Annotated in this window: 62 protein-coding genes, 1 tRNA gene and 1 other RNA gene (2 of these 64 cut by a window edge); 34 read left to right on the forward strand and 30 right to left on the reverse strand. The window is 60.9% G+C overall.

Translation table 11 applies throughout. The features are described from left to right. Positions 1-96, forward strand: partial view of a molybdopterin-synthase adenylyltransferase MoeB gene (locus FHX16_RS00485; protein ID WP_183753808.1) — the end only. 729 nt of this gene lie to the left of the window's left edge; only the last 96 of its 825 coding nucleotides appear in the window; its start codon lies beyond the left edge, outside the window; it ends in the stop codon at positions 94-96. Continuing rightward, positions 93-566, forward strand: coding sequence for a GNAT family N-acetyltransferase (locus FHX16_RS00490; RefSeq protein WP_183863204.1), 474 nt, complete (start codon positions 93-95; stop codon positions 564-566). Before FHX16_RS00485 ends, FHX16_RS00490 begins: the two co-directional genes overlap by 4 nt. On the opposite strand, the gene FHX16_RS00495 is transcribed toward FHX16_RS00490, so the two are convergent. Further along, positions 563-1,564 (reverse strand): D-glycerate dehydrogenase, encoded by a 1,002-nt coding sequence (locus FHX16_RS00495; protein ID WP_114710473.1) that lies wholly within the window; start codon positions 1,562-1,564, stop codon positions 563-565. The genes FHX16_RS00490 and FHX16_RS00495 overlap by 4 nt on opposite strands. Positions 1,565-1,745: 181 nt before the next feature. On the opposite strand from FHX16_RS00495, the gene FHX16_RS00500 reads away from it, so the two are divergent. After that, the gene (locus tag FHX16_RS00500; protein ID WP_016552194.1) at positions 1,746-2,285 is read left to right on the forward strand and encodes an SH3 domain-containing protein; all 540 of its coding nucleotides are present in this window, start codon (positions 1,746-1,748) and stop codon (positions 2,283-2,285) included. On the opposite strand, the gene FHX16_RS00505 is transcribed toward FHX16_RS00500, so the two are convergent. From FHX16_RS00505 to FHX16_RS00520, 4 genes are all read right to left on the reverse strand, one after another. Beyond that, positions 2,278-3,270: an adenosine kinase gene (locus FHX16_RS00505; RefSeq protein ID WP_183863206.1), complete on the reverse strand. Its 993-nt coding sequence runs from the start codon at positions 3,268-3,270 to the stop codon at positions 2,278-2,280. The genes FHX16_RS00500 and FHX16_RS00505 overlap by 8 nt on opposite strands. Positions 3,271-3,438: 168 nt before the next feature. After that, on the reverse strand, positions 3,439-3,678 hold the full coding sequence (locus tag FHX16_RS00510) for a hypothetical protein (protein ID WP_183863208.1): 240 nt from the start codon (positions 3,676-3,678) through the stop codon (positions 3,439-3,441). 423 nt (positions 3,679-4,101) lie between these two features. After that, entirely contained in the window at positions 4,102-4,641 is a 540-nt protein-coding gene (locus FHX16_RS00515) for a hypothetical protein (protein WP_183863210.1), read from the reverse strand. Between the two features lie 50 nt (positions 4,642-4,691). Next, entirely contained in the window at positions 4,692-4,901 is a 210-nt protein-coding gene (locus FHX16_RS00520; RefSeq protein WP_016552198.1) for a cold-shock protein, read from the reverse strand. Positions 4,902-5,196: 295 nt separating this feature from the next. Here FHX16_RS00520 and FHX16_RS00525 point away from each other — a divergent pair, with 295 nt between their 5' ends. Together FHX16_RS00525 and FHX16_RS00530 are read left to right on the forward strand one after the other, a co-directional pair. Then, complete coding sequence (locus FHX16_RS00525; RefSeq protein WP_183863212.1) at positions 5,197-5,487, forward strand: hypothetical protein; 291 nt, start codon at positions 5,197-5,199, stop codon at positions 5,485-5,487. Beyond that, positions 5,390-6,337 (forward strand): AEC family transporter, encoded by a 948-nt coding sequence (locus FHX16_RS00530; protein WP_183863214.1) that lies wholly within the window; start codon positions 5,390-5,392, stop codon positions 6,335-6,337. The genes FHX16_RS00525 and FHX16_RS00530 overlap by 98 nt, the downstream gene beginning before the upstream one ends. A 64-nt stretch (positions 6,338-6,401) precedes the next feature. Here FHX16_RS00530 and FHX16_RS00535 read toward each other — a convergent pair whose 3' ends face one another. Further along, the gene (locus FHX16_RS00535; RefSeq protein ID WP_016552200.1) at positions 6,402-6,977 is read right to left on the reverse strand and encodes a cytochrome c family protein; all 576 of its coding nucleotides are present in this window, start codon (positions 6,975-6,977) and stop codon (positions 6,402-6,404) included. Positions 6,978-7,131: 154 nt separating this feature from the next. Here FHX16_RS00535 and FHX16_RS00540 point away from each other — a divergent pair, with 154 nt between their 5' ends. After that, positions 7,132-7,887, forward strand: coding sequence for a 3-deoxy-manno-octulosonate cytidylyltransferase (locus tag FHX16_RS00540; RefSeq protein ID WP_183863216.1), 756 nt, complete (start codon positions 7,132-7,134; stop codon positions 7,885-7,887). 10 nt (positions 7,888-7,897) lie between these two features. Next, complete coding sequence (locus FHX16_RS00545) at positions 7,898-8,758, forward strand: prephenate dehydratase (protein WP_016552202.1); 861 nt, start codon at positions 7,898-7,900, stop codon at positions 8,756-8,758. A 36-nt stretch (positions 8,759-8,794) separates the two neighbouring features. Here the strand turns inward: FHX16_RS00545 and FHX16_RS00550 are convergent, their stop codons facing one another. The 5 genes from FHX16_RS00550 to FHX16_RS00570 form a co-directional block, all read right to left on the reverse strand. After that, the gene (locus FHX16_RS00550; protein WP_183863218.1) at positions 8,795-9,163 is read right to left on the reverse strand and encodes a VOC family protein; all 369 of its coding nucleotides are present in this window, start codon (positions 9,161-9,163) and stop codon (positions 8,795-8,797) included. Positions 9,164-9,264: 101 nt separating this feature from the next. Beyond that, positions 9,265-9,492, reverse strand: a complete 228-nt coding sequence (locus FHX16_RS00555) for a hypothetical protein (RefSeq protein WP_183753788.1) — start codon at positions 9,490-9,492, stop codon at positions 9,265-9,267. Between the two features lie 69 nt (positions 9,493-9,561). Continuing rightward, entirely contained in the window at positions 9,562-10,245 is a 684-nt protein-coding gene (locus FHX16_RS00560) for a YafY family protein (protein WP_183863220.1), read from the reverse strand. 24 nt (positions 10,246-10,269) lie between these two features. Next, positions 10,270-11,232, reverse strand: a complete 963-nt coding sequence (gene nudC / locus FHX16_RS00565) for an NAD(+) diphosphatase (RefSeq protein ID WP_183863222.1) — start codon at positions 11,230-11,232, stop codon at positions 10,270-10,272. Beyond that, positions 11,229-11,639 (reverse strand): HIT domain-containing protein, encoded by a 411-nt coding sequence (locus FHX16_RS00570; RefSeq protein ID WP_183753784.1) that lies wholly within the window; start codon positions 11,637-11,639, stop codon positions 11,229-11,231. The genes nudC and FHX16_RS00570 overlap by 4 nt, the downstream gene beginning before the upstream one ends. 88 nt (positions 11,640-11,727) lie before the next feature. Here FHX16_RS00570 and ffs point away from each other — a divergent pair. The 4 genes from ffs (at position 11,728) to FHX16_RS00590 (ending at position 14,770) form a co-directional block, all read left to right on the forward strand. Further along, positions 11,728-11,824: signal recognition particle sRNA small type (gene ffs, locus FHX16_RS00575), an RNA gene on the forward strand. 46 nt (positions 11,825-11,870) lie between these two features. Next, positions 11,871-13,739: a DNA polymerase III subunit gamma/tau gene (locus FHX16_RS00580; RefSeq protein ID WP_183863224.1), complete on the forward strand. Its 1,869-nt coding sequence runs from the start codon at positions 11,871-11,873 to the stop codon at positions 13,737-13,739. Between the two features lie 22 nt (positions 13,740-13,761). Then, entirely contained in the window at positions 13,762-14,085 is a 324-nt protein-coding gene (locus tag FHX16_RS00585) for a YbaB/EbfC family nucleoid-associated protein (RefSeq protein ID WP_007799011.1), read from the forward strand. A gap of 73 nt (positions 14,086-14,158) precedes the next feature. Further along, on the forward strand, positions 14,159-14,770 hold the full coding sequence (locus FHX16_RS00590; RefSeq protein WP_183863226.1) for a LysE family translocator: 612 nt from the start codon (positions 14,159-14,161) through the stop codon (positions 14,768-14,770). A gap of 1 nt (position 14,771) precedes the next feature. Here the strand turns inward: FHX16_RS00590 and FHX16_RS00595 are convergent, their stop codons facing one another. Together FHX16_RS00595 and FHX16_RS00600 are read right to left on the reverse strand one after the other, a co-directional pair. After that, positions 14,772-15,299, reverse strand: a complete 528-nt coding sequence (locus FHX16_RS00595; RefSeq protein WP_016552210.1) for a DUF992 domain-containing protein — start codon at positions 15,297-15,299, stop codon at positions 14,772-14,774. Positions 15,300-15,383: 84 nt separating this feature from the next. After that, positions 15,384-15,866, reverse strand: a complete 483-nt coding sequence (locus tag FHX16_RS00600) for an Lrp/AsnC family transcriptional regulator (RefSeq protein ID WP_183863228.1) — start codon at positions 15,864-15,866, stop codon at positions 15,384-15,386. A 110-nt stretch (positions 15,867-15,976) separates the two neighbouring features. On the opposite strand from FHX16_RS00600, the gene FHX16_RS00605 reads away from it, so the two are divergent. Continuing rightward, the gene (locus FHX16_RS00605; RefSeq protein ID WP_183863230.1) at positions 15,977-16,513 is read left to right on the forward strand and encodes an alpha/beta hydrolase; all 537 of its coding nucleotides are present in this window, start codon (positions 15,977-15,979) and stop codon (positions 16,511-16,513) included. Here FHX16_RS00605 and FHX16_RS00610 read toward each other — a convergent pair. After that, entirely contained in the window at positions 16,510-17,133 is a 624-nt protein-coding gene (locus FHX16_RS00610; protein ID WP_183863232.1) for an MOSC domain-containing protein, read from the reverse strand. The two genes, FHX16_RS00605 and FHX16_RS00610, sit on opposite strands and share 4 nt — an antisense overlap. A 57-nt stretch (positions 17,134-17,190) precedes the next feature. Here FHX16_RS00610 and recR point away from each other — a divergent pair, with 57 nt between their 5' ends. After that, positions 17,191-17,796 carry a recombination mediator RecR gene (gene recR / locus FHX16_RS00615; protein ID WP_259126339.1) on the forward strand — a complete coding sequence of 202 codons (606 nt, stop codon included), beginning with the start codon at positions 17,191-17,193 and terminating at the stop codon, positions 17,794-17,796. Between the two features lie 8 nt (positions 17,797-17,804). Next, positions 17,805-19,058 (forward strand): lytic murein transglycosylase, encoded by a 1,254-nt coding sequence (locus FHX16_RS00620; RefSeq protein ID WP_183863234.1) that lies wholly within the window; start codon positions 17,805-17,807, stop codon positions 19,056-19,058. A gap of 2 nt (positions 19,059-19,060) precedes the next feature. Here the strand turns inward: FHX16_RS00620 and FHX16_RS00625 are convergent, their stop codons facing one another. After that, positions 19,061-19,516 carry a GNAT family N-acetyltransferase gene (locus FHX16_RS00625; protein ID WP_183863236.1) on the reverse strand — a complete coding sequence of 152 codons (456 nt, stop codon included), beginning with the start codon at positions 19,514-19,516 and terminating at the stop codon, positions 19,061-19,063. A gap of 8 nt (positions 19,517-19,524) precedes the next feature. Beyond that, positions 19,525-21,156, reverse strand: a complete 1,632-nt coding sequence (locus tag FHX16_RS00630; RefSeq protein WP_183863238.1) for an MFS transporter — start codon at positions 21,154-21,156, stop codon at positions 19,525-19,527. 227 nt (positions 21,157-21,383) lie between these two features. Between FHX16_RS00630 and rimP the strand changes: the two genes are divergently transcribed. The 11 genes from rimP to FHX16_RS00685 all read left to right on the forward strand — a co-directional run bounded on the left by rimP (position 21,384) and on the right by FHX16_RS00685 (position 34,079). Continuing rightward, positions 21,384-21,989 (forward strand): ribosome maturation factor RimP, encoded by a 606-nt coding sequence (rimP, locus tag FHX16_RS00635; protein WP_037131128.1) that lies wholly within the window; start codon positions 21,384-21,386, stop codon positions 21,987-21,989. 62 nt (positions 21,990-22,051) lie between these two features. Further along, positions 22,052-23,656, forward strand: coding sequence for a transcription termination factor NusA (nusA, locus tag FHX16_RS00640; protein ID WP_114710517.1), 1,605 nt, complete (start codon positions 22,052-22,054; stop codon positions 23,654-23,656). Then, positions 23,656-24,345 (forward strand): RNA-binding protein, encoded by a 690-nt coding sequence (locus tag FHX16_RS00645; protein ID WP_183753773.1) that lies wholly within the window; start codon positions 23,656-23,658, stop codon positions 24,343-24,345. The genes nusA and FHX16_RS00645 overlap by 1 nt, the downstream gene beginning before the upstream one ends. A gap of 100 nt (positions 24,346-24,445) precedes the next feature. Beyond that, positions 24,446-27,202, forward strand: coding sequence for a translation initiation factor IF-2 (gene infB, locus FHX16_RS00650; RefSeq protein WP_183863240.1), 2,757 nt, complete (start codon positions 24,446-24,448; stop codon positions 27,200-27,202). 75 nt (positions 27,203-27,277) lie between these two features. Further along, positions 27,278-27,688, forward strand: a complete 411-nt coding sequence (rbfA, locus tag FHX16_RS00655) for a 30S ribosome-binding factor RbfA (protein WP_183863242.1) — start codon at positions 27,278-27,280, stop codon at positions 27,686-27,688. A 12-nt stretch (positions 27,689-27,700) separates the two neighbouring features. After that, positions 27,701-28,633, forward strand: a complete 933-nt coding sequence (gene truB / locus FHX16_RS00660) for a tRNA pseudouridine(55) synthase TruB (protein ID WP_016552224.1) — start codon at positions 27,701-27,703, stop codon at positions 28,631-28,633. A 130-nt stretch (positions 28,634-28,763) separates the two neighbouring features. Beyond that, positions 28,764-29,615: an alpha/beta fold hydrolase gene (locus FHX16_RS00665; RefSeq protein ID WP_183863247.1), complete on the forward strand. Its 852-nt coding sequence runs from the start codon at positions 28,764-28,766 to the stop codon at positions 29,613-29,615. Between the two features lie 157 nt (positions 29,616-29,772). Then, on the forward strand, positions 29,773-30,042 hold the full coding sequence (gene rpsO / locus FHX16_RS00670; protein ID WP_016552226.1) for a 30S ribosomal protein S15: 270 nt from the start codon (positions 29,773-29,775) through the stop codon (positions 30,040-30,042). Between the two features lie 317 nt (positions 30,043-30,359). Beyond that, on the forward strand, positions 30,360-32,510 hold the full coding sequence (gene pnp / locus FHX16_RS00675) for a polyribonucleotide nucleotidyltransferase (protein WP_183863249.1): 2,151 nt from the start codon (positions 30,360-30,362) through the stop codon (positions 32,508-32,510). Between the two features lie 72 nt (positions 32,511-32,582). Then, a complete protein-coding gene (locus FHX16_RS00680; RefSeq protein WP_183753766.1) occupies positions 32,583-33,599 on the forward strand; it encodes a class I SAM-dependent methyltransferase in 1,017 nt (338 codons plus the stop codon). Between the two features lie 72 nt (positions 33,600-33,671). Then, positions 33,672-34,079, forward strand: coding sequence for an ester cyclase (locus FHX16_RS00685; RefSeq protein ID WP_183863251.1), 408 nt, complete (start codon positions 33,672-33,674; stop codon positions 34,077-34,079). A gap of 46 nt (positions 34,080-34,125) precedes the next feature. Here the strand turns inward: FHX16_RS00685 and fabI are convergent, their stop codons facing one another. Genes fabI through fabA form a run of 3 tightly spaced genes read right to left on the reverse strand, consistent with a single transcriptional unit; the run spans position 34,126 to position 36,734 of the window. After that, a complete protein-coding gene (gene fabI / locus FHX16_RS00690; RefSeq protein ID WP_183753764.1) occupies positions 34,126-34,932 on the reverse strand; it encodes an enoyl-ACP reductase FabI in 807 nt (268 codons plus the stop codon). A gap of 4 nt (positions 34,933-34,936) precedes the next feature. After that, the gene (fabB, locus tag FHX16_RS00695; protein ID WP_183863253.1) at positions 34,937-36,160 is read right to left on the reverse strand and encodes a beta-ketoacyl-ACP synthase I; all 1,224 of its coding nucleotides are present in this window, start codon (positions 36,158-36,160) and stop codon (positions 34,937-34,939) included. 58 nt (positions 36,161-36,218) lie between these two features. Continuing rightward, the gene (gene fabA / locus FHX16_RS00700; RefSeq protein ID WP_016552232.1) at positions 36,219-36,734 is read right to left on the reverse strand and encodes a 3-hydroxyacyl-[acyl-carrier-protein] dehydratase FabA; all 516 of its coding nucleotides are present in this window, start codon (positions 36,732-36,734) and stop codon (positions 36,219-36,221) included. 303 nt (positions 36,735-37,037) lie between these two features. On the opposite strand from fabA, the gene irrA reads away from it, so the two are divergent. Then, entirely contained in the window at positions 37,038-37,457 is a 420-nt protein-coding gene (gene irrA, locus FHX16_RS00705; RefSeq protein ID WP_016552233.1) for an iron response transcriptional regulator IrrA, read from the forward strand. Between the two features lie 2 nt (positions 37,458-37,459). On the opposite strand, the gene FHX16_RS00710 is transcribed toward irrA, so the two are convergent. Beyond that, the gene (locus tag FHX16_RS00710) at positions 37,460-38,095 is read right to left on the reverse strand and encodes a trimeric intracellular cation channel family protein (protein ID WP_114710541.1); all 636 of its coding nucleotides are present in this window, start codon (positions 38,093-38,095) and stop codon (positions 37,460-37,462) included. A 123-nt stretch (positions 38,096-38,218) separates the two neighbouring features. Between FHX16_RS00710 and FHX16_RS00715 the strand changes: the two genes are divergently transcribed. Continuing rightward, positions 38,219-38,701, forward strand: a complete 483-nt coding sequence (locus FHX16_RS00715; RefSeq protein WP_183863255.1) for a hypothetical protein — start codon at positions 38,219-38,221, stop codon at positions 38,699-38,701. 5 nt (positions 38,702-38,706) lie between these two features. Here FHX16_RS00715 and FHX16_RS00720 read toward each other — a convergent pair whose 3' ends face one another. The 5 genes from FHX16_RS00720 to FHX16_RS00740 form a co-directional block, all read right to left on the reverse strand. Further along, complete coding sequence (locus FHX16_RS00720) at positions 38,707-39,492, reverse strand: YdcF family protein (RefSeq protein ID WP_183863257.1); 786 nt, start codon at positions 39,490-39,492, stop codon at positions 38,707-38,709. 53 nt (positions 39,493-39,545) lie between these two features. Next, on the reverse strand, positions 39,546-40,268 hold the full coding sequence (locus FHX16_RS00725) for a YoaK family protein (protein ID WP_183753761.1): 723 nt from the start codon (positions 40,266-40,268) through the stop codon (positions 39,546-39,548). Positions 40,269-40,371: 103 nt separating this feature from the next. Further along, on the reverse strand, positions 40,372-40,665 hold the full coding sequence (locus FHX16_RS00730; RefSeq protein WP_259126344.1) for a hypothetical protein: 294 nt from the start codon (positions 40,663-40,665) through the stop codon (positions 40,372-40,374). Between the two features lie 261 nt (positions 40,666-40,926). Next, a tRNA-Ala gene (locus tag FHX16_RS00735) sits at positions 40,927-41,002 on the reverse strand. A 149-nt stretch (positions 41,003-41,151) separates the two neighbouring features. Continuing rightward, entirely contained in the window at positions 41,152-41,538 is a 387-nt protein-coding gene (locus tag FHX16_RS00740) for a TIGR02300 family protein (RefSeq protein WP_007798949.1), read from the reverse strand. A gap of 238 nt (positions 41,539-41,776) precedes the next feature. Here FHX16_RS00740 and FHX16_RS00745 point away from each other — a divergent pair, with 238 nt between their 5' ends. The 3 genes from FHX16_RS00745 (at position 41,777) to rpsA (ending at position 44,945) form a co-directional block, all read left to right on the forward strand. Beyond that, a complete protein-coding gene (locus FHX16_RS00745) occupies positions 41,777-42,418 on the forward strand; it encodes an FMN-binding negative transcriptional regulator (protein ID WP_183863261.1) in 642 nt (213 codons plus the stop codon). Between the two features lie 8 nt (positions 42,419-42,426). Beyond that, positions 42,427-43,074 carry a (d)CMP kinase gene (gene cmk, locus FHX16_RS00750; protein ID WP_183863263.1) on the forward strand — a complete coding sequence of 216 codons (648 nt, stop codon included), beginning with the start codon at positions 42,427-42,429 and terminating at the stop codon, positions 43,072-43,074. A 167-nt stretch (positions 43,075-43,241) separates the two neighbouring features. Continuing rightward, positions 43,242-44,945 (forward strand): 30S ribosomal protein S1, encoded by a 1,704-nt coding sequence (rpsA, locus tag FHX16_RS00755; protein ID WP_114710594.1) that lies wholly within the window; start codon positions 43,242-43,244, stop codon positions 44,943-44,945. An 89-nt stretch (positions 44,946-45,034) separates the two neighbouring features. Here the strand turns inward: rpsA and FHX16_RS00760 are convergent, their stop codons facing one another. The 3 genes from FHX16_RS00760 to FHX16_RS00770 form a co-directional block, all read right to left on the reverse strand. Further along, on the reverse strand, positions 45,035-46,519 hold the full coding sequence (locus FHX16_RS00760) for a hypothetical protein (RefSeq protein WP_259126345.1): 1,485 nt from the start codon (positions 46,517-46,519) through the stop codon (positions 45,035-45,037). 294 nt (positions 46,520-46,813) lie between these two features. Then, entirely contained in the window at positions 46,814-47,440 is a 627-nt protein-coding gene (locus tag FHX16_RS00765) for a ribonuclease D (RefSeq protein ID WP_183863267.1), read from the reverse strand. A gap of 74 nt (positions 47,441-47,514) precedes the next feature. Continuing rightward, positions 47,515-48,321 (reverse strand): MerR family transcriptional regulator, encoded by an 807-nt coding sequence (locus FHX16_RS00770; RefSeq protein WP_183753750.1) that lies wholly within the window; start codon positions 48,319-48,321, stop codon positions 47,515-47,517. Positions 48,322-48,525: 204 nt separating this feature from the next. Here FHX16_RS00770 and FHX16_RS00775 point away from each other — a divergent pair, with 204 nt between their 5' ends. Together FHX16_RS00775 and FHX16_RS00780 are read left to right on the forward strand one after the other, a co-directional pair. Next, on the forward strand, positions 48,526-49,803 hold the full coding sequence (locus FHX16_RS00775) for a 4-aminobutyrate--2-oxoglutarate transaminase (protein ID WP_183863269.1): 1,278 nt from the start codon (positions 48,526-48,528) through the stop codon (positions 49,801-49,803). A gap of 32 nt (positions 49,804-49,835) precedes the next feature. After that, positions 49,836-51,317: an NAD-dependent succinate-semialdehyde dehydrogenase gene (locus FHX16_RS00780; RefSeq protein ID WP_259126347.1), complete on the forward strand. Its 1,482-nt coding sequence runs from the start codon at positions 49,836-49,838 to the stop codon at positions 51,315-51,317. A gap of 81 nt (positions 51,318-51,398) precedes the next feature. On the opposite strand, the gene FHX16_RS00785 is transcribed toward FHX16_RS00780, so the two are convergent. Both FHX16_RS00785 and FHX16_RS00790 read right to left on the reverse strand, forming a co-directional pair. Continuing rightward, entirely contained in the window at positions 51,399-51,836 is a 438-nt protein-coding gene (locus FHX16_RS00785; RefSeq protein WP_259126348.1) for a PACE efflux transporter, read from the reverse strand. A gap of 118 nt (positions 51,837-51,954) precedes the next feature. Beyond that, positions 51,955-52,164, reverse strand: coding sequence for a SlyX family protein (locus FHX16_RS00790; RefSeq protein ID WP_183753742.1), 210 nt, complete (start codon positions 52,162-52,164; stop codon positions 51,955-51,957). A 181-nt stretch (positions 52,165-52,345) separates the two neighbouring features. Between FHX16_RS00790 and uxaC the strand changes: the two genes are divergently transcribed. Together uxaC and FHX16_RS00800 are read left to right on the forward strand one after the other, a co-directional pair. Continuing rightward, on the forward strand, positions 52,346-53,761 hold the full coding sequence (gene uxaC / locus FHX16_RS00795; protein WP_259126349.1) for a glucuronate isomerase: 1,416 nt from the start codon (positions 52,346-52,348) through the stop codon (positions 53,759-53,761). After that, on the forward strand, positions 53,758-54,021 hold the 5' portion of the coding sequence (locus FHX16_RS00800) for a mannitol dehydrogenase family protein (protein WP_259126350.1). Its footprint extends 1,191 nt past the window's final position; the window shows 264 of its 1,455 coding nt (coding positions 1-264); its start codon is at positions 53,758-53,760; the stop codon falls past the right edge of the window. Before uxaC ends, FHX16_RS00800 begins: the two co-directional genes overlap by 4 nt.

A 54,021-nucleotide genomic window follows, 5' to 3' on the forward strand; every position in this document is an offset into this window, starting at 1 on the left:
TTGATCGGCCGGCTATTGCTCTACGATGCGCTTGCCGCCCGCTTCGACACGATCCGCTACAAGCGCCGCCGCTCAAGGCAGAGCCAGGCATCATGAACATCGTCCGCATCGATGAGGATTTTCAGCGTTGGGACGAGCTGCTGGCGCTGATCCTGTCGTCGTTCGCCTATATGAACGATCGCATCGATCCACCGTCCTCCGCCTCGAACCTCACGCGGGCGACGCTTGCCGACAAGGCCCGCGTTGAAATCGCCTATGTGGCGATGGAAGGCGAAACCTTGTCTGGCTGCGTCTTCTTGCGACCGGAAGAGGGCTGTCTTTACATCGGCAAACTGGCGATTGCTCCGGTTTCGCAAGGTCGAGGCATTGGCCGTAGGCTTTTGGCGGTCGCGGAGCAGACGGCACGAGACCGGGCACTGCCGTCACTCCGGCTCGAAACACGAATCGAACTCGTCGAGAATCATGACGTTTTCGCGCGCTGGGGATTCGAGAAGACCGCTGAAAATGCCCATCCAGGCTTCACAAGAACAACGTCGATCGAGATGCGCAAGGCGATCTCGGCTTAGCGGCCCGGCAGCACCCGGTTTGGCGGGCGGTGACCATCGATGAAGGTCCGTATATTGATGATGACCTTATCGCCCATGTCGATGCGGCCTTCGATCGTTGCCGAACTCATGTGCGGCAGAAGCACGACCTTGCCTTCGTTGGCCAGCTTGACGAGCTTCGGATTGACCGCAGGTTCGTTCTCGAAGACGTCGAGACCCGCACCGGCAAGCTTTCCTTCCCGCAAACTCTTGATCAGCGCCGCCTCGTCGATCACGTCGCCGCGGGCGGTGTTGACCAGGTAGGCGGTCGGTTGCAGCAAAGCCAGGCGGCGGGCCGACAGCAGGTGAAATGTTGCCGGAGTCGAGGGGCAGTTGATCGAAACGATGTCGACGCGGGCAAGCATCTGGTCGAGGCTCTCCCAGTACGTCGCTTCCAGCTCGTCTTCGGTCGCGGGGTTCACGCGCTTGCGGTTGTGATAGTGAATCGAAAGGCCGAAAGCCTTGGCGCGGCGGGCAACGGCGGTGCCAATTCGCCCCATCCCGACGATTCCGATGCGCTTGCCGTGAATACGTCGCCCAAGCATCCAGGTCGGCGACCATCCAGCCCATTCGCCCGGCTGATCGGTCAGCACGCGTGCACCTTCGCCAAGCCGGCGCGGCACCGCGAGAATGAGCGCCATCGTCATGTCTGCCGTGTCTTCAGTCAACACGTTCGGCGTGTTGGTCACGGTGATGCCCTTGCGGGCCGCCGCCTCGACGTCGATGTGGTCCGTGCCGTTCGAGAAGCTGGCGATCAACTTCAACTGCGGTCCGGCTTCCTCGATCACCGTAGCGTCGATTCGGTCAGTCACGGTTGGAACCAGCACGTCGGCGCTCTGGACTGCGGCGATCAGCTCGGCTTTGGAGCGCGGCGCATCGTCGATATTGAGTTCCGCGTCGAAGAGTTCGCGCATGCGCGTTTCGACCGCATCGGGCAGCTTCCGCGTGATGTAGACCTTCGGTTTTTTCTTCGTCGTCATGTGCGCCGGCGCTAACTTGTAAAGAGGTCCTTAACCAAGACGCGGGATAATTTTCCCGTTCCGGGCAATTTCTACCAGACCCGCACGCGAAGACAAACAAAACTCGCTGAGCGTGCGCAGGAATGTCGAATTCCCGGAATCAGGCAGCAGTCCTGCCCTCCTCTGAGCAAACGGAAATCCCATGCATAGCAAAGTCCTGAAATCTTGCCTCGCCCTTGCGATCGGTTTCGTGCTTTCGGCGGGAACGGCTGAAATGGCCTCCGCACAGGCGGCAAAGGGACCGAGCGGCCTGCCGCTGCCGCGCTTCGTCACGCTCAAGTCCAAGCGCGTCAACCTGCGCATCGGCCCCGGCACGGATTATGCAGCTTCCTGGATGTACCTGAAGGCCGGCCTGCCGGTCGAGATCATTCAGGAATACGACAACTGGCGCCAGATCCGCGATGCCGACGGCACCGAAGGCTGGGTCAACCAATCGTTGCTGTCGGGTTCACGGGCGGCGATTGCCGCTCCATGGATGAAGGGCAAGGGCAAGTCTGTCTATGTCAACATGCGCCGCGACGCCCTGTCGTCGGCAACCGTCGTCGCCAAGCTCGAACCCGGCGTCATGATGAACATCGGCGAATGCAATGGCGACTGGTGCTTTGCCAAGATCGACGGCGCCGAAGGCTGGGTGGCGCAGTCGGAGATCTGGGGCGCTTATCCCGGCGAAGCCTTTAAATAAGGCTCGCCTGCTTGCCCGCTTCGGCCAGCGACTTCATCGGCCGCGGACCGATCTGCTGGATCACGATGCCGGCGGCGAGGCAGCCGAGCTTGCCGCAATCTTCCAGCGTCCGGCCCTGCGTGTAGCCGTAGAGGAAGCCGGATGCGAAGAGATCGCCAGCGCCCGTCGTATCGACCAGTTCCCTGATCTTGATCGCATCGACATAGAAGCGCTCGCTACCCTTGAGGATGACGGCGCCATCCTCGCTCATCGTCACCGCCGCGATCTTGCAGTCCTTGGCGATGCTGTTCAGTGCTTCCTCAAAGTCGTCGGTTTCATAGAGCGCGAGGGCTTCCTGGCGATTGGCGAAGACGATGTCGACGGTGCCGGAGCGCATCAGGTCGAGGAATTCGCCACGGTAGCGGTCGACGCAGAAGCTGTCGGAAAGCGTCATCGACATCTCGCGGCCGTTCTCGTGGGCGATACGGGCGCATTCGCGGATCGCCTCCTTGGCGCGCGGCGGATCCCAGAGGTAACCCTCGAAGTAGGTCACCTTGGACTGGGCAACCACTTCGGATTCGACGTCCTCAGGCCCAAGTTCGACGCAGGCGCCAAGGTAGGTGTTCATCGAACGCTCGCCGTCGTCAGTCACAAAGATCATCGAGCGTGCGGTCGGCGGGAACGTACCCTTCGGCTGCGTCTGGTAGTGAACGCCCTGCGCGCGAATGTCGTGGGCGAAGATCTCGCCAAGTTGGTCTTCTGCGACCTTGCCGAAATAGGCGGCCTTGCCGCCAAAGCTTGCGACTCCCGCCGCCGTGTTGCCGGCGCTGCCGCCGGAGGCTTCCACCGCTGGTCCCATGCGCGCATAGAGAAGCTCGGCGCGCTCGGCATCGATCAGGTTCATCGCTGCCTTGGTGATCTTGTTGTCAATGAGGAACTGGTCGTCGCAACGCGCGATGATATCGACGATGGCATTGCCGACAGTCAGAACATCGAATTTGGTCATGAAAGGGTAAGGTCCCGGTGTTTGGTGATAGCCGGTGATCGGTCTTAGCGAATTTTAGCCGCATGGGAAGCGGAAATGCCGTGAGAACCTATCGATGCCTTCGTAAAAGTTCGCCGTTGGGGATCAAACACCACGAGCCGGTCGCCGTGAAGTCCCACAGGTCGCGGTTCAAGCAACGGCCGCATAGATCAGGTCGGGTGCGACCGGCCACTCATTCCTCCGCAGCGCGGATACATCGAGCCGGCCACGCGGGTCGCGGCGGGCGAGGCCCACGAAGCGATAGCGGCTGCCTCGCGTGTCGATGATGCGTGCAGGAATGGGGCGGCCGTCGATGTGGCCGATAACCGGTCCGTCGGATTGCGAACCATTGAGGAAGAAATATTCGTGAGGGAGGTGTCTGCTCACCATCCTATTGCCTTTCGTCGTTCGGTGCGGCGCTCGCAGCAGACCCGCTACGGAGATGCCTTTCGTGTTCGGAACTGGCCTTCTCCAAAGGAACATTGCTTTTTGATGGCACTCTTGAAGAACGACGGCGTGTTCTCTTGATCTCCACGACGAATGGCTTCTTTTGGGGACGCATGCGGATTCCTGATTATGGATGAGGTGGCCAGCTGAACGAGCCGAAGTCGACCACCATGCGTTGCCCAGCGGCGATATGAAGAGCGGTCGAGCAAGAGCCAGTTATGTTGAAGTCACTCGGGTAGCCGTCGGCTCACGGCGCTTCATCACTAAGATGGGGGAAGTGGCCGTATGCTTTCCATTCGGCCGCGAGGCTTCCTGTATTAAAATCTCATAGTGAAGTGGAGGATCACCGTCGCGGGTAAGTCGATCTCAGTGTTCGATCTGCTGCTCTGCGACCGTACTGGCGATGATTTGATCGGAGCCTTTTGCATAGAGCGGAAGCGTCAGGGTGATTGCTTCGCTGCGTCCGTTGATGGTGGCTGTATATCGCTTGTAGATGCGGTCCTGCCCTTGTTCCTCGCCTGCCGAAACGGCGTTTGCCTTCTCGACCAAGGCGCTCTCGAAGACAGTTGCGTCGACGTCGCTCAATGCCACCGTGCAGCCTTCGACAATCTTGCCGCCAACGTCCGCGCGGGAGACCACCAGTGCACGAAAGCTCTCGCTCTCGCCGCCGCTGACAATCCATCCCTGGAGCGCTTCCGGGTTTTCCATCGGCGTGAAGGTGAGCGCCAGGTCCTGTGCCATCGAAGGCCATGCATCGACTTTCGCGCGCTCGGACGTACGCTCGAAGTCGGGACCTGAGGAAACGCAACTGTCGTAGAAGAACGCGAGCTTGGCGGTGGCGTCGTCGGCGAGGGACGGTCCGGTGGCGAGAAGCATGAAGAGGCAGACAGCAAAGCGACGCTTCATTTTGTCTCCGAGCATCAAGTCGGTGCGGCCTTTCAGCCGCACCGATCATTTCAAACCTGTCGGACGTTGTCGGCAGACGTTCTGCCGGTTCGACGGTCCTGTGCGACTTCGAACGCGACGCCCATGCCTTCCTTCACATTGTCGATTCCGCCCCGTTGAGCGGCCGTGACATGCAAAAAGATATCGGTGCCTCCGTCATCCGGCGTGATGAACCCAAAGCCCTTGTCCTGGTTGAACCACTTGACTTTACCTGTTGGCAAAATTTACCCCCATGTTGGTCTCCCCAGCCAAAATGGGACATCGCACGATTTTGCCGGAGGGCACAAGTCCCGTTTTGACCGGATGGAGCAATGGCGCTGGCAGTACGAACGCCGATCGGCGGTCTAGACCTTCGCGCCGGGGGCGTCGACACAGTACAATCTATCGTCGCGGTTTGCCTCAATGTTTCGCAAAAATGCCACCCTGACGTCATCCCTCTGTCATTTGCCGCCTCTATAAGTCCCCTTAACGAGATTGGCATGAGCATCCGAAAGGCTGCAGCCATTCGAGAAGGGAATGATGCCCTTCGACGTTACCGGAGCGACGCTGACCACGGATGAACTGGCAGCATGGCAGACCGGCTATCCGGCAGGACCGGATGCGGAAAAGCGGGCAGAGCCCGCTTTTTTTGCTTTTGTGCTCCGCGCGTTTGTCATTGCGGTCATTTTGCTGCTAGGCATGCTTATCCCTCGCAAGGCAGCCGTACTCAATGTCAGCCATCATCTTCGACGTCCTTCCCATCTTCATCATGATCCTGATTGGCTGGCTGACGGTGAAGCTGCGGTTGATGAAAGCGGAGATCGGTGATGCGCTGAGCGAGTTCGTCTTCAAGATCGCCGTTCCGCTACTGTTGTTCCGGACGATCGCCAAGGCCGATTTTCATGGTGCTTCGCCGTTCCGTCTCTGGATCGCCTACTTTTCCGGCGTTGCTGTGACTTGGATCGCGGCGCATATCGCCGCGACGCGCTTCTTCGGCCGCGATGACCGCATTGGCGTGCTTGCCGGTGTTTCGTCAGCCTTCGCCAACACCATCTTCATCGGCTTGCCGCTCGTCCAGCGCACGGTCGGGGACAAGGGGCTCGTGCCACTCTCCATTCTGATCGCGGTCCATCTGCCTGTGATGATGATCATAGGGACCATCATGATGGAGCGCGCCGAGCACAAGATCGCCGGCAAGAAGGAGCGCAGCATCGCCAAGGTCGTGCGCCAGATCGCCCAAAATCTCATTAAGAACCCGCTGGTGATCGGCTTGGCCGGCGGCGCTGCCATGCATCTCTTAGGGCTCACCATGCCCGGGCCGGTGGGCGCCATCGTCGATCAGATTGCCGGTGTGGCCGGGCCGGTTGCGCTGATCTCACTCGGCATGGCGCTCGAGAAGTACGGAATTTCGGGCAACGCCGGCATCGCCAGCGTCACCTCCGCCTTCAAGCTCCTGCTGTTGCCCGCCTGCGTCTGGGCGGCGAGCCATCTGGTCGGGCTTGCCAGCGATTGGACGGCTGCCCTTGTGCTGATTTCGTCCGTCCCAACAGGCGTCAACGCCTGGCTGATCGCCAATCGCTTCGGTGTCGGCCACAGCCTCGCAGCGTCGACGATCACGCTGACGACGGCGCTTGGGGCCATCTCCGTTTCGTTCTGGGCCTTTCTGCTCGGGGGCTAATGCAAAAAAGAAAAAGCCCGGCGTCAGGCCGGGCTTAGGTTTTCTTATGGAATCGAGCAGCGTCTTACTGCGTGGCGCTATCCGGCGCGTTCGGATCGGGAAGCGCAACCGGCGAATCGGCCAGCGTGTGCAGGTAAAGAATGACGTTGGCGCGATCCGTATCCTTCGGGAGACCGGCAAAGCCCATCGCCGTACCGGCAACGTACTTCTTCGGCGCTGCCAGGAAGTGGTTCAGATGGTCGAAGGTCCACTTCTCGCTGCCACCTTTGGAGAAATCCTTCATCGCCGACGAGTAGGCAAACGCCTCGTGCGTGCCGATCGGACGATCGACGAGACCATAGAGGTTCGGACCGACTTTGTTCGGCCCCCCCTTAGTCGCGTCATGACAGGCCTGACACTTCTTGAACACGGCTTCGCCAGCCTTGGCGTCCGCCTTTGCAAGCAGCTGTGCGATCGGAACGGCTGCAGCCGGTGCGGCCTCGCCGCCACCGGAGGCGGGTGCCTCATCAGCGACGATCGCGAAACCTTCCTTCTCCGGCGCTTCCGAATGAAAGATCCCCTCCGACGCGATGGAGACGGACATCAGAACGAAAACCGTCCCGAGCAGCGCCCCCACAGCCGTATTCACGTATGAATTCATCTGCAATGCTCCCCTTGCAGCCGGCAGACATAAAACCGGACCATCTTGAAATCGCGCGGAACCTATGTCTTTTGGCTATCCGTTGCAACAGTCTAAATGGGCTGCTGCGTGAGACTTTTTGACACCTTTCCGCCCGGATTAGAAGGCCCGAACAATGACCAGTCCAAATTTAGATGACGTGCTTGTGCTGATCCCGGCGCGCATGGCATCGACCCGTCTTCCGGGCAAGCCGCTTGCCGATATTTGCGGACTGCCGATGATTGTCCAAGTGGCATTGCGGGCGAAGGAAGCCGAGATTGGCCGTGTCGTCGTCGCTGTCGATGACCAGCAGGTCTATGACGTCGTTGCTGAGGCGGGCTTCGAAGTCGTCATGACCAGCAAGGATCATCAATCCGGTTCGGACCGCATTTACGAAGCGCTGGGGAAGGTTGACCCGGAGGCCCGCGCCAAGGTCATTGTCAATGTGCAGGGCGACCTGCCGACGATCGAGCCGGAAACCGTCCGCGCCGCGTTGCGCCCGCTGGAGGACCCCAACGTCGATATCGCGACGCTGACGATCGCGATCGATAACGAGGCAGACAAGACGGCGCCCCATGTTGTCAAGGTGGTCGGCGCGCCACTGTCCGCAAGCCGACTGAAAGCGCTTTATTTCACGCGGGCCACTGCGCCTTATGGCGAAGGGCCGCTCTATCATCACATCGGCCTCTATGCTTATCGCCGGTCCGCCTTGGAGCGTTTCGTGACGCTTGGGCCATCGGTCCTGGAAAGGCGCGAGTCGCTGGAGCAGCTGCGCGCGCTGGAAGCCGGCATGCGCATCGACGTCGAGCTCGTTGACACGGTTCCGCTCGGTGTTGATACTCCTGCCGACCTTGAAAAGGCGCGGCGCATTCTCTCCGCAAGAACGAAGTGACGGATTTTCCATGAACATCAAAACCAACAGGATCGCCTTCCAGGGCGAGTTCGGTGCGAACTCCGATATGGCGTGCCGCGACATGTTTCCGACCATGGAGCCGTTGCCGTGCCAGACGTTCGAGGATGCCTTTGTGGCCGTCGAGAACGGCGATGCCGATATCGGAATGATCCCGATCGAAAACACGATCGCCGGTCGCGTCGCCGATATTCATCACCTGTTGCCGGAGTCCCGCCTGCACATCATCGGCGAGTATTTCATGCCGATCCGCTTTCAGCTGATGGTGCTTCCCGGCGTCACCAAGGATGAGATCCGCACGGTTCACAGCCATATCCACGCGCTCGGGCAGTGCCGCAAGATCGTCCGCTCACATGGCTGGAAGCCGGTGATCGCCGGCGATACCGCAGGTGCTGCAAAACTCGTCCAGGAGACCGGAGATCGGTCGATGGCCGCACTTGCCCCGCGCCTTGCTGCGGAGCTCTATGGCCTCGACATCGTGGCCGAGAACGTCGAGGACACTGAGGACAACGTCACCCGCTTTGTTGTCCTTGCTCGCGACGAAGAATGGGCGCATCGCAGCTCGGCCGAGGAAAAGCTCGTCACGACGTTCGTCTTCAACGTCCGAAACATCCCCGCCGCGCTCTACAAGGCGCTCGGCGGCTTTGCGACGAATACCATCAACATGACCAAGCTTGAGAGCTATCAGCTCGGCGGCAAGTTTGTCGCCACGCAGTTCTACGCCGACATCGAAGGTCACCCGAACGATCCTAATGTCCGGCGCGCGCTGGAGGAATTGCGCTTCTTTTCCGAGAAGGTGCGTATTCTCGGGGTCTACAAGGGCCACCCAATGCGGGGCCAGCTGCAGAAATAAAAAGGGCGCCTCGGGGGCGCCCTTTCTTTTTGCGACTCACTTGTCCGGCTCGCACACACGCAAGCGATGGCCGTCCGGATCAAGAACGACGAAGGTCGGCCCGAAATCCATGTCCGTGAGGTCCTGCGCGATGGGGAGTTGGCGCTTGCGCCAGTCCTCATAGAGCGTCGAGACGCCGTTCTCCCCGGGCACCATGAAGGCGATTTCGGCGCGGCTGCCGGTCGCTGACGGCTGCGGCGTTACCTTGCTGAGCCGCCAGAGGCCGAGTGTGAAGCCGCCGTCGAGCGCGAAGGCAACGAAGTTCGGGGCTTCGGCCACCGGCTCGCGGCCGAGCAACGACCGGTAGAAACCGGCGCTCGTGGATGGGTCCTTGACGTATAAGATGATGAGGTTCGGGCTGTTCATCGGGTTGTCCTCGTTGTGGCAGGGTGGCAGGCGAAGAAACGCCGCTGCACTCATTGGCAGCGGCGGCGGTCGGTCAGTGCGTCTTGGGAGTTGCTTTGCGTCTAACCTTCTTGGCAGGGGCAGCCCCAGTCCACCAAGCCGAGATCACGTTTCATCGGCTCGGGCATGGTCTCCAGATCGAGGCGCGAATACCTCCTCAGCACCATCTGGCGCGAAGCGTTCAACATCATGCGCAGAAGTGTGGATTGCGGATATCCTGCATCGCAAGGGGTCTCGTCGACCGGATGGTTGCCACGCGTCGATCGGGTAAGGTTCAAGCTCGTCATCATCGGTCCTCCTGTTGGATTGGTACCGATAATAGCGCTGACCACTGTCAGTTTATGGCAGTAGCGTCGCGCTCAATGAGCAATATCCTGCTGGTCCCGCCACTCCTTGAGAAGCACGGCGCGCCGGCGCGGATAACGTCCGTCCTGCGGGATCATTTCGACGATCCGGTCGGTGCGGAAATGACGATAATCTTTACGCAATTCACACCAGGCGACGATGACGCGAACCTGCTCGAAGTAACTCAACGCGAAGGGCCAGATATTGCGGACGGAGACGGTTCCACCCTCATCAGAATAGGTCAGCTTGAGGATCCGCTCCGTACGAATCGCCTTGCGAATGGCGCCGAGGTCCGCCTTGTCGGCAACGGGCGGCTTTAGGTGGACGAGCAGCGTCGACGTCTCGATCTCGTCGCGCATGTCCTGCGGCAGCACGTCGGCGATCTTGGCGAGCGCGTCGGCGCCGGCGGCGGCGAGCCGCGGATCGGCCGCCCGCGCGACCCAACGCGAGCCGAGAACGAGCGCCTCGATTTCGTCCTGCGAAAACATCATCGGTGGCAGCATAAAGCCCGGTTTCAGTACGTAACCCAGTCCGGGCTCGCCTTCAATCAAGGCCCCTTGCGCCTGCAGGCTCGAAATGTCGCGGTAAAGCGTGCGGATGCTGACGCCGGTCTCGGTCGCCAGCACGGAACCGCTGACCGGCCGGCGATAGCGCCGCAGGGTCTGCAGCAGAGTCAGAAGGCGTTCGGAGCGTGCCATCTTAGGGGCCTCGTTCTACAGGCCTTATTGCTTTTTCCATTCCACCCAGTCGCGCATCAGCCGATGGGCGATGGCTCCCTTGGGCGGCGGCGCCTTGCCAGTAAGTCCGGGCCGCTCGAGCATCTCGAGCGTTTCCTCGCGCGTGAACCAGCGGCAGTCTTCCAGTTCCTGGCTGTCGAATTTGACGGTTTCGGATTTGGCCTCCGCATAGCAGCCGATCATCAGCGAATGCGGCATCGGCCATGGTTGCGAGGCGTGATAGCGGATCCGTCCCGTATGGATTCCGGATTCCTCCAGCGTCTCGCGGCGCACGGCGTTCTCGATCGTCTCACCCGGTTCAACGAAACCGGCAAGACAGGAATACATGCCCGGAGCGAAGTGCGGGCTGCGCCCAAGAAGGCAATGATCGCGTTCCTCGTCGATCGTTAGCATGATGACGACGGGGTCGGTGCGTGGGAAGATCGTGTGCTCGCACGCGGTGCAGACACGCTTATAGCCACCGATATGGATGCTCATCGTCGATCCGCAGCGGCCACAGAACTTGTTGTCACCGTTCCAGCGGATAAGGCTGGCGCCCTGGGCAAATTCGCCAAGCAGAACCTCGTCGAGCAGCATCTCGCGAAACAGCGACCGTCCGTCTGCGGGTTTGTACTGGCTGGCAAGCTCGTCCTCGGACACGCCGACCGGAACCGCCAGTCGCGGCTCGCCGGTCTTGCGGTAGCCGAGCAGCACCGTCTCGTCCCAGTTTGGCTGCAGGTCCTTCAGTTCGTAGCGGGCAAACAGCGGGTCAAGCACTTGGCCGTCATGCTTCAGAACCAGCTTGTCGCCGGCGAAAGCGAAGATATGGGTTCCTTCCTTGGCCAATGCCTTGTCGACCGACGTCTCGTCGCGATGTTCGGAATCGCGGATCAGGTCATTGGCGGCGAAGGCAGTCAGGCTGCTGGGTTCCGGATGCGGAACATCCGAATCGAAAAGCGAACGGCTCATGATGAAAGGGCTTCCCGCAACTTCTCTATAAGGTCATTTCTCTTTTCCGCAGCGTAAGGCTCTGCCTTGCCGAAACCCCAAACCGGATTTGGCCAATTGGCATCGCCTTCGAAGCGGGCAATGACATGAACATGAAGCTGACGGACGATGTTGCCAAGGGCCCCGATGTTGATTTTTGTGGCGCCGGTTGTCTTCTTCAGCGCAGCGGCGACCATCTCGGTCTCGAATGTCAGCATCACCTGATCGAGAGGTGTCAGCTCGAAGACTTCGCTGATATCCGTCCTGCGCGGTATGAGGATCAGCCACGGCCAACGGGCGTCCTTCGACAACCGCAGATCACACAGCCCCGTCTGCATGACACTGTCGCTATCGCTTTCCAGCCGACGGTCGAGCTTGAATTCGTCCAACAGGCATTCCTCCATGTTTTCCTGAGGCTAGCAGTTTTTTTTGAGCTTGGCTTGCTTTTGATGGCGATATTGCCGATATGTGCATCCGGGAGGTTGGTGGTGGACGAGCCACTCGCCAACCGGGTCAGGTCCGGAAGGAAGCAGCCCTAACGAGCCCGGCACGGGTCATCGTGCCAGCCTCCCACCTTTCTCTCCATTCTTGCTCGGGCAGTCCGGGTGATAAGCAGGGCGATGAGCGACACCGAGCGACAGTCAAAAGATGCCGCCTCGACGGGCACCGGATACCGGGTGCTGGCACGCAAATACCGCCCCAAGGATTTCACAGATCTGATGGTCGGCCAGGAGCCGATGGTCCAGACCCTGACCAACGCCTTCGAGACCGGTCGTATCGCGCAGGCCTATATGCTGACCGGCGTTCGCGGTGTCGGCAAGACGACGACCGCCCGCATCCTCGCCCGTGCGCTGAACTACAAGACGGCAGAGATCGACAAGCCGACGATCGATCTGCGGATCCCCGGTGAGCATTGCCAGGCGATCATGGAAGGCCGGCATGTCGACGTCATCGAGATGGACGCCGCCTCCCACACGGGTATCGACGACATCAGAGAGATCATCGAGCAGGTACGCTACCGCCCGGTCTCGGCGCGCTACAAGGTCTACATCATCGACGAAGTGCACATGCTCTCGACGCAGGCCTTCAACGGTCTGCTGAAGACGCTCGAAGAGCCGCCGGAGCATGTGAAGTTCATCTTCGCGACGACCGAAATCCGCAAGGTCCCGATCACGGTCCTGTCGCGCTGCCAGCGCTTCGACCTGCGCCGCATCAGCGCGTCTGATCTTGTCGGCCTTTTCACCACGATTGCATCGAAGGAAGGCATCGAGGCCGAACCCGATGCGCTGGCGATGATTGCGCGTGCCGCCGAAGGCTCCGCACGCGATGGTCTTTCGCTGCTTGACCAGGCGATCGCCCATGGCGGCGGCGCGGTTCTGGCTGAAATGGTGCGCGGCATGCTCGGCCTCGCCGACCGCGCCCGCATCGTCGATCTCTTTCATCACATCGTCAAAGGCGATGTCGCAGCGGCGCTCGGCGAATTCGAAAGCCAATACGAAGCGGGTGCCAATCCCGTTGCCGTGCTGACCGATCTTGCTGACTTCACGCATCTGGTCACGCGCCTGAAATATGTGCCTGATGCGGCAAACGACCCTTCGCTCAGCGAAGTCGAACGCACGAAGGCTGCTGAATTCGCTAAGGGCGTGGCGGTGACGACGTTGTCACGCATCTGGCAGATGTTGCTGAAGGGCATTCCGGAGGCCGAGGGCTCCTCGCGTCCGGCCGGCGCCGCAGAGATGGTGTTGATCCGGCTGGCGCATGCCGCGCATCTGCCGGCACCCGAAGACGCCGCCCGTCGCCTGGCGGAGTTTTCCGAGACGAACGGTGGCGGTCGCCCGTCTGCGCCATCTGGCAACGGCGGTGGCGGCGCAACGGTGAACTACCAGGGCAATCTGGCGGCTCGATCGACCGAGTCGATCCCGCGTCCACACCCCGCCGGTCCGACCGCGATGCTGCGCGCCGTCCCCAATCCCGATCCGCACAACGTGCCGGTCGGCCGCGTCGAGACGAAGCCGACCGAGGCGCCGAAGCCGCTGGTGTCGGTCAATTCCATTGGCGATATCGCCAATCTGGCCGGCGACAAGCGCGATGTGAAGATCAAGGCGCTGGTGCGCAACTTCGTGCGCCCGGTGCGCATCGAGCCCGGTCGCCTCGACGTCAATCTGACGGAAGGTGCCCCCGGCACGCTGCTGAACGAACTGGCAGTCAAGCTCAAGGACTGGACCGGCATCCATTGGATCGTCAGCCTCAGTCGCGAGGAAGGCCAGCCGACCATGGTCGAGGCCGAAGCGAATGCCAAGGCGCAGCAGGTGAGCGACGCCCGGCAGGATCCGGATGTGGCGGCGATCCTCGCACAGTTTCCGGGCGCCAAGATCATCGACGTTCGCGTACGGGCGCCGGAACCGGATGAGGAAGAAGAGGTCAAGGCGCCTGCCGCTGCCGAATCCGACGAAGGCGACATCCTGCCTGGCGACGACATAATTTTCTAAAGTATCGAGAAGGAGCGAGACGATGCGCGACATCATGGGCATGATGGGCAAAGTCAAGGAAATGCAGGCCAAGATGGAGAAGATGCAGGCGGAAATCGCCGAACTCCATGCGGAAGGCAAGTCGGGTGGCGGTCTCGTCACCGTGATCCTCAACGGCAAGGGCGAGATGCAGAGCCTTAAGATCGACCCGTCCCTCTTCAAGGAAGACGACGTCGAAATCCTCGAGGACCTGATCGTTGCCGCGCACAAGGATGCCAAGGACAAGGCCGAAGCGGCCGCTGCCGAAAAGACCAAGGCGTTGACTGCCGGCCTGCCGATTCCTCCCGGCTTCAAGATGCCGTTCTGATCATCCGGTAGATCGAGAGGGCGGTGTCGGCTGCGCTGGCATCGCTTCCGTCACGCAACAGGGAGGATTGCCGATGACGTTGACCAGTCTGTTTGTCTTCGCCTGCGCGTTGTTTGTCGCGGCTGGCTCGCCGGGTCCAAGCGTTGCTGCGCTCGTCGCCCGCGTGATTTCCAAGGGTGCGCGCGACGTTCTGCCGTTCCTTGCGGCCATGTGGCTCGGCGAAGCAATCTGGCTGACCTGCGCCGTCGCCGGCTTGGCGGCGATTGCCGAAACCTTCCACTATGCTTTCATTGCCATCAAGTGGCTGGGTGTCTGCTATCTGTTGTATCTCGCCTGGAAGATGTGGTTCGCATCGCCTGATAGTGACGGCGAGGCGCTGCCTGATGCGCAGTCGCCGTTGAAGCTTTTCCTCGCCGGCATGACGGTCACGCTCGGCAATCCCAAGATCATGATGTTCTACATGGCGCTGCTGCCCTCGATCATCGACATTCAGTCGGTGACCATAGTCGGCTGGGCCGAACTGGTTGTGACCATGCTTCTGGTGTTGATCGTGATCGATATCAGTTGGGCGCTGCTCGCCGCCAAGGCAAGAAGCTTCCTGAAGAGCCGGCGTGCTGTGCGCATGGCCAACCGCGCGAGTGCCGGCACGATGGCCGGCGCCGCGGTGGCAATCGCGATCCGTTAGGCTACCTCTGCGAGATGTGACGCTTGGGCGGCAAAGGCGGTGGTGCCGGCGGCACCCAAGTCAGGACCATACTCGCAACGCCTGCTGCGATATTGAGGCCGGACGTGCCCTCAGCCGATACCGGTTGCAAAGCAATCGAGCCTTCGAAGCCGCCGATCAGGACATTAGCCCCGACGCCAAGGCCGACCGTAGCATTGGCTGCGACGCCCGCGTAACTGCCCTGCAGCGCTCCGTCGAGCCGATTGGTCGGCGCATAGACGAGCCAGATCATGCCGCCGCCAGCGAGCGTCCCGATATCGACGCCGAATTTGGTGATCGTGCCGGTGTATCGTTCGCTTGGCCGATCAGGGGAAGACGGTGTAAAAATGCAGTTGAGCGTCCGTTTGGAGCCGATGATGACACCGAATCCCGGAGATATGTCACAGCCCAACGAGCCGACCTTGACGCGGGCTGCTGCCGGCGTTGCTGATAGGAAGGTAGTGGCTGTTGCGGCGATGACGGCCGCCGCGATAAGTCTTGCGATGGACATGCGAGCCTCCTTCGATTTACACCCCGTGCGTGAAAATCTAGGAGTGTTCTTCGCCTCAGCAAGTGGCGGCGATCGAAATCCGCCTCATGAGTGATTGCGCGCTAGTTTCATCAGTTCGCGTCCGATCGGCTTTGGGGGCTCGCTACGCAACACGAGGGATGTTGTTACCGCACCATAGCGAGCGATGCTGTCGACGATGATTTCAAGCTCGGACGGCGAGGGAACCAGCACCTTCAGGGCGAAACAGTCCTCCCCGGTCAACCTCAGAACCTCGATGATTTCAGGTGTTTCAGAGAATTGTTTGAGGCAGGCGCGGATATGTTCGTGAATGGTGCGCAGCCGGATGACGGCCATCATGCCCAGGCCGAGTGCCGCGGTATTGATGCGGGCACCGTAGCCCTCGATGATGCCTCGCTCCTCCAGGCGCTTTAGCCGCTCGGACGCGGCCGGCTGCGACAGGCCGACCTTTCGCCCCAGTTCGGAAACGGTGATACGCCCGTCGGCCTGCATGATCTCGACAATCAGCATGTCGGTAGGGTCAAGTTGCCGGCTTACGAAATCAGCCATTTTTGTATCGCCTTTAATTCATCGGCTTGAGGACGGTTTTCCCGATGATTTCCTATGTCGGTAGCTGACTATCTCACGCAGCTTATCCTGTGAGCAACAGGAAGGAATCGATGCGAGATATCATCACTTTGCCCGGCATTGGCGGGTCCGGCGAAACACATTGGCAATCTCGGTGGGAGGCGAGCGACGCGCGCATGCAGCGCTTTTCGCCTTCGAGTTGGGATCGACCCGAACTCGACAATTGGATTGCGGCATTGGACCATGCCGTCGCGCAGTCGAAGGCGGAACCGCTTCTCGTCGCTCATAGCCTCTCCTGCCTGCTTGTTGCCCATTGGGCGGCGCGGAGTAGGCATCGGGCCGGTGGCGCCCTACTGGTAGCACCACCAAATCCGACCTCGCCGGCCTTTCCCTGCGAGGCCGCCGGCTTTGCCAATCCGCCCGACACGGCGCTCCCATTCCCGTCTCTGGTCATCGCGAGCAGCGACGATCCCTTCGGCTCGCTTGACTATGCGCGCACCACGGCGAATGGTTGGGGCAGCGAGTTCATGGAGATCGGCACCCGCGGCCATATAAACGGGACAAGCGGGCTTGGGGATTGGCCGCGGGGACGCGCTGCTCTGGCAGCCCTTGAGGCGCGCTTGCGCTAGGGGGCTGCCTGCTCTTCGAGAATATCGCGAAGCTTGTAGTGGATCGGGGCCGCGAGATAGCGGTCGCGATCCTGCGGCGCGAGAACCTTGCCGAACGTGGCGATCATGTCAGGCATCGTGACTTTTTCACCGCCATAGGGGAGATGCTCGACCGGTATTCCGGCTGCAATCGTTCCGCCTTTGATGACACGGCAATAGATGCCCGGTCGGGCGGACTTGGTGTAGCGCTTGACGAAGCCAGGGTCGCCCATTCGCGCGGCGAACGTCGCGCAAGGGATACGCGCGCTGGTAACCTCCAAAACAAGATCGTCGGCTATGAATCGATCCCCGACGCAAACGATGCGGTTGTCGAGACCGTCGATTACAATGTTCTCGCCGAATGTGCCTGGTTCGACCGGTCTCCCCAGCTCCGTCGACCACCAGTCGAGCGTCAGGGATCCCTCGAGATAGACCGCCTGGTCGACGCCGCCATGGTGCTTCCGGTTGCAGATGGCGTCACCGACCAGCCCCTCGGCATCGACAAGCACGCTGCCGCTGATCGGATGCTTGTAGATTCCCGTCTTGTAGCTCTTGCCGGGCAGACGCTCGGCACTTCCGATGCAGACGGCAAGGATTTTCATTCGTTCGGCTCGTCCAACCTGTTTCCGTTTTTCCACCATATGGGCTAATAACCGCTCATGGCAAAGCGAGTCACCGGCCCCGAAGTCGAAAAACTGATCCAGCTTCTGGCGAAGGTGCCGGGCCTCGGCCCGCGCTCCGCACGCCGCGCCGCGCTGCATCTGATCAAGAAGAAGGACCAGCTGCTTGGCCCTTTGTCGAATGCGATGGGTGAGGCCTACGACAAGGTGAAGATTTGCTCACGTTGCGGCAATGTCGATACCGTCGATCCCTGCACCGTCTGCACGGACGACCGGCGCGACCAGTCCGTCATCATCGTTGTCGAGGATGTATCTGACCTTTGGGCGCTGGAACGTGCCGCCGCCCTAAATGCGGCCTACCATGTTCTCGGCGGTACCCTCTCGCCCTTGGATGGCGTCGGTCCTGACGATCTCAACATTCGTGGCCTGATCGAACGCGTCACGGCGGGCGGCATTCGCGAGCTCATCATCGCCGTCAATGCCACGGTCGAGGGTCAAACGACAGCACACTATATAACCGACCAGCTGACCGGACTGGACGTCAAGATCACGCGGCTTGCCCACGGCGTTCCGGTCGGCGGCGAACTGGACTATCTCGACGAAGGAACGCTGCAGGCGGCACTCCGGGCACGCACGGCAATCTAGGGGGAAGCATGAGCAAGCGCATTTTCGGCCGCCTTTTGACCGCGACGGCGGCGCTTCTGGCTCTGTCATGCACGCCGGTGCTTTCCGCGTCGAAGGCCGATGTCGAAGCGCAGTTCGAGAAATGGGTGCAGAACGATCTCTGGCCGGAAGCGCAGAAGAACGGCATTTCCGAGCGAGCGTTCCGTGCGTCGTTCGCCGGTGTCGAACTCAATTGGAGCCTGACGGATCTCGCCCCTCCCGGCTTTCCGCCGTCGAAGGAGCAGAAGCAGACGCAGGCCGAATTTTCCTCTCCGGCCCCTTATTTCAATGAGGATCGGCTGAAACGATTGGCTACCACCGGCCGCGGTTTTGCCTCGCAATATGCGTCGGCGCTGAAGAAGATCGAGAGGACCTACGGGGTTCCCGGGTCGATCGTGCTGGCTGTCTGGGGCCGCGAAACGGGGTTCGGTGCGGCCAAGATCCCGAACTCGGCAATCGAGGTGCTCGCGACCAAGGCTTTCATGTCGACGCGCAAGGAGATGTTCCGCACGGAACTGCTCGCAGCTCTCCACATCATTGATCGTGGCGACGCAACGCCGGCCGAATTCAAGGGGTCATCCGCCGGGGCACTCGGCCAGCCGCAATTCATGCCGACCAGCTATCTGAAATATGCGGTCGATTTCGATGGCGACGGCCATCCGAATATCTGGACGTCGGTCCCCGATACCCTTGCCTCTATCGCCAACTTCCTGGCGCAGAAAGGTTGGCAGCGCGGCCGCGGCTGGGGCTACGAGGTGACGATCCCGGCGCAGGTCTCCTGCGCGCAGGAGGGACCGGATCTCGCAAAGCCGGTGTCGCATTGGGCATCGCTTGGCATTGTCAGAATATCGGGCAAGGCTTTCCCTTCGGATGAAGGCAAGGCATCCGGGATGATGCTCGTTCCGGCTGGTCGCGACGGACCGGAATTTGTCGTCACCCCGAACTTCTATGTGATCAAGGAGTACAATAACTCCGATCTTTACGCCCTTTATATCGGTAACCTCGCGGATCGGATTGCCTATGGTTCCGGCGCCTTCCAGGGGCCGTGGGGCGATGTCGGCAAGATGTTGCGCTCCGACGTCGCAGCCATGCAGAAGGCACTGGAGAAGAAGGGCTACGATGTCGGCGGCTCCGATGGCTTGCCAGGCTACAAGACGCGCCGGTCCATCGGCCAGTGGCAGGAAAGGAATGGCATGAAGCCCACCTGTTATCCCGAGGCATCGATGATCGGCAGGTTGAAGTAAACCTAGAGGCTACGCTTCAGCCCTTCGTGGCTCGCGACGAACCCCATCTTCTCGTAGAACCGGATCGACTCCGTCCGCGATTTGTCGGAGGTCAATTGCACCAGGCCGCAACCGCGCTCGGCGCAACGCCCAACGGCCCATTCGATGAAATCGGAGCCGAGGCCCGAGCCGCGGGCGTCGCTGGCGACACGCACGCTTTCGATCTGCCCGCGCCACATCCCAGTCCGCGACAAACCAGGGATGAACGTCAGCTGCAGGCAGCCGACGATGCGATCGCGCTCATCGACGGCGACGGCCAGCAACTGGTTGGCATCGGCCTCGATCGCCGCGAATGCTGCAATATATCTGGTATCTGGTGGATCGGAGACGACCTCGCGCGTGGCGCCGAGATAGTCATCGGAAAGTAGGCCGATGATATCGGTCAGATCGGAACGACGGGCAGGGCGAAAGGAATGCATGTCTTGCCTCAATGATGGAGGTCGATCGGCGCCTTGTAGAAGACGTCGTCATTGGGTGGAATCGCCTGACGCTCGATCAGCCGGTGCACCTGCGGTAGTTGTTCACCGCGGTGCAGGTCGCGCAGCCGTTCGATGTTTTCGGCATCGGCCTGCGTGCGGCGTTGATTGTGCCTGATGTATTCGACCCAGGTCGGCGTATGGTAGGTCTCCGTCCACCGCCCGGGCTTTTCGAGGTCGCGCATCAGCGCCCAATTGCGGGCGCCGTCGCGAATGCGGATGCGCCGGCGGTCACCCATCAATGCCAGAAACTCCGGCACGTCAGCATCTGCGATTTCGTAATCGATCTGGACGACGATCGGGCCGCTGCGCGGGGTGATATCAAGACTGAGCGCCGGCTCGGTGAAGCGGTTCAGCGGGTCGAGGTTGAGCGAGGCAAATGCCGGCATGGCAAAGCGCAGCCCGACGACGATGCCGAAGAGCATGACGACCGCGGAGATCAGCAGGGCGTTTGAGACACCGTAGCGGTCGGCGGCCACGCCCCAGATCCAGCTGCCACCCGCAATGCCGCCGAAGGTCACGGTCTGATAGAGTGACAGCGCGCGACCGACGACCCAGCGCGGCGTCGACAGCTGCACGATGGTATTGAACAGTGATAGCGCCAGCACCCAGCAGGCGCCGGATACCACCAGTCCGGCACAGGTCAGCGCGGCAATCGGGCTGAAGGCGGCGACGACGGCGCTCAAGGCAAAGCCCGCGAACGAAATCCGTATGATCGTTTCGCTCGAGAAGCGGTCACGCAGCCCGTCATTCAACATCGCACCGCCGATCGCGCCGATGCCGAAGGAACCGAGCATCAGGCCGTAGGTCAGCGGGCCGCCGACAACCAGGTTGATCGCCACGATCGGCAGCAGTGCCAGAATGGAGCTGGCGCTGATTCCGAAAATGAGGCCACGCAGCAGTACCTTTTGCAGGTTGGGCGACATCGACACATAGCGAAGCCCGGCAAAGACCGCCCTGCCCAGGGTTTCCCGTGGAAGGGTAGAGGTCGGCAGGCTCGGTTTCCAACGGATTAGCGCATAAATCAGTGCGAAGTAGCTGAACGTGTTGGCGGCAAAGGCTGCTGCCGCCCCACCGGCGGCGACAATGACGCCACCAATCGCCGGACCGACGCTGCGGGTGATGTTGAAGCCGACGCTATTGAGCGTCACGGCTGCAGGCAGGTCCGGACGTGGCACCATGTCGCCGACGGACGCCTGCCATGATGGGTTGTTCAATGCCGTGCCGCAGCCAATCAGAAACGTGAAGAACAGCAGAAGCCACGGCGAAAGCCAGCCGAAATAGGCCGAAACGCTCAGCAGTGCGGAGACGCCCAGCATGAAGTATTGCGCCGTCAGCATCACCCGGCGACGATCGAAGCTGTCGGCAAGAGCGCCTGATAGAAGCGAGAAGAGCATGATCGGCAGTGCCGTCGAAGTTTGCACGAGTGCGACCATGTTCTCTGAGGAGGTGATGGTGGTCATCAGCCAGGCGGCGCCGACCGCCTGGATCAGGCCGCCGAAATTCGAAGCGAGGCTTGCAAACCAGATTGTTCGGTAGGTTTCGTGCCGTAGCGGCGCCAGTGTCGACGAATTGTAAGGCACGATCCCTCCCGATGGCGGTCCCCCGACCAATATATGCCGAAAGATGCCGCTGGCTACCTTGGGCGACCGCCAAGCCGAAGGTTGGCGACGGACCTTGCAATTTCGTAAAAACCGGCCTATATGGCTCTCAAATCTTGATCGTTTTGATGAAGAGTGGGCCGCAAGGACCCGCTCTTTTTTATTACCGCGATCATCCGAAATGCAGAAAATTGCGAGGAGCGCATCGCTTGTCGGATCCGACGAACGCCAACAATGAACTTGAGCCGCGGCTGATCACCGAGACCGGTCTCGATCAGCGCCTTGCGGACATAATCGAGCCCGTGCTTGTCGACCTGGGCTACCGTCTGGTCCGCGTACGCATGCTCAACCAGAACGGCGCCACCATGCAGATCATGGCCGAGCGCAACGATGGAACGATGGACGTCGAAGGCTGCGAAGAGGTCTCGATGGCCGTTTCTCCGGTTCTCGATGTGGAAGATCCGATCGATAGAGAGTATCATCTGGAAGTGTCTTCGCCGGGTATCGACCGCCCGATGGTGCGGAAGTCCGATTTTGTGCGCTGGCAGGGACACCTTCTGAAGTGCGAAACGTCGATCATGGTCGGCAACCGTAAGCGCTTCCGGGGCAAGATCGTTGCAACCGACGCAAACGGTTTCACGCTCGAGCGTGATCAGGTTTCCGAGGGTGAGGAACAGAATATCGTCATTCCTTTCACGGCCCTCGCCGATGCGAAGCTCATTCTGACCGACGATCTGATCCGCGATGCACTGCGCGCCGACAAGCTGGCGAAGGCAGAGGCCGCGAACCAGAACGAAGCGGAAGACGAAGAATAAACCGATCAACTTGTGGCGCCGGGGAAAGGGAACCCTGAACGCCTAGACGGAGAGAAAAGACAATGGCAGTCAGTGCGAACCGGCTCGAACTTCTGCAGATCGCAGATGCAGTGGCGCGCGAAAAGGTGATCGACCGCGAGATCGTGCTTGCCGCGATGGCAGATGCGATCCAGAAGGCCGCGCGCTCCCGCTACGGCACCGAGTCCAATATCCGCGCCGACATCAATCCGAAGACCGGTGAAATCCGTCTTCAGCGTCTGCTCGAAGTTGTCGACAAGGCCGAGGATTATTCGACCCAGATCCCGCTCGAACTGGCCCGCGACCGCAACCCGGACGCAGCCCTTGGCGATTTCATCGCCGATCCGCTGCCGCCGATGGATTTTGGCCGCATTGCCGCCCAGTCCGCCAAGCAGGTTATCGTCCAGAAGGTTCGGGAAGCCGAGCGTGACCGCCAGTTCGACGAGTTCAAGGATCGCGTCGGCGAAATCGTCAACGGCACCGTCAAGCGCGTCGAATACGGCAACGTCATCGTCGACCTCGGCCGTGGCGAAGGCATCATCCGCCGCGACGAAATGATCCCGCGCGAAAACGTCCGCTATGGCGATCGCGTCCGTGCATACGTATATGACGTTCGTCGTGAACAGCGCGGCCCGCAGATCTTCCTGTCGCGCACGCATCCGCAGTTCATGGTCAAGCTCTTCACCATGGAAGTGCCGGAAATCTACGACGGCATCATCCAGGTGAAGTCCGTTGCCCGTGATCCGGGTTCGCGCGCCAAGATCGCCGTGATCTCGAACGACTCGTCGATCGATCCGGTCGGCGCCTGCGTCGGTATGCGTGGTTCGCGCGTTCAGGCCGTTGTCGGCGAGCTTCAGGGCGAAAAGATCGACATCATTCCGTGGTCGCAGGACCCGGCGACCTTCGTCGTCAACGCCCTGCAGCCAGCTGAAGTCGCCAAGGTCGTTCTCGATGAAGATGCCGAGCGCATCGAAGTCGTCGTTCCCGACGAGCAGCTGTCGCTGGCCATCGGCCGTCGCGGCCAGAACGTTCGCCTGGCCTCGCAGCTGACCGGCTGGGACATCGACATCATGACGGAAGCCGAAGAATCCGAGCGCCGTCAGAAGGAATTCAACGAGCGCACCAACCTGTTCATGGATTCGCTCGACGTTGACGAAATGGTCGGCCAGGTTCTGGCCTCCGAAGGCTTCGCGGCTGTTGAAGAACTGGCCTACGTCGATCTCGACGAAATCGCCTCGATCGACGGTTTCGACGAAGACACGGCACAGGAAATCCAGACCCGTGCTCGCGAATATCTCGAAAAGCTCGAAGCCGAAATGGACGAAAAGCGCAAGGCGCTCGGCGTTTCCGACGAACTGCGCCAGATCGACGGCATGACCGCCCAGATGATGGTCGCACTCGGCGAAGACAGCATCAAGACGATCGAGGACTTTGCCGGCTGTGCCGCTGACGATCTCGTTGGCTGGAGCGAACGCAAGAACGGCGAGACCAAGAAGTTCGAGGGCCTGTTCTCCAAATTCGACGTTTCGCGCGTCGAGGCCGAGCAGATGGTCGTTCAGGCTCGCCTCGCGGCTGGCTGGATCACCGAGGAAGACCTCGCCAAGGACGCGGAAGCTGAAGAAGCTCCCGAGGCCGAGCAGGAAGTATAATGTCCGCGCGTGAGCCGACCGTTTCTCCTGAGGACGAGGATCTTGCAGGATATGACGTGAATGGTCGCATGTGCATCGTGACGCGCGAAAGCGGATCGCCGGATGAGCTGATCCGCTTCGTTGCCGCTCCGGATGGGACAGTCATCGCCGACCTGAAGCGCCAGCTTCCGGGACGCGGCTGTTGGGTGAAGATCGACCGCTCGCTGGTCGACAAGGCCGTGGCGAAGAAGCTCTTCGCCCGTGCGTTGAAAGCGGATGTGAAGGCGGACGCCGCTCTCGGCGAAACCGTCGGGATGCTGCTAGCGCAGCAGTTGATGCAGATGATGAACATGGCCCGCAAGGCGGGGCAGTTCGTTACCGGCTCCGCGAAAGTGGATGCCGCAGTCAGGAGTGGGGCCGCGATTGCGGTGTTCCACGCAACGAATGCCGCCGAAGACGGCGTGAGAAAAATCGACCAGGCCCGCAAGGCCTGGCACCTCGGAATGGAGACCGAGGAGGAAATACCTTCCTACCGTCTCTTCTCGGAGAGCGAAATGGAAGGCCTGATGGGCCAGAACGCTTTTATCCATGCTGCAGTGCTTGCAGGGCAGGCGGGTGAGGGTGTAGTGAAGCGCGCAAAGATGCTCGAACAGTACCGCAACGGCGGTCAGTCCCGGGCAGCGGGCGGCGCTGGCCGGCAAAAACAATGATGCGGTCACCGGCTTGTCCGGCCCCGATATCATTGATCGACATATTTGATTGACAGGGTTTGATGACGTCATCGCTCCCTGTCCGAAGGAACGGGAACGAATGACCGATAGCAATGACGACAAGACACTGAACGGCCCGGGCAAGAAGACTCTGACCCTGAAGCCGTCGGGAATGAGCCAGGGCACCGTGCGCCAGGACATGGGCCGCGGGCGCACCAAGGCGGTCGTTGTCGAGACCCGCAAGCGGCGTCCGATGCGTCCGGAAGACGAACGCCCGATCACCCCCGTAAGCTCCGCCGCCGCCCCGGTACGCACCGAAGCCGCTCCGAGCGCGCATCAGCCGCGTGCACCGCAGGCTCCGCAGCCGCGCATCCAGCCGGCCGGCGGCCAGCAGTCGCGTCCGCAACAGCCATCTTCTCAGCCTCCGCGCCAGCAGGATCGCCCCCGTCCGGTGGTTCTGAATCATCTGTCGCCTGAGGAAATGGATGCACGCCGCCGCGCGCTCGCCATGGCGCAGGTTCGCGATGCTGAAGATGCGGTTCGCCGCGCCGAAGAAGAAAAGCGTCGTGCCGCTGAAGAAGCTGCGCGCCAGGCTGCCGAGGCTGAAGAAGCCAAGCGCCGCGCTGCAGAGGAAGCTGCTGCTAGTGTCGCGGAAGCTGCCGCCGCTGCTGCGGCTCCGGCTCCGGCTGAAGTTGCAGCGTCCGCTGCTGCCGCGCCTCGCGCCGAAGCCCCACGCGTTCAGCCGTCGGCTCCCGCCGCACGGCGTCCCGATGGCGCGCCGTCGCCGGCCCAGGCGCGTCCGGCGCCGGGAGCCGCTGCACCTGGACCTGCCGGTCGCGGTCGCCGCGAATCCGACGAAGACGATCGCGCAGCACCGCGTGGCGGCGCTCCGGCGCGTGGCCGTATCGTGCGTCCGGAACCGGCAAAGCCCGTTACCGCGCGCCCGAAGGGCGACGAAGGCCGCCGTCAGGGCAAGCTGACAATCACCGCTGCGAGCACCGACGACGACGGCAACGCCCGTGGCCGCTCGATGGCCGCCATGCGCCGCCGCCAGGAGAAGTTCCGCCGCAGCCAGATGCAGGAAACCCGCGAAAAGGTTGTCCGCGAAGTCATCCTGCCGGAGACCATCACGATTCAGGAACTGTCGCAGCGCATGTCTGAACGCGCCGTTGATGTTATCAAGTACCTGATGAAGGAAGGTCAGATGATGAAGCCGGGCGACGTCATCGACGCCGACCTCGCGGAGCTCATCGCCGGCGAATTCGGCCATACGGTCAAGCGCGTTTCGGAATCTGACGTTGAAGAAGGCATCTTCAACATTGCCGACGCCGAAGGCGATCGCGTTTCCCGTCCGCCTGTTGTGACCATCATGGGTCACGTCGACCACGGCAAGACCTCGCTGCTCGACGCCATCCGCCATGCCAACGTGGTTGCCGGCGAAGCCGGCGGCATCACCCAGCATATCGGTGCTTATCAGGTCGAGCAGAACGGTCAGAAGATCACCTTCATCGACACCCCTGGCCACGCCGCCTTCACGGCCATGCGTGCCCGTGGTGCACAGGCGACGGACATTGCGATCCTGGTCGTTGCGGCCGACGACAGCGTCATGCCGCAGACCATCGAATCGATCAACCACGCCAAGGCCGCTGGTGTTCCGATCATCGTGGCGATCAACAAGGTCGACAAGCCGAGTGCCGATCCGCAGAAGGTGCGCACGCAGCTCCTGCAGCACGAAGTCTTCGTGGAATCGATGGGCGGTGAAGTTCTCGACGTCGAAGTTTCGGCCAAGACCGGCTTGAACCTCGACAAGCTGCTGGAAGCCATCCTGCTGCAGGCCGAAATCCTGGACCTCAAGGCCAACCCGAACCGCACGGCGGAAGGAACGGTCATCGAAGCTCAGCTCGACCGCGGCCGCGGTTCGGTTGCCACGGTTCTCGTCCAGAACGGTACGCTGAAGCCTGGCCAGATCATCGTCGCCGGTGATGTCTGGGGTCGTGTCCGCGCCCTCGTCACCGACAAGGGCGATCATGTCAAGGAAGCCCCGCCGGCCATGCCGGTCGAGGTGCTTGGCCTTTCCGGTACGCCGCAGGCCGGTGACAGGTTCGCCGTCGTCGAAAACGAAAGCCGTGCCCGCGAGATCTCGGAATACCGCCAGCGTCTCGCTCGCGACAAGGCCGCCGCCCGCCATTCTGGCCAGCGCGGCTCGCTGGAACAGATGATGACGCAGCTGCAGTCCGCTGGCGTCAAGGAGTTCCCGCTGGTCATCAAGGGCGACGTGCAGGGTTCGATCGAAGCGATCGCAGGCGCGCTCGAAAAGCTCGGTACCGACGAAGTCCGTGCCCGCATCGTTCACTCGGCCGTCGGCGGTGTGACGGAATCGGATATCTCGCTTGCCGAGGCATCTGGCGCCGCGATCATCGGCTTCAACGTCCGTGCGAATGCGCAGGCTCGTACGCTGGCTGAGCGCCAGGGCATCGAAATCCGCTACTACAACATCATCTACGATCTGGTGGATGACGTTAAGGCGGCGATGTCGGGCCTGCTTTCGCCGGAGCGTCGCGAAACCTTCCTCGGCAATGCCGAGATCCTCGAGGTGTTCAACATCACGAAGGTCGGCAAGGTCGCGGGTTGCCGCGTTACCGAAGGCAAGGTCGAGCGTGGCGTCGGCGTTCGCCTCGTCCGCGACCACGTCGTCATCCACGAAGGCAAGCTCAAGACGCTCAAGCGCTTCAAGGATGAAGTCTCGGAAGTGCATTCCGGCCAGGAATGCGGTATGGCTTTCGAGAATTACGAAGACATCCGCGCCGGCGACACGATCGAGTGCTTCCGCGTCGAGCACATCACGCGTACGCTCTGATCGTGTGAAACTGGAAATTTGGACGGGCGCCGGATCAACTGAGGCCGGCGCCCGAACCTTTTGAGGCAAAGAAAAATGGCAACAAGACCAACAACCTCCGCACCTTCGCAGCGTATGCTGCGCGTCGGCGAGCAGGTTCGCGCCGCGATCACGCAGGTTCTGCAGCGCGGCGAAGTGCGCGATGACGTGATCGAGAAGACTGTCATTTCCATCTCCGAAGTCCGCATGTCACCCGATCTGAAGATCGCGACGGCCTACGTGACACCGCTCGGTGTGACGGATCATGATGCGGTGATTGGTGCGCTAAACCGCAATGCAAAATACATTCGCGGCCGCCTCGGGTCCCAGCTACGGCAGATGAAGTACATGCCGGAGGTCCGCTTCCGCGACGATACGAGCTTCGACAATTACAAGAAGATCGACGAGTTGCTGCGCTCGCCCGAGGTCCAGCGCGATCTCGATCACGGCGATACCGAAGAAGAATAGTAGAAGAGACTGATGTCCAAACCACGCAAACCGAAAGGCCGCCCGATCTCGGGCTGGCTGATCCTTGATAAGCCGGTCGATTTCGGCTCCACTGAAGCCGTTTCCAAGATAAAGTGGCTGTTCAAGGCGCAGAAGTGCGGTCACGCCGGCACGCTCGACCCGCTGGCGTCGGGGATGTTGCCGATCGCCCTTGGCGATGCGACCAAGACCGTCCCCTACGTGATGGACGGCCGCAAGATTTACGAATTCACCGTGACTTGGGGCGAGGAGCGTGCAACGGACGATCTCGAGGGCGATGTGACGCAGAGCTCCGACAAGCGCCCGAGCGAACAGCAGATCCGCGACCTCCTGCCGAAATACACCGGCGTGATCAGTCAGGTGCCGCCGCAATTTTCCGCCATCAAGATATCGGGCGAGCGCGCCTATGATCTGGCGCGTGAAGGTGAAGCCGTCGAGATTCCGTCGCGCGAGGTCGAGATTTTCCGTCTGACGCTCCTGTCTTGCCAGGATGCCAATACGGCGCATTTCGAGGTCGAATGCGGCAAGGGCACCTATGTGCGGGCGCTTGCGCGCGATTTCGGCCGCGAGCTTGGCTGTTATGGCCATATCTCCGGCCTGCGTCGCAGCTTTGTCGCTCCATTTGCCGAAGAGACGATGATACCGCTTGCCGATCTCGTTGCGCTTGAGACAGTCGAAGACGCGGACGAACGGCTTGCAGCTCTGGATGCCCTGCTGATCGAGACCAGCGAAGCGCTCTCCTCGCTGCCGCATCTGGTCGTCAACGACGACCAGGCGCACAGGCTGAAGATGGGCAATCCGATCCTCGTGCGCGGTCGCGATGCACCGGTTGCCGAAAGCGAAGCCTATGCCACGTCCCGCGGCAAACTGGTCGCGATCGGCGAGATCGGCCAGGGTGAGTTCCGCCCGAAGCGCGTGTTCGGCTGAGGCTCGATAAACCTCCGGTTTCGGCCCGTTGCAGGCCGAACGAAACCTCAGATGGCAGTTGTCAGCCTTTGCCATTGAGATATGTTTCCCTGATCCGGGCCGCGGAGCCCTTCGGATCAGGGAGACAGTCATGCGCAGACTTGCAGCCGGCATCCTGATGTTCTTCTCGGCGGTTTTGATAGCCGCCGACGCGTGCTCGGCAGAGCGCTGGGCGATGTTGCCAGCCTTCCCGCCGATGCCGGCCCCTAAGACAAGCGGCATGGCCCCCGTCAACGACATCGAGATGTACTACGCCGAATACGGCGAGGGTGAGCCGATGCTGTTCATCCACGGCGGACTCGGCAGCGCGGATGTCTGGGGCTATCAGGTGGCTGAGTTCGCCAGGGACCACCGGGTAATCGTCGCCGATAGCCGGGGACATGGCCGCTCGACGCGCAGCCAGCAGCCGTTCGGCTATGACCTGATGACCTCGGACTACGTCGCATTGCTGGATTATCTGAAGCTCGACAAGGTGACGCTGGTCGGATGGTCGGATGGCGGCATCATCGGCATCGACATGGCGATGAAGAACCCTGAGAAGCTGACGCGCGTGGTCGCGCAGGCGGCAAACGTCACGACCGACGGCGTCAAGGCCGACGTCATGAACAACAAGACCTTCAGCGACTATATCAACGCGGCCGGCGAGACCTACAAGAGACTGTCGCCGACGCCGAACGAATATGATGCCTTCGTCACCCAGATCTCTGGTATGTGGGGAAGCCAGCCTGCCTGGACAGCCGACGACCTCAGCAAGATCAAGGTGCCCGTTACTCTGGCGATCGGCGATCACGACGAGGCCGTCAAGGTTGACCATACCGAGATGATGGCCAAGCAGATTCCGGGGTCGAAGCTGGTGATCCTGAAGGACGCAAGCCATTTCGCCATGCTGCAGGACCCAGAGGGTTACAACGCCATGATCCGCGATGCCATGGCTGGAAAGTGACCAATCGGCCATCTGTGGCATGCCTCTTTCCATTGCAACGCATTTGGTTTATAGGCAGCGCCAGCAATCGGGCTTTGTCCGGATGCATTCGCGGCCAAAGCTGGACGACATCCCGGCTTTTGGCGACCTAATCTCCTCTCATAGAAAGGAACATCCGATGTCGATTACTGCTGAGCGCAAGACGGCTCTCATCAAGGAATACGCAACGTTCGAAGGCGACACCGGTTCTCCGGAAGTTCAGGTTGCCATCCTGACCGAGCGTATCAACAACCTGACCGGCCACTTCAAGGACCACAAGAAGGATAATCATTCCCGCCGTGGTCTGCTGACGATGGTTTCCAGCCGCCGCTCGCTTCTTGACTACCTCAAGAAGAAGGACGAAGGCCGCTACACCAAGCTGATCGGCAGCCTGGGTATCCGCCGCTAATGATTTCTCGGCGGGCGCTCCCCCTTGGGACGCCCGCCGGATTTTTTTCGGGGAACCTTTCCCCACCCGCCACCCGTGGCGGATTGCCCGGCAGACCCGGATGGGCCGGTTCTGCCAAACCAACCGTTGACCTGTCATGGGGCAGGATTGCCGGATGCTTTCGGCCAGGGCTCGATGAGCTTTGGCCCGGTCTCTTCCGGGACCGTTGATGCAAAGCCTCCCGTTGTCTTGCCCATGATGTGTCACACCGATTGCGGTTGACCGTGTGCCGTGCCTTGGAGGGCAGGCGCGCGTTCCCGCATTGAAGGACAAGACATATGTTCGATACTCATAGTGTGGAAATCGAGTGGGCAGGCCGCCCGCTGAAGCTGGAAACCGGCAAGATCGCCCGTCAAGCTGACGGTGCCGTTCTCGCGACCTACGGCGAAACCGTGGTTCTCGCCACCGTCGTTTCCGCCAAGGCGCCGAAGCCGGGCCAGGACTTCTTCCCGCTGACCGTCAATTACCAGGAAAAGACCTACGCAGCTGGCAAGATCCCCGGCGGCTACTTCAAGCGCGAAGGCCGTCCTTCGGAAAACGAAACCCTCGTTTCCCGCCTGATCGACCGCCCGATCCGCCCGCTCTTCCCGGAAGGCTACAAGAACGACACCCAGGTCGTTGTCACCGTCATCCAGCATGACCTGGAAAACAACCCCGACATCCTGTCGATGGTTGCGACCTCGGCGGCACTCACCCTCTCGGGCGTTCCCTTCATGGGCCCGGTCGGTGGCGCGCGCGTCGGTTACATCAACGGCGAATACGTTCTGAACCCGCATCTCGACGAGATGGAAGAGTCGGTTCTCGACCTCGTCGTCGCCGGTACGCACGACGCCGTGCTGATGGTTGAATCCGAAGCCAAGGAACTCAACGAGGAAGTCATGCTCGGCGCCGTCATGTTCGGCCACCGTGGCTTCCAGCCGGTTCTTGATGCGATCATCAAGCTCGCCGAAGTGGCTGCCAAGGAGCCGCGCGACTTCCAGCCGGAAGACTATTCGGAACTCGAAGGCGAGATGCTGAAGCATTTCGAAGCCGAGCTTCGCACTGCCTACAAGAACACACAGAAGGCTGAACGCTACGCTGCCGTCGACGCCGTCAAGGCGAAGGTCAAGGCGCACTTCCTTCCGGAAGAAGGCGAAACCAAGTACACGGCCGAAGAAGTTGGCGCGATCTTCAAGCACCTGCAGGCAAAGATCGTTCGCTGGAACATTCTCGACACCAAGAGCCGCATCGACGGCCGCGACCTCGAAACCGTTCGTCCGATCGTTTCGGAAGTCGGCCTGCTGCCGCGCACCCACGGTTCGGCACTCTTCACTCGCGGTGAAACCCAGGCGATCGTCGTTGCCACGCTCGGCACCGGCGAAGACGAGCAGTATGTCGACAGCCTGACGGGCATGTACAAGGAGCGCTTCCTGCTCCACTACAACTTCCCTCCCTACTCCGTTGGCGAAACCGGCCGCATGGGCTCCCCGGGCCGCCGCGAAATCGGTCACGGCAAGCTCGCATGGCGCGCCATCCGCCCGATGCTGCCGTCTGCCGAGCAGTTCCCCTACACGCTGCGCGTCGTCTCCGAAATCACCGAGTCCAATGGCTCGTCCTCGATGGCAACCGTCTGCGGCACCTCGCTCGCTCTCATGGACGCCGGCGTTCCTTTGGCTAAGCCGGTTGCCGGTATCGCCATGGGCCTGATCCTCGAGGGTGACCGCTTCGCCGTTCTCTCCGACATCCTCGGCGACGAAGACCACCTCGGCGACATGGACTTCAAGGTTGCGGGCACGGCCGACGGCATCACCTCGCTGCAGATGGACATCAAGATCGCGGGTATCACCGAAGAGATCATGAAGGTCGCTCTCGGCCAGGCTCAGGGCGGTCGCACCCACATCCTCGGCGAAATGGCCAAGGCCATCACCGAGAGCCGCGGCCAGCTCGGTGAATTCGCGCCGCGCATCGAAGTCATGAACATCCCGGTCGACAAGATCCGCGAAGTCATCGGCTCCGGCGGCAAGATCATCCGCGAGATCGTTGAAAAGACCGGCGCCAAGATCAACATCGAAGACGACGGTACGGTGAAGATCGCTTCCTCGTCTGGCAAGGAAATCGAAGCGGCCCGCAAGTGGATTCACTCGATCGTTGCCGAGCCTGAAGTTGGCCAGATCTACGAAGGCACGGTCGTCAAGACCGCCGACTTCGGCGCCTTCGTCAACTTCTTCGGTGCCCGCGACGGCCTCGTCCACATCTCGCAGCTCGCTTCCGAGCGCGTTGCCAAGACCCAGGACGTCGTCAAGGAAGGGCAGAAGGTCTGGGTCAAGCTGCTCGGCTTCGACGAGCGCGGCAAGGTCCGCCTGTCGATGAAGGTTGTCGACCAGGCAACCGGCCAGGAACTTCCGGCTGCTGAGAAGGCTGAGAAGAAGAAGGAAGATGCGGCTGAGTAAGCCGCGCCTTTCAAACCGTTTGAGGGCGTGGGAGTTTTCCCGCGCCCTTTTTGCATCCGAAGAGAAGAGACCATGAGCCGCGAGACACTGAAGACACTGTTCCATCCTTTTGCCAGCGGCACCGTCGACGCGCCGGGCGAGGGCGAACGCGTACTCTTCCTTGGCGCTGAGGCAGGCTTCGCTGTGCCAGAGGGCTTTGCCGCCTCGCTGAGCGCCGTACAGGGCTTCCGGCCGCTGTACCGACAGCTACTCTCCCAGCGCATCGAAACCACGCCTGAGATCGAAGGCGAGGACTACGATGCCGCGCTGGTTCTCTGCAACAAGCACAAGGGCGAGAACGAGGCCAACATCGCCACTGCGCTTCAGCGCTTGAAGGCGGGCGGCTTGATTGTCATCGCCGGCGGCAAGGAGGATGGCATCCAGTCGCTTCGCAAGCGCATGGAGGGGTTCGGCCTTGAGATCGAACACATGCCCAAATATCACGGCGTGGCGCTGTGGTTCGCACGGCCGGCCGACGTCAGCGAGGTCGTCAGCAAGCTTTCCAAGCCGTCCGTGCGCGTGGATGGCCGTTTCCTGGCTGCAGCTGGCATGTTCTCGCACGACCGTGTCGATGATGGCTCGGAATTGCTCGCCTCGCGTCTGCCCGCCGATTTTACCGGTGACGTCGCCGATTTCGGCGCTGGTTGGGGGTATCTCTCCGTCGAATTGGCAGAGCGGTCTCCCGGCGTCAGCCGTCTTGACCTCTACGAAGCCAACTACGCCGCTCTGGAAGCGGCAAAGGCCAATCTGGAGGAGAACTGCCCCGACGTGCCTGCGCGCTTCTTTTGGCACGATCTGGCCGGCGAACCGGTCAAGGACAAGTACGATCTCGTCATCATGAATCCGCCCTTCCACGAAGGCCATGCGGCGGAGCCATCGCTCGGCCAGGCGATGATCAAGACAGCCGCCTCGGCGCTGCGTGGCGGTGGTCGCCTGCTGCTGGTCGCCAATCGCGGACTGCCTTACGAGCCTGTGCTGGCCGCGAACTTCAAGGAAAGCGGCGAAACCTGCAGGAACGCCCGTTTCAAGGTCTTGTGGGCAAAGAAGTAGTCACCTCGCATAGCCGGCCTTCGCGGATCTGTTAGAGTTGCCCCCACGAGCTTACAAGCGGGAGGGGAAGCCATGGAAACGGAAGCCAACAAGGACATCGTCAGAGCCTATGTCGAGGCGTTCAATCGCTTCGACATGGTGGCGTTGCGCGACTTGTTTACCGCGGACGCGCGGATCTACGGCGTTCTGGGATATGGTGGCCTCGATGATGTCGAGCCGATCTGGCACGAGCTTCACGACGGCATGAACATAAACCTTGAGATCCTCGATATCGCTGCCGAGGGGCAGAATGTCGTCGTCCGGTACAGGGAGACCGGGCGCTATTCCGGCTTCTTTCGCGGCCTCGTGGGTCACGATCCGACCGGTAAGAGCTATGACGTCACCGCGATGGAATGGTTCGTCATCGAAAACGGAAAGATTACGACGCGTTGGGGCGCCAGGGACTCAGCCGCCATCCTTCGGCAGGTCGTGCATCACTAGCCGATGCGCAGAAAGGAAAAGCCGGGCTCGAGCCCGGCTTTTTGTCTTACTCCACGTCTGCCTTGCGTAGCGCCTCAAGCGCCGGCATCGAGGTGATGTTGAAGCCGGCATCGACGAAGTGGATTTCACCGGTGACGCCTGCTGCCATATCGGAGAGCAGGTAGAGGGCCGAATTACCGACGTGGTCGATAGTCACGGTCTTGCGCAGCGGCGAGTTCTGCTGGTTCCACGACAGGATGGCGCGGGCATCCGAGATACCGGCGCCAGCCAGCGTGCGGATCGGGCCGGCTGAGATCGCGTTGACGCGAATACCACGCGGACCGTAGTCGGCGGCCAGATAACGCACGGAGGCCTCGAGAGCGGCCTTGGCAACGCCCATGACGTTGTAGTTCGGGATGACGCGCGTCGAGCCGTTATAGGTCAGCGTCAACATCGATCCGCCTTCGTTCATCAGCGGCGCCAGGCGCTTGGCGATCTCGGTGAACGAGAAACAGGAAATGACCATCGTGCGGCTGAAATTGTCGCGCGTGGTGTCGGCGTAAAGGCCCTTCAGCTCATTCTTGTCGGAGAAGCCGATGGCATGTACGACGAAATCCAGCGTGCCCCAGCGCTCCTTGATAGCTTCAACCGTGGCGTCGACCGAAGCGATGTCCTCGACGTCGCACGGCAGAACAAATTCGGATCCGACTTCAGCTGCGAGCGGCTTGACCCGCTTGCCGAGTGCATCACCCTGATAGGTAAAGGCAAGCTCTGCACCCTGTGCTGCCAGCGCCTTCGAAATTCCCCAGGCGATCGAATGGTTGTTCGCAACGCCCATGATAAGCCCGCGCTTACCCTGCATAATTCCCGTCATATTATTATCCGTTATAGCGCTGGAAGACGAGCGTGGCGTTGGTGCCGCCGAAGCCGAAGGAGTTGGAAAGCGCGATGTCGATCTTGGCATTGTCGATGCGCTTGCGCACGATCGGCACGCCATCGAATTCGGGGTCGAGCTCGGTGATATGGGCGCTTTCGCCGATGAAGCCGGCCTGCATCATCAAGAGTGAGTAAATCGATTCCTGCACGCCGGCAGCGCCGAGCGAGTGGCCGGTCAGCGACTTGGTCGACTGGATGTGCGGCATCTTGGAGCCGAACACTTCGCGGATCGCACCGATTTCCTTGCTGTCGCCGACAGGCGTCGAGGTGCCGTGGGTGTTGACGTAGTCTACATCGCCCTTCACCGTCGAAAGCGCCTGACGCATGCAGCGGATCGCGCCTTCGCCCGACGGAGCGACCATGTCGTAACCGTCGGAGGTCGCGCCGTAGCCGACGATTTCAGCGTAGATCTTGGCGCCGCGGGCCTTGGCGTGCTCCAGCTCTTCGAGAACCAGAACGCCAGCGCCGCCGGCGATGACGAAGCCGTCACGGCTGACGTCATAGGCACGCGAAGCCGTTGCCGGCGTGTCGTTGTACTTGGAGGACATGGCGCCCATGGCGTCGAAGAGGTTCGACATCGTCCAGTCGAGGTCTTCGTGACCGCCGGCAAACATCACGTCCTGCTTGCCCCACTGGATCATTTCGGCAGCGTTGCCAATGCAGTGCGCCGAGGTCGAGCAGGCCGACGAGATCGAATAGTTGACGCCGTGGATCTTGAACCAAGTGGCGAGCGTGGCGGACGCCGTCGAAGACATCGCCTTCGGCACGGCAAACGGGCCGATGCGCTTCGGGCTGTTGTTCTTGATGGTGATCTCAGCGGCTTCGATCAGCGTGCGGGTCGAAGGGCCACCCGAGCCCATGATGATGCCGGTGCGCTCGTTCTCGCTGTAGTCCTTTTCCTCAAGACCGGAATCGGCGAGCGCCTGCTTCATCGCGACGTGGTTCCAGGCGCCGCCCTGGGAAAGGAAGCGCATGGCGCGGCGATCGACCAGATCGGTCGGATCCAGCGAGGGGCGGCCCCACACCTGGCACTTGAAGCCGTGTTCGGCAAAATCGTTGGAGAAGGAAATGCCGGACTTGGCATCGCGCAGCGACGCAGTGACCTCGGCGGCATCATTGCCGATCGAGGAGACAACACCCAGACCCGTAACAACTACCCGTCTCATGTGTTTCGACCTTTTCGTTTTTTCTAACTTGGAAACCGGGCAACTATGCCCGGTGCAATCAGGCTTCTTTGTCCTTGGACAGGCCGACGCGCAGGTCGGTGGCCTGGTAGATGGTTTCGCCGTCAGCCTTCAACCAGCCGTCGGCAGTGCCGAGCACCAGGCGGCCGCGCATGACGCGCTTGAAATCGATGCCGTACTCGAGCAGTTTCGTGGTCGGGCGGATCATGCCCTTGAACTTCACTTCGCCGGTCGAGAGCGCCATGCCGCGACCGGGCTCGCCCAGCCAGCCGAGGAAGAAGCCGGTCAGCTGCCACATGCCGTCGAGGCCGAGGCATCCCGGCATGATCGGGTTGCCCTGGAAGTGGCAGGGGAAATACCAGTCGTCCGGCTTCACGTCGTACTCGGCGCGGATATAGCCCTTGTCGAAGGCCCCGCCGGTTTCGGAAATGTCGGTAATGCGATGAACCATCAACATCGGCGGGAGGGGAAGCTGTGCGTTACCCGGACCGAACAGTTCGCCGCGGCCGCAGGCCAGAATTTCCTCGTAGTTGAAGCTGGATTGTTTCGTCGCCATGAAAACTCTTATTCCCCCCGCAACTATGCCGATGGATGTGAACGTTTAGTCCAAGTTCAGCGGAAAATGAAGCATAAGCATGACTGAGCTTCACCCACCTTCGGAGGACCGGCTGCGCGCCTTATTTGGTGGTCGCATACAGGAAGGCCAAGCCCCCGGCCAGCACTAATTGCGCCAAAAGCCCGATTTTGCGGCGCTTTCACTCGCTTTGTCCCCATTGAAACTATTGAAACGCTTTTGCGCAAAAGTTATATGGCTAATGAAACCTGATTGCTTGACGCTAGATTAACTGGAGTTCGTTGGATGGTGGCAGAGGCCCCGCTTACCATTGAGGCACGGCTGAGACACGCCGGCCTTCGTCCGACGCGCCAGCGCGTCGCGCTCGGTGACCTCCTCTTTGCCAAGGGCGATCGACATCTGACGGTCGAAGAACTCCACGAGGAAGCCGTGCACGCGGGCGTACCGGTGTCATTGGCGACAGTCTACAATACGCTGCACCAGTTCACCGAGGCCGGGATGATCCGTGTTCTCGCGGTCGAAAGCGCCAAGACCTATTTCGACACAAACGTCTCAGACCATCACCACTTCTTCATCGAAGGCGAAAACGATGTGCTCGATATTCCGGTCAGCAACCTGACGATCGGCAATCTGCCGGAGCCGCCGCCAGGCCTCGAAATCTCCCATGTCGACGTGGTGATCCGCCTTCGCCCCAAACAGCGCTGATCTCACATCACGTCATCAGGGTGACGACCAGGCTTTGCCTTGTAGGTTGGAAAGGTCCAGCCGAAATACAGCGCGCCGCCACGCACCAGGAATGCAGCGCTGACACCAACTGCGGAAGCCGCATAAAGCGGCAGATCAAGTGCATTCGCGCCCGTGAATATGCCGCCGCCCACAAGCGCTGCGGTGATATAGATTTCTGGCCGCAACAGAACCGATGGCTCATTTGCGAGAAGATCGCGCAGGATGCCGCCAAACGTTGCCGTCAGTGTGCCCGTGACGATGCCGATCGTTGGTGAGCCGGTAGCAGCAAGGCCCTTCGCGGCACCCATGACGCAATAGGCGGAGAGCCCGACGGCATCCAGCCAGATCAGCAGCCGATAGCGCGACTCGACAAGGTGGGCGGTAAAGAACACCAGGAGGCCGACGGCGCAGCAGACAAGGACATAGGTCGGGTTCAGAACCCAGAATACCGGCACGCGGCCGAGCACAATGTCGCGCACCGTGCCGCCGCCGGTGCCGGTGACGATCGCAAAAAAGAGAAAACCGATCAGGTCGAGCTGCTTGCGCGAGGCTGCGAGCGCGCCCGTTGCCGCAAAGAGCGCAACGCCGGCATAATCCAGGTAGACGAACAGCGGCATGCAGTCCTCCAGGGCCGACGCGTATCTCTCCGAAATGAATCACGGCCGCAAGGGCGGCGCAAGGCGGATCAAGCAAACTGCGTGGCCAACAGCGCCCTTATCCGACCAAAAGAGAAACCCTTCGTGAAAACGCTCCTGATCGCTTTGAACATTGCTGTGCTGCTCGTTACCCCGGTTGTGGCGTTTGCCCAGCAATCGCTTATCTCGGACCCCGAGATCTACGAGAAGAAGCACTTCCAGGAACAGTGTACCAAAGCCGACTTTTCGGAAGGCTTCGTCATCCGCCAGGATATCAACAATGACGGCCTGATCGACGCTGTGGTCAATGAGGGCGAGTTGACGTGCGACGGCGAGAAGGGTCCGCAGTGCAACGACGACGGCTGCACCTACAATTTCTATCTACAGGTCGCAGAGGGCGGCTATTTCATGATCGCGACCGCCCAAGTCTACGGATACGACTTCGTGAAGCGCTTCGGCAACATGGTGCTGGCGATGAAAATGCACCCGCGCTTCTGTGATCGCCCGGATGCCGACAAGACAAAGGAGCCCTGTGTCGTCACGGCCCGTGTGCGCGGGACCAAGTTCGTGACGATCTCGAAGAAATAGCTGGTTCAGCCCGGATAGAGCTCTGAAGTGCGGCCGGCGAGATAGTAGCCGACCAGCCCGAACCACTCGCGGATTGCTGTTGCCAGGTTCTGGGAATTCCGGCTCGGCTGCGTGAAGTCGAGGCCAAGGCTTTCTCGCCCGTCGGTGCGGTAGTCCGTCGGCCACGGCACGACGTCGATCCCAAGCTTGCGGAAGATGCCGACCGATCGCGGCATATGGTAGCCGGAGGTGATCAGCAGACAGTTCGAAAGACCTTGGCTCGCCAGAAGCTCCTTGGTGTTCACTGCGTTTTCGAAGGTCGTGCGTGACGTCGTTTCTTCGACCAGCCGGTCTCTGCTGATGCCGAACATTGGGAAGAAGCGCGCCGATATCGCCGCGTCGCCTTCATAGATACCGGAGATCGATCCATCGCCGCCTGAAATCAGGATGCGGGCCTGCGGATATTTCTGTGCCAGGCGCATCGCCTCGACGAAGCGATCGGCGCCGGCATTGAGTTCGATGCCGTGGCGGGCGGTATTGACCTCATTCTCGAACGCGCCGCCGAGTACGATCATGCACTGCAGGCTTGCCGGATCCTGCGGCTTCAGAAACCGATCCTCGAGGCCCTGTAGCAGGTAGTTGCCGACGGTCGTGTAGAGGGTGATGAACAGGATGAGGCCCGCAATCGCTGTTGAAATGAAGCTTGTCGCGCGCCAGCGGACAACACCCGCCACCAAGGCAAGCGCGACGAAGAGAAAAGCGAGCGACAAGGGTTGGCCGAACACCCAGACGAGCTTCGAAAAGAGAAACAAGGATGACTTCCTCTAGCGGTTTCCTGGTGCTCTCTATCTGATTCGGTGGAGCTTTATTGCGACCGCGATTTCGTCTGCTTTGACGAGCGCGACGCAGCGTTGAACCGGCGTTGGGTGCGTTTCGGAATCAAAAGGGTAGCAAGCGCAACCAACATCGCAAAAACGGCTATCAGCCACAACGCCGCTGCCCCGGCGATTTGCGCCAACAGCGCTCCAACAATAGCCCCGCCCAGCATGCCGACCCATGGCACGATCTGGATGGTCCAATCCATTCTGTCGTCGCCGACGATCCAGCGTCCAAGGCCGCGTCCGAAGCGCGAGAGGGCTCCGGTGACATAGGTGAGACCGATCGGCAGCCCTTCGATCTGCTCGACCGCCGCGTTCACCATCCCCATGGAGGCAACGATGAGATAGAAGCGCGGCATCGCCAGGCTATCTCCTGCCATCAACGAAGCCGTTGCCAGCGCGATGCTGACGCATGACAAGACGGCAAACGTACGACGGTCTGCAAAGTGTGCGATCACGATGCCGACGGCGTTTCCAAGCACAAAGACCATGATCGCCGAGAGAAGGACAATTGCATGTCGCAAATTGCCGTCGCCAAGCGACAAGGCAGCCCGCGTCGTGTTCCCCGTCATGAACGACACGAAGTCTCCCGTCAGCGCGAGGCCGGTGGCATCCGTCATGCCTGCCAAAAACGAGATCGCGCCGGCAAGCGTCAGGCCCGTTGCCGTTCTACGCGCATGGATCAGCCGCCGCCGTCTTTCTCGTGTCATTGAACCAAGGCTCCAGTCCGCCGGGGAAGTCGGCATGGAAACCATAGTCGCCGTTGCTAAAAATTTGGCAAAGCCTCGGCGTGCAAAGCAAGTCGGCAAACTGTCAGTTGATCGTGACTGCGGCGAAGTCCGGCGTGCTCACCGCGTAACGCTGGCCTATCAGATCCTGATGGTGCGTCGGCCAGCTCAAGCCGGTGAGAGCTGCGAGGTAGGCGTCAGGAGGGGAATCGTCTTCGCTCCCCCGACGGTTCAGCATCCCTACCAATTCGCGGCCCTCGTCGATGCTCACTATATCCATGAAAAACCCGTCGAGCGCGGCCTTTTTCCCGGTCATGTCGTCAAACACCGTCCAGTAGATGTTGAGGTTCTTGTGCAGGCTGTACCTCGGGGCTTCCATGGCAAAATCCTCCAGCTTGCCAACATCGCTAGGCTTCTGTGCGAAATTCGGTGGTGGCGCAGGGACCTTCGAACACCCGGTTAGAAGACCATGGTCGCTCTGCGAAATGAATCCCACGTGCGTATGGACAGCCTATCCATTCAGATAGGATGCTGAGTGCCGGGAACCGAGAGGGATTTGCCGCGGCCCTTTGTAGGCAGAACGTTGGAGCGTAAGCATTTCAATGCAATAAGACGGTGAGCACGATCTGCGAGGAAGATTTGGTGGAGCTAAGCGGGATCGAACCGCTGACCTCTTGCATGCCATGCAAGCGCTCTCCCAGCTGAGCTATAGCCCCATCAAGGCAGTCCGGCGAGCCGGCCCTGGGATGCTTCGCGAAGCGCTTGCCTCGCGGAGTGGCGGCTTCTTACTTCCGGTTTTTGGAGATAGCAAGCCAAAAAAATCGGCCCGGCGAAATTTTCTCGTCCGGGCCGACACTTAATCAGATCAGACTTCGTCTTCGTCGCCGGTGACGCCGATGATGTCGCTCATGTCGTCATCGTCGTCATCTTCGTCAGCTTCGAGGAAGGTGTCGTCGTCGTCGCCTTCGATTTCGACGTCGTCGTCGCCCATGTCTGGGATGTCGTCGCCGGATGCGCCTTCATCGGCGTCCTCGAGCGAAACCAGTTCGACTTCCGTGCTTTCGGTATCGACTTCCGCGACCTCTTCTTCATCCTGGGCTTCGGCAGCCGCTGCAGCGGAGGTTTCCTCGAAGAAGGAGAGGGGATAGGACTTGCCCGTATAGGGGGAAACAATCGGATCCCGGTTCAGGTCGTAGAACTTCTTGCCGGTTTCCGGATCGGTACGCTTCGTTCCAAGTTCAGCTTTCGCCACTGTTAGCCTCGTGAGAATGGCCGAATCAAGATTCGGCAAATGCCGTGAAAACCGGCGTTCTATTCGGAATTTATAAGCCGGTCCCCATAATCGTTGCAGCTCGGCATGTCAAAGCCTAACTTCAAGCATCGCTGATGCAAGCCGGATGACCGGTGCCGCCAGTTGTGGTACTGAGCCGGCGATTGTTCATTTTCGGGGCAGATCGGCTTGTCGCCGGCTGCTGAATGGGTGCCAAGGAATGTACCAGCCACCGCATTTTCGCGAGGAAGACCTGGGCGTCCAGCACGCCCTGATCCGGGCGCATCCGCTCGGCATGCTGATTACGGCAGGCGCGTCGGGTTTGATGGCGAATTCGGTGCCTTTCCTTCTCGATTCCGCAGCCTCCGAAAAGGGGACGCTGCGTCTCCACCTCGCCAAGGCCAATACGCAGTGGCGCGATATCGAGGCAGGCGCCGATGTGCTCGCCGTCTTCCAGGGTGCTGATGCGTACATTACGCCGTCCTGGTACCAGGCCAAGCAGGAGACCGGCAAAGTCGTGCCGACCTGGAACTACACGATCGTACAAGCGAGGGGCAAGGCGCGCGTCATCGACGATGCGGATTGGCTGCTCCGGCAGATCAACGCGATCACCACGCAACAGGAAGGGCCGCGCGACAGGCCCTGGGCAGTGGGCGATGCGCCGGATGATTTCATCCGCGCGCAGATGAAAGGCATCATCGGCGTCGAAATCGAGATTGCCGCGATCGAAGGCAAGTGGAAGGTCAGCCAGAATCGGCCCGTTGCCGATCGCGAAGGTGTTGTTGCCGGTCTCGGCGAAAAGTCCGGTCAGGAAGACATGGTCGATCTCGTCCGTCGCTACGGCGGATTGACAGAGAAATGAACGGACAGATGACCATCAAACAGTTCACGATCGCCATCGATGGACCCGCAGCCGCCGGCAAGGGGACACTTTCGCGCAAGATCGCCGAGACCTACGGCTTTCACCATCTCGACACGGGGCTGACTTACCGCGCGACGGCAAAGGCCCTGCTCGATGCCGGCCTCACACTCGACGACGAGGCGGTGGCAGAAAAGATGGCCCGCGATGTTGAACTGGCGGGTCTCGATCGCGATATACTCTCGAAACACGAGATCGGCGAGGCCGCCTCGAAGATCGCGGTGATGCCTGGCGTGCGGCGTGCACTGGTGGATGCGCAGCGGCGGTTTTCGGAAAAGGCGCCTGGTACGGTGCTCGACGGCCGTGACATTGGCACCGTCGTTTGCCCGGCAGCGCCGGTGAAGCTTTATGTAACTGCAAGTCCCGAGGTTCGGGCCAAGCGCCGCTACGACGAAATAAAAGGCAAGGGAGGAATTGCCGATTTCGATGCCATTTTCGACGACGTCAAGCGCCGCGACGAACGCGACATGGGACGGGCTGATAGCCCTTTGAAACCAGCCGACGACGCGCACTTGCTTGATACGTCGGAAATGAGTATAGAGGCCGCGTTTCAAGCTGCGAAATCGATCATCGATGCAGCTTTGAGCCGAAATATCTGAATTCGAGCGATTTGCCCGGGCCGTGTCTGGGTCGCTTTTGAAGACTAAGCCTGAAATTCCGTCCAAGCGCCGGATTGCTTCCCGAGAGGAGGCGGACTGGGTTCAGGCCCGTTCAACACGAACCAACCGGCGCACACGTATCCGGATCCGGATATGCAGGAGATTTCATGTCAGTAGCTACTCCCTCTCGCGAAGATTTCGCGGCCCTTCTCGAAGAGTCCTTTGCCAAGCACGACCTGGCCGAAGGCTATGTCACCAAGGGCATCGTAACGGCAATCGAGAAGGACTCCGCGGTTGTCGACGTCGGCCTCAAGGTCGAAGGTCGCATCCTCCTCAAGGAATTCGGCGCCAAGGCCAAGGACGGCACTCTCAAGGTCGGCGACGAAGTCGAAGTTTACGTTGAGCGTATCGAAAACGCGCTCGGCGAAGCTGTTCTGTCGCGCGAAAAGGCTCGCCGCGAAGAAAGCTGGGTCAAGCTCGAAGCCAAGTTCGAAGCTGGTGAGCGCGTTGAAGGCGTTATCTTCAACCAGGTCAAGGGCGGCTTCACGGTTGACCTCGACGGCGCGATTGCCTTCCTGCCGCGTTCGCAGGTCGACATCCGTCCGATCCGCGACGTTACCCCGCTGATGCACAACCCGCAGCCCTTCGAAATCCTCAAGATGGACAAGCGTCGCGGCAACATCGTCGTATCGCGTCGTACGGTTCTGGAAGAATCCCGTGCCGAGCAGCGTTCTGAAATCGTTCAGAACCTCGAAGAAGGCCAGGTTGTTGACGGCGTCGTCAAGAACATCACCGATTACGGTGCGTTCGTTGACCTCGGCGGCATCGACGGCCTGCTGCACGTCACCGACATGGCATGGCGCCGTGTGAACCATCCGTCGGAAATCCTGTCCATTGGCCAGCAGGTCAAGGTACAGATCATCCGCATCAACCAGGAAACCCACCGCATCTCGCTCGGCATGAAGCAGCTCGAGTCGGATCCGTGGGATGGCATCCAGGCCAAGTATCCGGAAGGCAAGAAGATCTCCGGTACCGTCACGAACATCACCGACTACGGTGCGTTCGTCGAACTGGAGCCGGGCATCGAAGGCCTGATCCACATCTCGGAAATGTCCTGGACCAAGAAGAACGTACACCCCGGCAAGATCCTGTCCACGAGCCAGGAAGTCGAAGTCGTCGTTCTCGAAGTCGATCCGTCCAAGCGTCGTATTTCGCTCGGCCTGAAGCAGACCCTGGAAAATCCGTGGGCAGCATTCGCTCGCAACCATCCGGCTGGCACTGAAGTCGAAGGCGAAGTCAAGAACAAGACCGAGTTCGGCCTGTTCATCGGCCTCGACGGCGATGTTGACGGCATGGTGCACCTCTCCGACCTCGACTGGAACCGTCCGGGCGAACAGGTCATCGAAGAGTTCAACAAGGGTGACGTCGTCAAGGCTGTCGTTCTCGATGTTGACGTCGAAAAGGAGCGCATCTCGCTCGGCATCAAGCAGCTCGGCAAGGACGCTGTCGGCGAAGCAGCAGCTTCGGGCGACCTGCGCAAGAATGCAGTCGTTTCCTGCGAAGTCATCGCAGTCAACGATGGCGGCATCGAAGTGAAGCTCGTCGACCACGAAGACATCACCTCGTTCATCCGCCGTGCAGACCTGTCGCGCGACCGCGACGAGCAGCGTCCGGAACGCTTCTCGGTTGGCCAGGTTGTTGACGCCCGCGTCACCAACTTCTCCAAGAAGGACCGCAAGATCATGCTGTCCATCAAGGCTCTGGAAATCGCGGAAGAGAAGGAAGCTGTTGCTCAGTTCGGTTCGTCCGACAGCGGCGCTTCGCTCGGCGACATCCTCGGCGCGGCTCTGAAGAACCGCGGCGGCGAATAATCGCCAGCCTCAGGCTTGAAGAATAAAAGAACCCGCCGGAGCGATCCGGCGGGTTCTTTGCATTTGCGCTGCCCATGCAAGTGTGCGCGCTATTCCCAGTCGACCTTGCGCCGGTAGAGCATATAGGCGTCGTCCGCGTTTGCCGCTGCCATCGGCAGCGGCGGTGCCGGCCGGTGCGGCGGTGTCCCGGCCTTGATCGCGCTTTCTCGGGCGGCCAAGGCAGCGGCGGCCTCGTCGTCGATCACAACACCCGTCGGCTCCTCGTTCGACGGCTCGCCTTGCTTCTCCGCATCCTCCTCCTCCGACGACTCGCCGCCATTGTGATCCTGGCGATGCATCTCGCGGGCGCCGCTATCGTCGGCCTCGTCCTTTGAGAAATCGTAGGGCTGCATCGCGTAGGGCACGCCTTCGACGATTTTCATCAGTACCGGCGCATAGGTTTCGTCGATGGCCTGCTGTACGATCAAGGGCGGTGAGATTTCCGGAGCAGGATGCTTTTTCGCAGTTGTGGCAGCTGCTTCGCTAACCGGCTGTTCGGGGACAAGCGGCGATTGGCGCGCCACGCCTTCCGGTAGGGACGGGGCGCGATCATGCAGCGCAATCAACTCTTCCGGCAGATCGGCAAGGATCGTCTCATCGAGGATGATGTCGATTTCGACTGCAGGATCAGGATCGGCGACCTCGAGCAAAGCTTCGGCTTCCTGGTCCCGAATGATTGTCACGATCAGCTTTGTCGTATCATCCGAGAGCGACGCGGGTATCGCCGCCCAACTCTTCGGAATGATGGGATCGCCTTTGGATACGGGGTCGTGCGTGCCTGCCTGTGCGGCTTCCTGCGCCGGCTCGACTTTCTCCCCGGATGCGATGCTTTCATCCAAGACTTCGCCGATCTCGGGCAACGCTTCTTCGACCGTCGCCTCGACAGCCGGTTTGGTGATCGGTTTGTCCGCGGAATGTTCAATGGGTTGAACCGGCGCGCTGTCTGCATCGAGGTAGGCGGCGGCAACGAGCGCCGTCTGTCGCGGAGCCTCTGGCTCCCGCTTCGTCGTGACAGGAGCTCCCGGCGCTACAGTGAGATTGTCCCGATGGATGCTGATTTCGCCTCGCTGCTCCTGACGCGGCGGCGACGCATCGTTCTGGCCGTATGAGCGAACGACGGCGCGGGTCGCCAGATCGCGATCCTTGTACCGAATGGTTTCGAGATAGGTGGCGATGCGGGCGGCTTCCGGTCCGGCCGGGTTCCGCAGTGCCTCGGCCAACAACCGAAGCGGGACTGCGTGGCCTTGCATTGCAAGCTGACGCTCGAGCTGTTCGATTTTTGCGGGCGGCAACTTCTGAATCGCGGCCGCCAGGCGGGACGCAAAGGCCAGATCGGGTTCATCTTCCTCCCGCGGGATTGAAACCGCCTCGCTGGTCGCATTCAGCACATCAAGGAGGGCATCGACCATGCGGGCACGCACGGCCAGCAGGAGGATGTTGAGTTTGCCGGCAACAGACGAATTGAGATCCGCGCTCTGAACCTGGTGGACCGGCGCAACAGCGCTCGAAGCGCGCACCAGGACGTCGCCGCTCACGGCGGCCGTCTGGCCTTGGGAGGATAAACTCGTATTTGACGCTGAACGAACCGGAGTCAACATGTCATGCTCCTTCTTTCGTAAAGTGCGGTGAAAGCAGGTTACAAGAAGGCCGCGCTCATCCGGCCCGTCGCATTCCCCGGCAGTCCTATCTGCGCGACGTGGCGCTCCATCGCGCCGTCGAATGCATAAAAAGTGGTAAAGAATTTAACGACGCGGCGGTTAACGAATCGCTAATGATCGGTGCACGGCTGGGCCGCGCCGGTCCCATCTGTCAAAAAAGCCAGAAATATCTTAGCTGTGCGCGAAGATGTCAGCTTCTTCCCAGCCGAGCAGATCAAGCTTGGCGCGGGTAGGGAGGAATTCGAAGCAGGCTTTGGCGTGATCCATGCGGCCATCACGCACGAGCCGTTCGGTCAGCTTGTCACGCAGGGCATGCAGGTAAAGCACATCGGAGGCGGCATATTCCAACTGCGCCTGCGACAAGGTCGCGGCGGCCCAGTCGGAAGACTGCTGTGCCTTGGAAATATCAACCTCAAGCATTTCCTTGAGATTGTCCTTCAGGCCATGCCGGTCGGTATAGGTGCGGCTGAGGCGCGAGGCGATCTTCGTGCAAAAGACCGGCTGCGTAGTGACGCCGAATGTATGGAACAGAACGGCGATGTCGAAGCGGCCATAGTGGAAGATCTTTTGGCGGGAAGGATCCGCCAGCATCGCAATCAGGTTCGGTGCGTCCTTCTGGCCGGCAGCGATGCGGATTACGTCAGCCGAACCGTCGCCCGGCGAGAGCTGCACAAGGCATAGCCGGTCGCGGCGCGGCACGAGGCCGAGAGTTTCTGTATCGATCGCAATAGCTCCGGTGTAGCGCGCGGCATCCGCTGCAGAGATATCACCCTCATGGAAACGTATGGTGGCTGCCATCGATCTCGTCTCTCACTCAAACTGTCACTTCTGGCGCTATAGCGCAAAGCCATCGTGGACGATACCGCCAAGGCTTAGAATGTCGGCGGCGTGTTGATCCATATAAGAATGGTTTCGCCGTCGTGACGGTTCCGCCAGGAATGGTAGCGGCGGCTTTCGAAGTAGAGCGAGTCGCCGGGTCCGAGATCGAAGAACTGATCGGAATCGAGCACCAGTTCCAGCCGCCCCGAGAGCACGTGCATAAACTCCTCGCCTTCGTGCCGATAGGCGCCTTCACTTGCCGCGCCGGGCGCGAGCACAAAACGGTGGCAATCCATCATCGTACGGCCCTCGGCGAGAAGCTGAACCGTGACGCCAGGTGTCGTTTCGGGCCACGTGTGCCAGGCGCCTGCGCGAACCACCTCGGGCATGTCGTCTCGTTCCTCGCCGGAGAGACGGGAAACTGTGGTGCCGTAATATTCGGCAAGGTCGTGCAGCGTTTTGAAGCTCACGCCCTGCGATGTGCGCTCGAGGGTCGACAGCGTCGATGCAGCAATGCCGACGTCGCCTGCGACCTGATCCAATGTCTTCCCCGCGCCATGCCGCAGGCTCCGCAGCCGGCGCCCAAGATCAGACGTGTCCGCCGAATCGGAGCTTTCCGATGGCTCTTCGCTTTCCAGCGCTTCGCGGATGGCGGCCGGGTTGAGCCCGCGTTCAGTTCGATACCAGGCTATCTTTTTTATCCGCGCGACGTCTTCAGTGGTGTATTGCCTGTGCCCGGTCTCCGACCGATCCGGAACGACAAGCCCCTGGCTTTCCCAAAGGCGCAGTGTGGACGCGGAAACGCCCGCTGATTTTGCCGCCTCCGCTACCTTGTAGCGCACCGACGTCCCGTTGCTCATAAGCCAATTATTCCCGGTTCGTTTTGTTTTCTTGAGGCCGTCTCCGGCTCTTCTTTTCTTGCGCGACCATCGCCGAAAACGACGTCGGTTTGAAGCACAAAATGCCGCTTGATTTCTTGCAGGAAAAATGTAGGAATTTTTTACATGTCTTGCAGAAGTTATGCAAGATCGTTTCCCAACATTCCAGAGCGCAGGAACACACCGATGACCGCGACCACTCTTACAGACCGGAAGAATGCTGCCATTTCGCGCGGCGTTGGCATGACCACGCAGATCTATGCCGACCGCGCAGAGAATGCCGAGATCTGGGACAAGGAAGGTCGCCGCTATATCGACTTCGCGGCAGGTATCGCCGTTCTCAACACCGGTCATCGCCACCCGCGAGTGATCGCTGCCGTCAAGGAACAGCTCGATCACTTCACCCACACCTGCCACCAGGTCGTTCCCTACGAAAACTACGTGCACCTCGCCGAGCGCTTGAATGCGCTGACGCCCGGCAATTTCGAGAAGAAGACGATCTTCGTCACGACGGGCGCAGAAGCGGTTGAGAATGCCGTGAAGATCGCTCGCGCTGCCACCGGCCGCTCCGCCGTCATCGCTTTCGGCGGCGGCTTCCACGGCCGCACCTTCATGGGCATGGCGCTGACAGGCAAGGTCGTGCCCTACAAGGTTGGCTTCGGTGCGATGCCGGGCGATGTGTTCCACGTGCCGTTCCCGGTCGAGCTTCATGGCGTGACGCCGGATCAGTCGCTGGCCGCGCTGAAGAAGCTGTTTGCCGCCGATGTCGATCCGCAGCGCGTCGCCGCGATCATCATCGAGCCGGTTCAGGGCGAGGGCGGTTTCTACTCAGTACCGGTTTCCTTTATGAAGGCACTGCGCGAACTCTGTGACCAGCACGGCATCCTGCTCATCGCCGATGAAGTCCAGACCGGCTTTGCCCGCACAGGCAAGCTGTTCGCGATGGATCACCATGAGGTCGCCCCCGACCTGATGACGATGGCCAAGAGCCTTGCCGGCGGCTTCCCCCTCGCAGCCGTCACCGGCCGCGCGGAGATCATGGATGCACCGGGACCGGGCGGTCTTGGCGGCACCTATGGCGGCAATCCGCTTGGCATCGCGGCCGCCCATGCGGTTCTTGACGTCATCAAGGACGAAGATCTTTGCAACCGCGCCAACCAGCTTGGCAGCCGGCTCAAACAGCGCCTTGAATCGCTCCGCGAGAAGGCACCCGAGATCGTCGACATCCGTGGCCCCGGCTTCATGAACGCCGTCGAGTTCAACGACAGGACGACGAATCTGCCGAGCGCCGAATTTGCCAACAAGGTTCGCCTGATCGCGCTGGAAAAGGGACTGATCCTTTTGACCTGCGGCGTCCACGGAAACGTCATTCGCTTTCTCGCGCCGATCACCATTCAGGACAATGTCTTCGGCGAAGCGCTCGACATTCTGGAAGCCTCGATCCTCGAAGCAAGCGGCAAGTAAGGCGAAGGCCTCTTTGCCTGGAGTTACATGACATGGCATTCACGACTGCACTGACAAAACACGTTCCGTTTTCCTCGCCTTTCCTGCGCGACGCCGGTTACATCAACGGTGTCTGGACAGCTGGTGGCGCCACGAAGATTTTCGACGTCCTTAATCCGGCAACTGGCGAGGTTCTCGCCTCGCTACCAGATATGGGGGCAGACGAAACGCGGGAAGCAATCGATGCCGCCTATGCCGCGCAGCCGGCCTGGGCCGCGCGTCCGGCCAAGGAGCGCGCCGGGATCCTGCGCAAGTGGTTCGACCTGATGGTCGCCCATGCCGATGAGCTGGCGGCGATCCTGACGGCCGAAATGGGCAAGCCCTTCGCGGAAGCCCGCGGCGAGATCCTTTATGCCGCGGCCTATGTCGAATGGTATGCGGAAGAAGCCAAGCGCATCTACGGCGAGACGATCCCCGCGCCGTCGAACGACAAGCGAATGATCGTCATCAAGCAGCCCGTCGGCGTCGTCGGCACCATCACGCCCTGGAATTTCCCTGCCGCGATGATCACCCGTAAGATCGCTCCGGCGCTCGCCGTTGGCTGCACGGTCGTGTCCAAGCCGGCCGAGCAGACGCCGCTGTCGGCCTTAGCGCTCGCCGTCCTTGCCGAGCAGGCCGGCATTCCGGCCGGCGTCTTCAACGTTATCGTCGGTGAAGACGGCCCTACGATCGGCAAGGAACTCTGCGGCAACGCCAAGGTGCGCAAGATCAGCTTCACCGGCTCGACCGAGGTTGGTCGTATCCTGATGCGTCAGTGCTCCGACCAGATCAAGAAGGTCAGCCTCGAGCTTGGCGGCAATGCCCCCTTCATCGTCTTCGATGACGCCGATCTCGATGCGGCAGTCGAAGGCGCTCTGGCGTCTAAGTACCGCAATGCCGGCCAGACCTGCGTCTGCGCCAATCGTCTCTACGTGCAGTCGGGCGTCTACGATGCCTTCGCCGCCAAGCTTGCCGCGAAAGTGGAAGAAATGTCCGTCGGCGACGGCTTTAAGGCCGGCGTGACGATTGGCCCGCTGATCGATGAGCAGGGACTGGCGAAGGTCGAAAGTCACGTTGCGGACGCGGTGTCGAAGGGCGCCAGGATCGTCACGGGCGGCAAGCGCGTCGAAGGTGCCGGCACGTTCTTCACGCCGACCGTGCTGACAGGTGTCACCCGCGAAATGAAGGTCGCTCGCGAAGAGACCTTCGGTCCCGTCGCCCCACTTTTCCGCTTCGATACCGTCGAGGATGTGATCGCGCAGGCCAACGACACCGAATTCGGCCTCGCCGCCTACTTCTTCGCCGGCGAACTCAAGAAGGTCTGGCGTGTCGCCGAGGCGCTCGAATACGGCATGGTCGGTATCAACACCGGCCTGATGTCAAGCGAAACGGCGCCCTTCGGTGGTATCAAGCAATCCGGCTTGGGGCGCGAAGGCTCACGCCACGGTGCGGAGGACTATCTGGAAATGAAGTATCTCTGCATGGGCAATGTCTGATCACTTGATCGGTCACGCCTTGAAAATCAACGGGATCGCCGGCAAAGGCGGTCCCGTTTTCTTTTCATCGGTAGACCTGCTTTATGATTGCTGCGCGACCGGCTGCCAATCCGGCAGCGGGAAGACACGGTCGTATGCCCAGTTGAAGACGAAGGCGTAGACCATGTAGAAAAGTGCGAAGGACACGTCCATCATCAGCGCTTGAACGACGCTGATGTCGAGGTACCAGGCGATCATCGGTAGCAGCGCCAAAAGCAGTCCCACCTCGAACATGACGGCGTGCAACACGCGGATCGCGACACTCTTCCGCGTCCCGCCGGTCAGACGCTGCATCAGGTGGTCGAAGCCGAGATTGTAGATGTAGTTCCACAGCGTCGCCAGCGTCGCGCCGGCAACGCCGATCACGCCGATGTCGGCCATGGGCATGCCAAATGCCAGTGCCCCGAGCGGGGTGACGAGTGCTAATCCGACAAGTTCGAAGCTGATGGCGTGACGGATACGATCTGCGGTTTTCCGCATGACTACCCCCAATGGGAATGTTCGGGTCGTCCCGAGTTGATGCCCATAGAGGGGGAGGTCGTCCTCACGCCCCTTTTAATAGGTATTCCGGCGGTCAAAAACAAGGGCTGCCGGCAACTCAGTAGTGCGGAGGTCGTGTGATGGCAGGGGCGTCGAGAGACTGCTCCTCAAGCGATAGGAACCGCTCCGTCAATCTATCGAGTTTGGCGCGCGTCTGCTCCACGACCTTCCATTGCTCGGCCAGCTGGTCGGATAGCTCCTCGATCGTCTTCGCCTGGTGAGCAACAATTTCCTCGAGCTTTATCACGCGGCTTGTCTCGTCGGACATGGAACCTCCTTGCCGCAAGCGGCCAATTTCGTCCGCATCTGAAAAGCGGAAATAGTCCGTGCGGTCAATCATTTCGAGGGGCGGGCAGGGCGATTTGCAAAACTGAACCGTTTGGTTACTAAAAGCCCTTGCCGCATTCCGACTTGTGGGATAGGCCGGTAGCCCTCAGGGAGGAATTCTTATGGATGTTGGAAACGGCTTTCTTCATCCGGACCGGCTCTTTCCAGCCGATCCGGCAACCCGAACGGTCGCGCGCGATCTCTACGAGACGGTTCGCGCACTGCCGATCGTAAGCCCTCACGGGCATACAGAGCCGTCGTGGTTTGCCGACGACAAGCCGTTCGAGGATGCGTCTTCGCTCCTCGTCATCCCCGATCATTATCTCTTCCGCATGCTGCACAGCGTCGGCGTCCAGCTCGATGATCTTGGCGTTCCGCGCCTCGACGGCAAGCCGGTCGCCAAGGGCCGCGACATCTGGCGCGCCTTTGCCGCGCAGTATCATCTCTTCCGCGGCACGCCGTCTAGCCTGTGGGTCGACCATGCCATGTCGGCCGTGCTCGGTTGCGAAGAGCCGCTGACGCCTGAAAATGCAGATGCGCTCTACGACCATATCAACGCGCAGCTGGCGCTGCCGGAATTCCGGCCGCGCACCCTGCACAAGCGTTTCGGCATCGAGACGATCGCTACGACCGAAGGTGCGCTCGACCCGCTGGTGCATCACCAGACGATGGCCAAGGACGGCTGGATCGGCCGCGTCCGTACCACCTACCGGCCGGATAGCGTCACCGACCCGGATGCCGTCGGCTTCCGCGAAAACCTCGTCCGGCTTGGCGAACTCACCGATTGCGATGTGACGAAGTGGGATGGGTTGATCGACGCCCATCGCAAGCGCCGCGCCTATTTCCGCCAATATGGCGCGACCGCCACCGACCATGGCGTACCGACGGCCTTCACCGCGGACCTGCCGCTTGCCGATAAGCAGCGCCTGCTCGACAAGGCGCACAAGGGCACGCTGAGCGCCGAGGACGCGGAACTCTTCCGCGGCCAAATGCTGACCGAAATGGCGGGGCTTTCGGCCGAAGACGGCATGACGATGCAGATCCACGCCGGCTCGCGCCGCAACACGGATCGCGAACTGTTCCAGACCCGTGGTCCGAACATGGGCGCGGACATCCCGACACCGACCGACTGGGTCGGCGGTCTCTCTGCCATGCTCGCAAAGTACGGCCATGCGCCGGGTCTTCGCGTGCTGCTGTTCACGCTCGACGAGACGACTTATGCCCGCGAGTTGGCGCCGATGGCCGGCCATTGGCCGTGCCTGATGATCGGCCCGCCATGGTGGTTCCACGACAGCCCGAACGGTATTCGCCGCTATCTCGATCAGGTGGTGGAGACGGCAGGCTTCGCCAATCTGGCGGGTTTCAATGACGATACACGGGCGCTTCTGTCGATCCCGGCCCGCCACGATGTCTGGCGCCGCGAGGTCTGCCGCTTCCTGGCGCAGTTCGTGACTGAACACCGGATGTCCCGCAAGGAAGCCGAGATTGTTGCCGGCGATCTCTCCTACGGAAACGCGAAGAAGGCATACAAGCTGTGACCGAACGTCTGACAAGCCTTTCCGGCCTCGCGCCGACCGCAAAGCTTCCGGGCTATGATCGCAAGGCATTGAAGCCGGGTATCCTGCATCTCGGTCCCGGCGCGTTCTTTCGCGCTCACTTCGCGCCGTTCACCGACGCTGCGATTGCCGCCGCCGGCGGCGATTGGGGCATCGAGGTCGCGAGCCTGCGCACAGCCGATGTTGCCGATCACCTGAACGAGCAGAACGGGCTCTACACGATGCTCGTGCGCGATACGTCC

This window comes from Rhizobium sp. BK661, from assembly GCF_024808825.1.
In the GTDB taxonomy this organism is placed as follows: domain Bacteria; phylum Pseudomonadota; class Alphaproteobacteria; order Rhizobiales; family Rhizobiaceae; genus Rhizobium.

Excerpts from the sequence above, each read along its gene's own strand:
- nudC (WP_183863222.1), bottom strand. The coding sequence starts at position 11,232 with ATGAGCCGTTCGCTTTTCGATTCGGATGTTCCGCATCCGGAACCCAGC.
- recR (WP_259126339.1), top strand. The coding sequence starts at position 17,191 with ATGGCAAAGCGAGTCACCGGCCCCGAAGTCGAAAAACTGATCCAGCTT.
- cmk (WP_183863263.1), top strand. The coding sequence starts at position 42,427 with ATGACCATCAAACAGTTCACGATCGCCATCGATGGACCCGCAGCCGCC.
- FHX16_RS00495 (WP_114710473.1), bottom strand. The coding sequence starts at position 1,564 with ATGACGACGAAGAAAAAACCGAAGGTCTACATCACGCGGAAGCTGCCC.
- rpsO (WP_016552226.1), top strand. The coding sequence starts at position 29,773 with ATGTCGATTACTGCTGAGCGCAAGACGGCTCTCATCAAGGAATACGCA.
- FHX16_RS00770 (WP_183753750.1), bottom strand. The coding sequence starts at position 48,321 with ATGAGCAACGGGACGTCGGTGCGCTACAAGGTAGCGGAGGCGGCAAAA.
- fabI (WP_183753764.1), bottom strand. The coding sequence starts at position 34,932 with ATGACGGGAATTATGCAGGGTAAGCGCGGGCTTATCATGGGCGTTGCG.
- truB (WP_016552224.1), top strand. The coding sequence starts at position 27,701 with ATGTCCAAACCACGCAAACCGAAAGGCCGCCCGATCTCGGGCTGGCTG.
- FHX16_RS00590 (WP_183863226.1), top strand. The coding sequence starts at position 14,159 with ATGACGTTGACCAGTCTGTTTGTCTTCGCCTGCGCGTTGTTTGTCGCG.
- FHX16_RS00620 (WP_183863234.1), top strand. The coding sequence starts at position 17,805 with ATGAGCAAGCGCATTTTCGGCCGCCTTTTGACCGCGACGGCGGCGCTT.
- FHX16_RS00765 (WP_183863267.1), bottom strand. The coding sequence starts at position 47,440 with ATGGCAGCCACCATACGTTTCCATGAGGGTGATATCTCTGCAGCGGAT.
- FHX16_RS00490 (WP_183863204.1), top strand. The coding sequence starts at position 93 with ATGAACATCGTCCGCATCGATGAGGATTTTCAGCGTTGGGACGAGCTG.
- irrA (WP_016552233.1), top strand. The coding sequence starts at position 37,038 with ATGGTGGCAGAGGCCCCGCTTACCATTGAGGCACGGCTGAGACACGCC.
- fabB (WP_183863253.1), bottom strand. The coding sequence starts at position 36,160 with ATGAGACGGGTAGTTGTTACGGGTCTGGGTGTTGTCTCCTCGATCGGC.
- FHX16_RS00530 (WP_183863214.1), top strand. The coding sequence starts at position 5,390 with ATGTCAGCCATCATCTTCGACGTCCTTCCCATCTTCATCATGATCCTG.
- FHX16_RS00580 (WP_183863224.1), top strand. The coding sequence starts at position 11,871 with ATGAGCGACACCGAGCGACAGTCAAAAGATGCCGCCTCGACGGGCACC.
- FHX16_RS00545 (WP_016552202.1), top strand. The coding sequence starts at position 7,898 with ATGAACATCAAAACCAACAGGATCGCCTTCCAGGGCGAGTTCGGTGCG.
- FHX16_RS00625 (WP_183863236.1), bottom strand. The coding sequence starts at position 19,516 with ATGCATTCCTTTCGCCCTGCCCGTCGTTCCGATCTGACCGATATCATC.
- FHX16_RS00550 (WP_183863218.1), bottom strand. The coding sequence starts at position 9,163 with ATGAACAGCCCGAACCTCATCATCTTATACGTCAAGGACCCATCCACG.
- FHX16_RS00535 (WP_016552200.1), bottom strand. The coding sequence starts at position 6,977 with ATGAATTCATACGTGAATACGGCTGTGGGGGCGCTGCTCGGGACGGTT.
- nusA (WP_114710517.1), top strand. The coding sequence starts at position 22,052 with ATGGCAGTCAGTGCGAACCGGCTCGAACTTCTGCAGATCGCAGATGCA.
- infB (WP_183863240.1), top strand. The coding sequence starts at position 24,446 with ATGACCGATAGCAATGACGACAAGACACTGAACGGCCCGGGCAAGAAG.
- FHX16_RS00730 (WP_259126344.1), bottom strand. The coding sequence starts at position 40,665 with ATGGAAGCCCCGAGGTACAGCCTGCACAAGAACCTCAACATCTACTGG.
- fabA (WP_016552232.1), bottom strand. The coding sequence starts at position 36,734 with ATGGCGACGAAACAATCCAGCTTCAACTACGAGGAAATTCTGGCCTGC.
- pnp (WP_183863249.1), top strand. The coding sequence starts at position 30,360 with ATGTTCGATACTCATAGTGTGGAAATCGAGTGGGCAGGCCGCCCGCTG.
- FHX16_RS00725 (WP_183753761.1), bottom strand. The coding sequence starts at position 40,268 with ATGACACGAGAAAGACGGCGGCGGCTGATCCATGCGCGTAGAACGGCA.
- FHX16_RS00645 (WP_183753773.1), top strand. The coding sequence starts at position 23,656 with ATGTCCGCGCGTGAGCCGACCGTTTCTCCTGAGGACGAGGATCTTGCA.
- FHX16_RS00785 (WP_259126348.1), bottom strand. The coding sequence starts at position 51,836 with ATGCGGAAAACCGCAGATCGTATCCGTCACGCCATCAGCTTCGAACTT.
- FHX16_RS00775 (WP_183863269.1), top strand. The coding sequence starts at position 48,526 with ATGACCGCGACCACTCTTACAGACCGGAAGAATGCTGCCATTTCGCGC.
- FHX16_RS00560 (WP_183863220.1), bottom strand. The coding sequence starts at position 10,245 with ATGGCACGCTCCGAACGCCTTCTGACTCTGCTGCAGACCCTGCGGCGC.
- rbfA (WP_183863242.1), top strand. The coding sequence starts at position 27,278 with ATGGCAACAAGACCAACAACCTCCGCACCTTCGCAGCGTATGCTGCGC.
- FHX16_RS00685 (WP_183863251.1), top strand. The coding sequence starts at position 33,672 with ATGGAAACGGAAGCCAACAAGGACATCGTCAGAGCCTATGTCGAGGCG.
- FHX16_RS00605 (WP_183863230.1), top strand. The coding sequence starts at position 15,977 with ATGCGAGATATCATCACTTTGCCCGGCATTGGCGGGTCCGGCGAAACA.
- FHX16_RS00780 (WP_259126347.1), top strand. The coding sequence starts at position 49,836 with ATGGCATTCACGACTGCACTGACAAAACACGTTCCGTTTTCCTCGCCT.
- FHX16_RS00595 (WP_016552210.1), bottom strand. The coding sequence starts at position 15,299 with ATGTCCATCGCAAGACTTATCGCGGCGGCCGTCATCGCCGCAACAGCC.
- rpsA (WP_114710594.1), top strand. The coding sequence starts at position 43,242 with ATGTCAGTAGCTACTCCCTCTCGCGAAGATTTCGCGGCCCTTCTCGAA.
- uxaC (WP_259126349.1), top strand. The coding sequence starts at position 52,346 with ATGGATGTTGGAAACGGCTTTCTTCATCCGGACCGGCTCTTTCCAGCC.
- FHX16_RS00540 (WP_183863216.1), top strand. The coding sequence starts at position 7,132 with ATGACCAGTCCAAATTTAGATGACGTGCTTGTGCTGATCCCGGCGCGC.
- FHX16_RS00610 (WP_183863232.1), bottom strand. The coding sequence starts at position 17,133 with ATGAAAATCCTTGCCGTCTGCATCGGAAGTGCCGAGCGTCTGCCCGGC.
- FHX16_RS00600 (WP_183863228.1), bottom strand. The coding sequence starts at position 15,866 with ATGGCTGATTTCGTAAGCCGGCAACTTGACCCTACCGACATGCTGATT.
- FHX16_RS00515 (WP_183863210.1), bottom strand. The coding sequence starts at position 4,641 with ATGAAGCGTCGCTTTGCTGTCTGCCTCTTCATGCTTCTCGCCACCGGA.
- FHX16_RS00500 (WP_016552194.1), top strand. The coding sequence starts at position 1,746 with ATGCATAGCAAAGTCCTGAAATCTTGCCTCGCCCTTGCGATCGGTTTC.
- FHX16_RS00505 (WP_183863206.1), bottom strand. The coding sequence starts at position 3,270 with ATGACCAAATTCGATGTTCTGACTGTCGGCAATGCCATCGTCGATATC.
- FHX16_RS00710 (WP_114710541.1), bottom strand. The coding sequence starts at position 38,095 with ATGCCGCTGTTCGTCTACCTGGATTATGCCGGCGTTGCGCTCTTTGCG.
- FHX16_RS00665 (WP_183863247.1), top strand. The coding sequence starts at position 28,764 with ATGCGCAGACTTGCAGCCGGCATCCTGATGTTCTTCTCGGCGGTTTTG.
- FHX16_RS00680 (WP_183753766.1), top strand. The coding sequence starts at position 32,583 with ATGAGCCGCGAGACACTGAAGACACTGTTCCATCCTTTTGCCAGCGGC.
- FHX16_RS00585 (WP_007799011.1), top strand. The coding sequence starts at position 13,762 with ATGCGCGACATCATGGGCATGATGGGCAAAGTCAAGGAAATGCAGGCC.
- FHX16_RS00745 (WP_183863261.1), top strand. The coding sequence starts at position 41,777 with ATGTACCAGCCACCGCATTTTCGCGAGGAAGACCTGGGCGTCCAGCAC.
- FHX16_RS00510 (WP_183863208.1), bottom strand. The coding sequence starts at position 3,678 with ATGGTGAGCAGACACCTCCCTCACGAATATTTCTTCCTCAATGGTTCG.
- FHX16_RS00555 (WP_183753788.1), bottom strand. The coding sequence starts at position 9,492 with ATGATGACGAGCTTGAACCTTACCCGATCGACGCGTGGCAACCATCCG.
- FHX16_RS00525 (WP_183863212.1), top strand. The coding sequence starts at position 5,197 with ATGATGCCCTTCGACGTTACCGGAGCGACGCTGACCACGGATGAACTG.
- FHX16_RS00790 (WP_183753742.1), bottom strand. The coding sequence starts at position 52,164 with ATGTCCGACGAGACAAGCCGCGTGATAAAGCTCGAGGAAATTGTTGCT.